At 71.2% G+C, this 52986-nt stretch carries 47 protein-coding genes and 5 tRNA genes; 33 read left to right on the top strand and 19 right to left on the bottom strand.

Annotation, left to right across the window (positions count from 1 at the left end):
• Window positions 1-78: 78 nt before the first annotated feature.
• Entirely contained in the window at window positions 79-1617 is a 1539-nt protein-coding gene (locus ACFVIU_RS01105) for an MFS transporter (RefSeq protein WP_385839796.1), read from the bottom strand.
• Between the two features lie 96 nt (window positions 1618-1713).
• Between ACFVIU_RS01105 and ACFVIU_RS01100 the strand changes: the two genes are divergently transcribed.
• The 3 genes from ACFVIU_RS01100 to ACFVIU_RS01090 all read left to right on the top strand — a co-directional run bounded on the left by ACFVIU_RS01100 (window position 1714) and on the right by ACFVIU_RS01090 (window position 4870).
• Window positions 1714-2304: a TetR/AcrR family transcriptional regulator gene (locus ACFVIU_RS01100; protein ID WP_385839795.1), complete on the top strand. Its 591-nt coding sequence runs from the start codon at window positions 1714-1716 to the stop codon at window positions 2302-2304.
• 66 nt (window positions 2305-2370) lie between these two features.
• Window positions 2371-2799, top strand: coding sequence for a hypothetical protein (locus ACFVIU_RS01095; RefSeq protein WP_385839794.1), 429 nt, complete (start codon window positions 2371-2373; stop codon window positions 2797-2799).
• The gene (locus tag ACFVIU_RS01090; protein WP_385839793.1) at window positions 2792-4870 is read left to right on the top strand and encodes a tetratricopeptide repeat protein; all 2079 of its coding nucleotides are present in this window, start codon (window positions 2792-2794) and stop codon (window positions 4868-4870) included. The genes ACFVIU_RS01095 and ACFVIU_RS01090 overlap by 8 nt, the downstream gene beginning before the upstream one ends.
• A 31-nt stretch (window positions 4871-4901) precedes the next feature.
• Here the strand turns inward: ACFVIU_RS01090 and ACFVIU_RS01085 are convergent, their stop codons facing one another.
• The gene (locus ACFVIU_RS01085) at window positions 4902-5687 is read right to left on the bottom strand and encodes a hypothetical protein (protein ID WP_385839792.1); all 786 of its coding nucleotides are present in this window, start codon (window positions 5685-5687) and stop codon (window positions 4902-4904) included.
• Between the two features lie 58 nt (window positions 5688-5745).
• Entirely contained in the window at window positions 5746-6957 is a 1212-nt protein-coding gene (locus tag ACFVIU_RS01080) for a PucR family transcriptional regulator (protein ID WP_385839791.1), read from the bottom strand.
• Between the two features lie 164 nt (window positions 6958-7121).
• On the opposite strand from ACFVIU_RS01080, the gene ACFVIU_RS01075 reads away from it, so the two are divergent.
• Window positions 7122-8048, top strand: coding sequence for a proline dehydrogenase family protein (locus ACFVIU_RS01075; RefSeq protein WP_385839790.1), 927 nt, complete (start codon window positions 7122-7124; stop codon window positions 8046-8048).
• Window positions 8049-8094: 46 nt separating this feature from the next.
• Window positions 8095-9726 carry an L-glutamate gamma-semialdehyde dehydrogenase gene (pruA, locus tag ACFVIU_RS01070; protein ID WP_385839789.1) on the top strand — a complete coding sequence of 544 codons (1632 nt, stop codon included), beginning with the start codon at window positions 8095-8097 and terminating at the stop codon, window positions 9724-9726.
• Between the two features lie 82 nt (window positions 9727-9808).
• Here pruA and ACFVIU_RS01065 read toward each other — a convergent pair whose 3' ends face one another.
• Both ACFVIU_RS01065 and ACFVIU_RS01060 read right to left on the bottom strand, forming a co-directional pair.
• Window positions 9809-10216, bottom strand: coding sequence for a hypothetical protein (locus ACFVIU_RS01065; RefSeq protein WP_385839788.1), 408 nt, complete (start codon window positions 10214-10216; stop codon window positions 9809-9811).
• 239 nt (window positions 10217-10455) lie between these two features.
• Complete coding sequence (locus tag ACFVIU_RS01060; RefSeq protein WP_385839787.1) at window positions 10456-11451, bottom strand: NADP-dependent oxidoreductase; 996 nt, start codon at window positions 11449-11451, stop codon at window positions 10456-10458.
• 103 nt (window positions 11452-11554) lie between these two features.
• Between ACFVIU_RS01060 and ACFVIU_RS01055 the strand changes: the two genes are divergently transcribed.
• The 4 genes from ACFVIU_RS01055 to ACFVIU_RS01040 all read left to right on the top strand — a co-directional run bounded on the left by ACFVIU_RS01055 (window position 11555) and on the right by ACFVIU_RS01040 (window position 15279).
• The gene (locus ACFVIU_RS01055; protein WP_385839786.1) at window positions 11555-12463 is read left to right on the top strand and encodes a LysR family transcriptional regulator; all 909 of its coding nucleotides are present in this window, start codon (window positions 11555-11557) and stop codon (window positions 12461-12463) included.
• Between the two features lie 230 nt (window positions 12464-12693).
• Window positions 12694-12825, top strand: a complete 132-nt coding sequence (locus tag ACFVIU_RS01050; RefSeq protein WP_385839785.1) for a hypothetical protein — start codon at window positions 12694-12696, stop codon at window positions 12823-12825.
• Window positions 12826-12902: 77 nt separating this feature from the next.
• Entirely contained in the window at window positions 12903-13946 is a 1044-nt protein-coding gene (locus ACFVIU_RS01045) for a 3-isopropylmalate dehydrogenase (RefSeq protein ID WP_385839784.1), read from the top strand.
• A 244-nt stretch (window positions 13947-14190) separates the two neighbouring features.
• Window positions 14191-15279, top strand: coding sequence for a branched-chain amino acid aminotransferase (locus ACFVIU_RS01040; RefSeq protein ID WP_385839783.1), 1089 nt, complete (start codon window positions 14191-14193; stop codon window positions 15277-15279).
• Between the two features lie 101 nt (window positions 15280-15380).
• On the opposite strand, the gene ACFVIU_RS01035 is transcribed toward ACFVIU_RS01040, so the two are convergent.
• Complete coding sequence (locus ACFVIU_RS01035) at window positions 15381-16814, bottom strand: cytosine permease (protein WP_385839782.1); 1434 nt, start codon at window positions 16812-16814, stop codon at window positions 15381-15383.
• Window positions 16815-16965: 151 nt separating this feature from the next.
• Between ACFVIU_RS01035 and ureA the strand changes: the two genes are divergently transcribed.
• From ureA to cimA, 6 genes are all read left to right on the top strand, one after another.
• Window positions 16966-17664, top strand: coding sequence for an urease subunit gamma (gene ureA, locus ACFVIU_RS01030; RefSeq protein ID WP_385839781.1), 699 nt, complete (start codon window positions 16966-16968; stop codon window positions 17662-17664).
• A complete protein-coding gene (locus ACFVIU_RS01025; RefSeq protein ID WP_385839780.1) occupies window positions 17661-19385 on the top strand; it encodes an urease subunit alpha in 1725 nt (574 codons plus the stop codon). Before ureA ends, ACFVIU_RS01025 begins: the two co-directional genes overlap by 4 nt.
• Window positions 19386-19402: 17 nt before the next feature.
• The gene (locus ACFVIU_RS01020) at window positions 19403-20440 is read left to right on the top strand and encodes an agmatine/peptidylarginine deiminase (RefSeq protein ID WP_385839779.1); all 1038 of its coding nucleotides are present in this window, start codon (window positions 19403-19405) and stop codon (window positions 20438-20440) included.
• A gap of 29 nt (window positions 20441-20469) precedes the next feature.
• Window positions 20470-21075, top strand: a complete 606-nt coding sequence (locus tag ACFVIU_RS01015) for a TetR/AcrR family transcriptional regulator (protein ID WP_385839778.1) — start codon at window positions 20470-20472, stop codon at window positions 21073-21075.
• A 65-nt stretch (window positions 21076-21140) separates the two neighbouring features.
• Window positions 21141-22442 (top strand): MFS transporter, encoded by a 1302-nt coding sequence (locus tag ACFVIU_RS01010; RefSeq protein ID WP_385839777.1) that lies wholly within the window; start codon window positions 21141-21143, stop codon window positions 22440-22442.
• 286 nt (window positions 22443-22728) lie between these two features.
• Window positions 22729-24339, top strand: coding sequence for a citramalate synthase (gene cimA, locus ACFVIU_RS01005; RefSeq protein ID WP_385839776.1), 1611 nt, complete (start codon window positions 22729-22731; stop codon window positions 24337-24339).
• A 55-nt stretch (window positions 24340-24394) separates the two neighbouring features.
• On the opposite strand, the gene ACFVIU_RS01000 is transcribed toward cimA, so the two are convergent.
• A complete protein-coding gene (locus tag ACFVIU_RS01000) occupies window positions 24395-24994 on the bottom strand; it encodes a GPP34 family phosphoprotein (RefSeq protein ID WP_385839775.1) in 600 nt (199 codons plus the stop codon).
• Between the two features lie 66 nt (window positions 24995-25060).
• Here ACFVIU_RS01000 and ACFVIU_RS00995 point away from each other — a divergent pair, with 66 nt between their 5' ends.
• Window positions 25061-26419 (top strand): hypothetical protein, encoded by a 1359-nt coding sequence (locus ACFVIU_RS00995; protein ID WP_385839774.1) that lies wholly within the window; start codon window positions 25061-25063, stop codon window positions 26417-26419.
• Window positions 26420-26460: 41 nt separating this feature from the next.
• On the opposite strand, the gene ACFVIU_RS00990 is transcribed toward ACFVIU_RS00995, so the two are convergent.
• Window positions 26461-27081: a YceI family protein gene (locus tag ACFVIU_RS00990; RefSeq protein WP_385839773.1), complete on the bottom strand. Its 621-nt coding sequence runs from the start codon at window positions 27079-27081 to the stop codon at window positions 26461-26463.
• Window positions 27082-27232: 151 nt separating this feature from the next.
• Between ACFVIU_RS00990 and ACFVIU_RS00985 the strand changes: the two genes are divergently transcribed.
• The 3 genes from ACFVIU_RS00985 (at window position 27233) to ACFVIU_RS00975 (ending at window position 31550) form a co-directional block, all read left to right on the top strand.
• A complete protein-coding gene (locus tag ACFVIU_RS00985) occupies window positions 27233-29554 on the top strand; it encodes a polysaccharide lyase 8 family protein (RefSeq protein ID WP_385839772.1) in 2322 nt (773 codons plus the stop codon).
• A gap of 154 nt (window positions 29555-29708) precedes the next feature.
• Complete coding sequence (locus ACFVIU_RS00980) at window positions 29709-31304, top strand: acyl-CoA carboxylase subunit beta (protein WP_385839771.1); 1596 nt, start codon at window positions 29709-29711, stop codon at window positions 31302-31304.
• A 57-nt stretch (window positions 31305-31361) separates the two neighbouring features.
• Entirely contained in the window at window positions 31362-31550 is a 189-nt protein-coding gene (locus ACFVIU_RS00975; protein ID WP_385839770.1) for an acyl-CoA carboxylase epsilon subunit, read from the top strand.
• Between the two features lie 77 nt (window positions 31551-31627).
• Here ACFVIU_RS00975 and ACFVIU_RS00970 read toward each other — a convergent pair whose 3' ends face one another.
• From ACFVIU_RS00970 to ACFVIU_RS00935, 8 genes are all read right to left on the bottom strand, one after another.
• Window positions 31628-32209, bottom strand: a complete 582-nt coding sequence (locus tag ACFVIU_RS00970) for an ATP/GTP-binding protein (protein WP_055515381.1) — start codon at window positions 32207-32209, stop codon at window positions 31628-31630.
• The gene (locus ACFVIU_RS00965) at window positions 32190-32759 is read right to left on the bottom strand and encodes a DUF742 domain-containing protein (RefSeq protein WP_385839769.1); all 570 of its coding nucleotides are present in this window, start codon (window positions 32757-32759) and stop codon (window positions 32190-32192) included. Before ACFVIU_RS00965 ends, ACFVIU_RS00970 begins: the two co-directional genes overlap by 20 nt.
• 97 nt (window positions 32760-32856) lie before the next feature.
• Complete coding sequence (locus ACFVIU_RS00960) at window positions 32857-33270, bottom strand: roadblock/LC7 domain-containing protein (protein ID WP_004983065.1); 414 nt, start codon at window positions 33268-33270, stop codon at window positions 32857-32859.
• A 10-nt stretch (window positions 33271-33280) separates the two neighbouring features.
• A complete protein-coding gene (locus ACFVIU_RS00955) occupies window positions 33281-36382 on the bottom strand; it encodes a nitrate- and nitrite sensing domain-containing protein (protein ID WP_385840302.1) in 3102 nt (1033 codons plus the stop codon).
• A gap of 530 nt (window positions 36383-36912) precedes the next feature.
• On the bottom strand, window positions 36913-37488 hold the full coding sequence (locus ACFVIU_RS00950; protein WP_385839768.1) for an ATP/GTP-binding protein: 576 nt from the start codon (window positions 37486-37488) through the stop codon (window positions 36913-36915).
• A complete protein-coding gene (locus ACFVIU_RS00945) occupies window positions 37469-37867 on the bottom strand; it encodes a DUF742 domain-containing protein (RefSeq protein ID WP_009190816.1) in 399 nt (132 codons plus the stop codon). The genes ACFVIU_RS00950 and ACFVIU_RS00945 overlap by 20 nt, the downstream gene beginning before the upstream one ends.
• Window positions 37868-37978: 111 nt before the next feature.
• On the bottom strand, window positions 37979-38392 hold the full coding sequence (locus ACFVIU_RS00940; RefSeq protein ID WP_385839767.1) for a roadblock/LC7 domain-containing protein: 414 nt from the start codon (window positions 38390-38392) through the stop codon (window positions 37979-37981).
• Window positions 38393-38401: 9 nt separating this feature from the next.
• Window positions 38402-42202: a nitrate- and nitrite sensing domain-containing protein gene (locus ACFVIU_RS00935; RefSeq protein WP_385839766.1), complete on the bottom strand. Its 3801-nt coding sequence runs from the start codon at window positions 42200-42202 to the stop codon at window positions 38402-38404.
• Window positions 42203-42786: 584 nt separating this feature from the next.
• On the opposite strand from ACFVIU_RS00935, the gene ACFVIU_RS00930 reads away from it, so the two are divergent.
• The 3 genes from ACFVIU_RS00930 to gltX all read left to right on the top strand — a co-directional run bounded on the left by ACFVIU_RS00930 (window position 42787) and on the right by gltX (window position 45571).
• Complete coding sequence (locus ACFVIU_RS00930; protein ID WP_385839765.1) at window positions 42787-42981, top strand: hypothetical protein; 195 nt, start codon at window positions 42787-42789, stop codon at window positions 42979-42981.
• Window positions 42982-43308: 327 nt separating this feature from the next.
• Window positions 43309-44094, top strand: coding sequence for a fumarylacetoacetate hydrolase family protein (locus ACFVIU_RS00925; protein ID WP_385839764.1), 786 nt, complete (start codon window positions 43309-43311; stop codon window positions 44092-44094).
• Entirely contained in the window at window positions 44087-45571 is a 1485-nt protein-coding gene (gene gltX, locus ACFVIU_RS00920; RefSeq protein WP_385839763.1) for a glutamate--tRNA ligase, read from the top strand. Before ACFVIU_RS00925 ends, gltX begins: the two co-directional genes overlap by 8 nt.
• A gap of 60 nt (window positions 45572-45631) precedes the next feature.
• Here gltX and ACFVIU_RS00915 read toward each other — a convergent pair whose 3' ends face one another.
• Window positions 45632-45916 (bottom strand): type II toxin-antitoxin system RelE/ParE family toxin, encoded by a 285-nt coding sequence (locus ACFVIU_RS00915; protein ID WP_385839762.1) that lies wholly within the window; start codon window positions 45914-45916, stop codon window positions 45632-45634.
• 41 nt (window positions 45917-45957) lie between these two features.
• Between ACFVIU_RS00915 and ACFVIU_RS00910 the strand changes: the two genes are divergently transcribed.
• The 6 genes from ACFVIU_RS00910 to ACFVIU_RS00885 all read left to right on the top strand — a co-directional run bounded on the left by ACFVIU_RS00910 (window position 45958) and on the right by ACFVIU_RS00885 (window position 47245).
• The gene (locus ACFVIU_RS00910) at window positions 45958-46689 is read left to right on the top strand and encodes an HAD family hydrolase (protein WP_385839761.1); all 732 of its coding nucleotides are present in this window, start codon (window positions 45958-45960) and stop codon (window positions 46687-46689) included.
• Between the two features lie 93 nt (window positions 46690-46782).
• Window positions 46783-46854 (top strand) — tRNA-Gln (locus ACFVIU_RS00905).
• 21 nt (window positions 46855-46875) lie between these two features.
• Window positions 46876-46948, top strand: a tRNA-Glu gene (locus ACFVIU_RS00900).
• 30 nt (window positions 46949-46978) lie between these two features.
• Window positions 46979-47051: transfer RNA gene (locus tag ACFVIU_RS00895), tRNA-Glu, on the top strand.
• Window positions 47052-47072: 21 nt separating this feature from the next.
• Window positions 47073-47144, top strand: a tRNA-Gln gene (locus ACFVIU_RS00890).
• 28 nt (window positions 47145-47172) lie between these two features.
• Window positions 47173-47245 (top strand) — tRNA-Glu (locus ACFVIU_RS00885).
• Between the two features lie 52 nt (window positions 47246-47297).
• Here the strand turns inward: ACFVIU_RS00885 and ACFVIU_RS00880 are convergent.
• Entirely contained in the window at window positions 47298-47942 is a 645-nt protein-coding gene (locus ACFVIU_RS00880) for a MerR family transcriptional regulator (RefSeq protein ID WP_385839760.1), read from the bottom strand.
• An 80-nt stretch (window positions 47943-48022) separates the two neighbouring features.
• Here ACFVIU_RS00880 and ACFVIU_RS00875 point away from each other — a divergent pair, with 80 nt between their 5' ends.
• Entirely contained in the window at window positions 48023-48526 is a 504-nt protein-coding gene (locus ACFVIU_RS00875) for a DUF4188 domain-containing protein (RefSeq protein WP_385839759.1), read from the top strand.
• Between the two features lie 76 nt (window positions 48527-48602).
• Here the strand turns inward: ACFVIU_RS00875 and ndgR are convergent, their stop codons facing one another.
• Complete coding sequence (gene ndgR / locus ACFVIU_RS00870) at window positions 48603-49319, bottom strand: IclR family transcriptional regulator NdgR (protein ID WP_067301246.1); 717 nt, start codon at window positions 49317-49319, stop codon at window positions 48603-48605.
• Window positions 49320-49525: 206 nt separating this feature from the next.
• Here ndgR and leuC point away from each other — a divergent pair, with 206 nt between their 5' ends.
• The 4 genes from leuC to ACFVIU_RS00850 all read left to right on the top strand — a co-directional run bounded on the left by leuC (window position 49526) and on the right by ACFVIU_RS00850 (window position 52842).
• Window positions 49526-50956 (top strand): 3-isopropylmalate dehydratase large subunit, encoded by a 1431-nt coding sequence (gene leuC, locus ACFVIU_RS00865; RefSeq protein WP_385839758.1) that lies wholly within the window; start codon window positions 49526-49528, stop codon window positions 50954-50956.
• 6 nt (window positions 50957-50962) lie between these two features.
• Window positions 50963-51556, top strand: a complete 594-nt coding sequence (gene leuD, locus ACFVIU_RS00860; RefSeq protein ID WP_385839757.1) for a 3-isopropylmalate dehydratase small subunit — start codon at window positions 50963-50965, stop codon at window positions 51554-51556.
• A 262-nt stretch (window positions 51557-51818) separates the two neighbouring features.
• Window positions 51819-52049, top strand: a complete 231-nt coding sequence (locus tag ACFVIU_RS00855; RefSeq protein WP_385839756.1) for a hypothetical protein — start codon at window positions 51819-51821, stop codon at window positions 52047-52049.
• A gap of 136 nt (window positions 52050-52185) precedes the next feature.
• Window positions 52186-52842, top strand: a complete 657-nt coding sequence (locus tag ACFVIU_RS00850) for an HU family DNA-binding protein (RefSeq protein ID WP_385839755.1) — start codon at window positions 52186-52188, stop codon at window positions 52840-52842.
• The last annotated feature ends 144 nt before the right edge of the window (window positions 52843-52986 follow it).

The raw sequence follows: 52986 nt of genomic DNA, 5'->3' as shown, positions 1-52986 counted from the left end.
TCGTGTTTGGCGCTGTTCGTGTACGCGCGGCGGCGGGGGTGATGCGTCACCGCGGGGCCGGCGCTTTTTCGTGCCGCCTTACTCGTCGTCCCCGCTCCCGATCCGGCGCAGGCTGACCGCCGCGCCCACCGCGGCCCCCAGCAGCAGCACCGCCCCGGCGATCGCCGCCGCGTGCATCCCGCTGGTGAACGCCGCCCGTGCCGTGGCGAGCAGGGACGCGCCGGCCCGGCCGGGCAGCGAGGCGGCACTCGCCAGGGCTCCGCCCAGGGTCTCGCGGGCCCCGGCCGGAGCCGTGGCCGGCATCGCGTGGCGGTAGACCGCCGTACCGATGGAGCCGAGCACCGCCATACCGAGCGCGCCGCCGAACTCGGCGCCGGTCTCCAGCAGCGAGGAGGCCGTGCCCGCCCGCTCCAGCGGGGCGCCGCGCAGCGCGAGGTCGGTCAGCTGGGACATCAGCGCGACCAGACCGCAGGCCAGGATTCCGGACCCGGTGAGCGCGAGCCACAGCGAGTCGGTGCCGACGAGGGCGAGCAGCGCACAGCCGGCCGCCATGGTCGCGAAGCCGCCGGCGACGACGTACCCCCGGTTGACGCCCCGCCGTACGAGCTGGGCGGTGAGCGGAGCGGCGACCCCGATGAACACCGAGGGCAGCAGGCTCCACAGGGCCGCAGCCAGCGGGCTCTTGCCGAGGACCGCCTGGAGGTACTGCGTGGTGAAGACGGCCGAGCCCATCATGCCGAGACTGGCGACGAGGTTCAGCACCAGCGCCGGGGTGAAGCCGTGCCCCTTCAGCAGGGCGGGCGGGACCAGCGGGGCGGCCGTGGTGCGCTGGCGGTGGAGGAAGAGGGCCGCGAAGAGCAGACCGACGGTGAGCGAGCCGACGTAGAGCGGGTGCCAGCCCTCGGAGGGGATCTCCTTCAGGCCGTAGACCACGGGGAGCACGGCGGCCATCGACAGCGGGACGCTCGGCCAGTCGAAGCGGCCGGGCTCGGGATTGCGGAACTCCGGCAGCAGCACCGGGCCGAGGAGGAGCAGCAGCGCCATCGCGGGCAGGTTGACCAGGAAGACCGAGCCCCACCAGAAGTGCTCGACCAGGATGCCGCTCAGCACCGAGCCGAGGGCGATACCGCCGGTCATCACGCTGGACCACAGGCCGAGTGCCTTCGCCCGCTGGCCGGGGTCGGCGAACATCGTGCGCAGCAGCGCCATCGTGGACGGCATCAGGGTCGCGCCGCCGATGCCGAGGACCGCGCGGGCCGCGATCAGGGTCTCGGCGCTGTTCGCGTAGGCGGCGAGGAGCGAGGCGGCGCCGAAGGCCGCGGCCCCCGCCAGCAGCAGCCGGCGGTGGCCGACGCGGTCGCCCAGGGCGCCCATGGTCATCAGCAGGCCGGCCAGGACGAAGCCGTAGACGTCGAAGATCCACAGCTGCTGGGTGCCGCTCGGGTGCAGGTCGGCGCTGATCGCCGGGGTCGCGAAGTACAGGACCGAGACGTCCATCGAGACCAGCAGCAGCGGCAGCATCAGCACGCCGAGCGCGGTCCACTCGCGGCGTCCGGCGCGGGCGGTCGGGGAGGGGGAGGGGATCGGACTCGGGGCGGTGCTCGTCGCGTTGGTCATGACAGGGAATGTACAAGCGTATTAAACAGCTGTCTAGAACGATTGTATAAGTCACGCGTCTATGACGGCTGTATGGACCGTGGGTAGGGTGAGGCCATGGGACACCGTGAGGATCTGCTCGAAGGCGCCAAGCGCTGCCTGCTGGAGAAGGGCTTCGCGCGCACGACGGCACGCGACATCGTCAAGGAGTCGGGGACCAACCTGGCCTCGATCGGCTACCACTACGGGTCGAAGGACGCGCTCCTGGCGCAGGCGTATGTGGCGCTGATCGAGGGCGTGGGGGAGAGCTTCGACCCCGGCTGGGGCAGCGGCGGCGAGGTCACCTCACCCGCCGGCTCACTGGCGCGGTTCCAGGAGGTGTGGGCGGACATCATCCGGGCGGTGCCCGCCTCCCGGGCGATCTGGCTGCTCAGCTTCGAGCTGCTCTTCCAGGGCGACCGGCTGCCGGAGGTGCGCAGACTCCTGGCGGAGGCCCAGGTGGAGGGCCGTAAGGGCATCCTGTCGATGTTCAACGGCGTGCCGGAGGATCAGCTGGACGACGCGGCCGTCGACACCGAGGGCCGCTTCTACCAGACCCTGCTCAACGGGCTGATGGTCCAGTGGCTGTTCGACCCCGACTCGGCGACCGGGGCCGAACAGCTCACCGAGGGTCTGCGCCGGATCCTCGCGGCGGCCGAGCCGAGCTGATCCCTTGCGAACCTCCTTCCAGTACAGTCGACTTGAAGTGGTTCGCGGGCGTCTTCGGGGGGCCGGATGGACAGTGCCGGGGTCGAGCGGGTCCGGGTGAACGTGTTCGCTCCGGCCGACGCGGAGTCGCTGGCCGCGACCGAGGCCGCGTTCGCGGCCGCCGAGAGCGCCGGGAAGGGCGTCGACGCGCGCGGGACCGTTCCGCTGGGCGACGTGCTGATGATCGGCTCGGTGGCGACGCACGCCCTCGCCTATCTGATCAACACCCTGCGCAAGGCGTGGAGCAAGGGCGTGGTGGTCGACGCGATCGGACGGCAGCTCACCATCCGCCAGGACCCGGCGCTGCCGCGCGGTGTGGTGGTGGTTCGCGCCAAGTCGGGCGAGGTGACCGTGCGCGACGGGGCCGGGCTGGCGGATGTCATCGCGGGTGCGCTGCCGCCCCGCGGCGGGGACGCCGGGTCCGGCGGTGCCGCCGGGGGACCGGGCGGTGTCTGACCCGGGGCGCAGCATCCTCTTTGCCGAGCAGCAGAATCCCCTGCTCGCGGCCGAGGCGCGCGAGATGAGCATGGCCTTCGCGGACTTCTCCTTCCTGCGGTGGATCACCGGCGAGGAGGATCCGGACCGGGCCTGGGAGATGTACTTCGACCGGACCCAGCGCCAGGTGCGAGGGCTTCTGGACGGGCTGCTGGGCACCTTTCCCCCGGAGGACCACGCCCGGGCGCTGGAACTGGCGCGCTCCGTCGAGGCGTTCGTCCTGCCGTCGAGGGCCGTGGAGTCCCGGGTCTTCCGCAACCCCGGCGAGGCCGGCGGCTGGCTCATCGGCATCTCCCCGCTCGTGGTGCAGATGAGCGCCGAGATCGCCTGGGGGATGAACACCGCCCACCCCTACATGGCCGAAGTGCTGCCCAAGGGCTGGCAGGAGGCGACGATGCACGCCTTCGAATCGCTCGACCTGTTCATCAGCCGGTACATCCGTGCGCTGGAGGGGAACGGCGAAGCGCCCCCGCCGACGAGCATGCTGGACATCGCGATGGAGGTCACCGCCGAGGACCGGGAACGGCAGCACGGCAGGGGGCCGCGCGACTTCTACGACGCGGCGGTCGCCTTCGCCCTCACCCATGAACTGACCCACATCCAGTACGGGCATCTCTGGCCGGCGGACCACGCCGGCCCGCCGGTGCTCCTCCCCCAGGACACCGCCGCGGCCCTCGGATTCACCGACGAGGAGAACGAGGAACTCATCGCCGACGCCGCGACCTTCACCGCCTGCTTCAACTACTTCCTCGGCGCGTGGTTCATGCTGAACGAGCGGCCCCGCGCCCTGCGCCACCCGGTGCGGGCATGGCGCTGGCAGGCCCGGATGCGGCTCACCGCCTGGCACAGCGCGCGGCGCGCGACCGAGGCCTGCGAGGCCTACTACTCCACCGTCGCCATTCTCGCGGACCTCACCTTCCGCCGCGGCGACGACGACACATCCCGGCGGCTGATGACCACCGCCGCCCGGCTCCCGCTGATCCAGCTCTACGTCCAGCGGATGCGCGAGGAGCAACTCGCCGCCGCCTACGGGCCGTTCATGTGGGCCGACCGGGACGTCTCCTACCGCAAGGCGCACCACCGCTGGCGCATCCACATCATCGACGACGTCCTGCCGGCGACGAGCCGCCACCAGCGCTCGGACACCCCCGACTGGGTCCTCTCCCTGCGCACCCCCGTCGATCCGGCCGGTGAGAAGCCACTGGCGGCCATCGCCCTGGCCGAGTGGCAGCAGACGCTCGACCGGGTGACGCGGGAGCAGGGGCCCGACGCCCCCGACACCTTCGCCGCGCGGGCCAACCTCGCGCAGTTGCGGTACCAGAGCGGAGACACCGCGGGCGTGGTGGCCGCGCTGGAGGAGCTGCGCGGCGACGTGGAGCGGGCGCTGGGCCGCGACCACCTCCACGCCTTCACCGTCCGGCACAACCTGGCCTGGTTCCGGGCGGACACGGGCGACCGCGAGGGGGCCATCACCGCGTACCTCGAACTCCTCGCCGACCAGGAACGCGTCCTCGGCCGCAAGCACCCCGAAGCCCTGGACACCCGGTACGAACTGGCCTGGCTGTACGGCCAGACCGGCAGGGCGGCTCTGGCGGCGGACACCTTCCAGGTGCTGCTGACGGCCTACGAGCGCGCCCTCGGCCCCGGGCACTCCGCCACGGTCGCCACCCGCAAGAGCCTCGCCCACTGGCGCGAGCGGGCGGGGGACCCGGCGGGAGCGGCCGCCGTCGAGGCCCAGCTGCTGGCCCAGCAGGAGCCCGTGCTCAGCCCCGGCCATCCCGACACGCTCGCCGCCTACGAGGCCCGCCTCGCCGAACACCGCCGGACCCGCGGCCTCGGCCAGCCGGACACCCTCACCACCCTCTGGCTCGTCGCGATGCTGCGCGGCAGGGCGGGTGACGCGGCCGGGGCCGCCGCCGCGTACCAGGAACTGCTCGGCCAGGACCTGCGCGAGCTGGGCTTCGACGAGGTGGACCTCCGGCTCGTCCGGGACAGCCTCGACCACTGGCGGGGCCGCGCCGCCGACGGGTGAGGGCGCCCCGGCGGGAAGCCGCCGGCCGCTCCTACCCGGCCGGCAGGGCGAAGGCGTAGCCGCGCCGCTCGCCGCAGGCGGGGCACAGGCCGGTGAAGAGGGAGTGCAGGCCGCTGTCCGTCCGGGTCACGGTGTTGTCCCAGCGGCAGCGGAACTCCCCGCACACGCAGGCGCGGTGCACCACGTCCACGAACGCGCCGAGGTTGGTGTCGTGCCCCGTCTCGGGCTCGGGATCGGGGACGTATCCGTCGGTGAGCCGGGGATACGGCCTGCGCTTGCGCTCCAGCGAGGACGCGGTGACGGCGCCCCTCCCCTCGCACTCGACGCAGGAGCCGGGCCCGTAGTTGCTCGCGTAACACCAGCAGCGGCCGTAGCTCCGGGGGTTGCCCGGGTCGCGGCCGGTGCCCTCGCAATCCATGCAGGCTCCCCAGCCGTGGCAGGTGTCGCACAGCACGCCGTCGACCGTGCTGAGGGTGTACGAGGGCTGCCCCAGCGCCCGGGCCGGGAACACCACCGGCGACCAGGCGGTGCACATGAGGACCGCCGGGCCCCGGCCCTGACGGATCTCGGCCGTGTTGTCGCCGTGCCGGACCGTTTCCCGGCCGGCCGTCTCCCACCCGGCCGACCGGAAGGCGTCCTGTACGGCGTCGACGCCGGGCGATCCGGCTCCGTCCAGGGCGGCGAGGAGCAGCGAACGATGCCCGACCGGCTCGGGGTCGTTCAGGTGGACCGGGTCCGTCCACGCCCGGACCAGTACCGGCAAGTGTGCCGGGGATGCCGTGGAGAGGATCCCGAGTATCTGCTCCTTCAGCCACATGGACGCATCCTGGCACGGGCCCCGGCGCCGGGCCCGGGCATGACAGGAAAGGGCCCGGCTACAGCCGTGCCCCCTTCAGGGCCATGTGCAGCAGCAGCCGGTCCTCCCCGTCGTCCAGGTCCAGGCCCGTCAGCTGTTCCACGCGGGACAGCCGGTAGTAGAGGGTCTGGCGGTGGACGCCGAGGGCGGCGGCGGTGCGGCCGGCCTGGCCGGCGTGGTCCAGGTAGGCCTCCGCGGTCCGGGCCAGTTCCTGGTGGGCGGGGGCGAGGAGCGGTGCCACGGCCGGGTCGTGGGTCACCCGGGCGGGCAGCGAGGTGAGCAGCCGGTAGGGGCCGATCCGGGACCACTCGGCGACCGGTCCGAGCCGGGGCTCGGCGAGCGCGGCCCGGGCCGCCGCCGACGCCTCCTGCCAGGCCACGCCCAGCTCGGCCAGGCCGGCCCGGACCTCGCCGACCCCGGCCGCGCGGGCGCCCTCCCGCAGCAGCCGCGAGGCGGCCGTCAGCGCCGGGGCGAGTACGTCCGTCGAGCGCAGCCGCACCAGCACGGCCAGACACTGCTGCCCCGGCCCCGCCGCCGCACCGCCCTTGGCGTCCCCCTCCCACGGCACCGTGCACAGCGCCGTCGCGTGCGGCACCGTACGGGCCGACGGCGCGTCGTCGGGGTCGGCCGAGGGCCAGGGGGCGACACAGACCACGGCGTGCGGGCCCTGCCCGCGCGGGCCCAGCGCGGTGCGCAGCGCGCCCACCGCCATGTCCTGCCGCCAGCCCGGCTCGGTGCTCAGCACCGCCCGGAACTCCCGGGTCAGATCGGCGCCGTGCTGTGCCTCGTCGGCGAGCAGCGCGCCGATCCGGGCCGTCACCGCCATGGCCGCCGCCAGCTGGGCGTCCGTCGGACCGGGGTCGTCCTCCAGCAGCCAGACATAGCCGAGGACGACGCCCCGGTGGCGGGCGGGCAGGCAGATCCGGCCGCGGTACACCCCCGCCGCCGGGGTCGGCGGGATCCGCACCGGCCCGGTCGCCCGGGCGATGCCGAACCCCTCGAACCAGGCCCGGACCGCCGCCGTGGAGCGCCGGGTCAGGATCGAGCGGGTGCGGACCGGGTCCAGGGCCGAGGGATCGAGGTCGCCCTCGCTGTCGTACGCCCCGAAGGCGATCAGCTCGAAGTCCCGGTTCTCCAGGGTCGCCGGTGCGCCCAGCAGCTCCGAGATCTCATCGACCAGTTCCTGGTAGTCACCCCTGTATTCGGCCGTCACCCGGGCATTCTCCCGCATTTCCGCAGGGGCTTCATACATCTGTCTGAGATCCCGTGCACGGATGCGTGACAGCTGTCGATGGCCGAGGATCGGAGGGATCCTTAGGTTTCACGGTGGTTCTCCGTGCCGTACCCGAAGCGTCGGGTGATGGCCGTTTCGGTGCTTGTCTGTGGAGGTGCCCCGTGCTGGGTCCCGTGATTCTCGCCGCGTCGCGAAGCGACCGGATGCGACGCCTGATCTCGGCGGCCCCGGTGACGAAGCAGGTCGTCGACCGCTTCATCCCCGGCGAGACGGTGGCCGACATCGTCCCGATCATCAAGGACCTGACGGCCAGGGGTCTGGAGCTGACGATGGACGTCGTCGGCGAGGACATCACCACCCCCGAGCAGGCCACCGCCGCCCGGGACGCCTACCTCGCGCTCATCGACCACCTCAAGGAGCTCGACCTCGGCACGCGCGTCGAGATGTCCGTCAAGCTCTCCATGTTCGGCCAGGCGCTGCCCGGCGGCCACGAGCTGGCGCTCGCCAACGTCCGCCCGGTCGTCGAGGCCGCCGCCGCCATCGGTACGACGGTCACGCTCGACGCCGAGGACCACACCACCCTCGACTCGATGTTCGCCATCCACGAGGAGCTGCGGAAGGACTTCCCGCAGACCGGCTGCGTCATCCAGGCCTACCTCTTCCGCACCGAGGCCGACGCCCGCCGGCTGGCCGAGTCCGGCAGCCGCGTCCGCCTGGTCAAGGGCGCCTACAAGGAGCCCGCCGAGGTCGCGTACCAGCAGAAGCACGAGATCGACAAGGCGTACGTCCGCATCCTGCGGATCCTGATGGAGGGCGAGGGCTACCCGATGATCGGGTCCCACGACCCGCGCCTGATCTCCATCGCCCAGGAGCTGGCCCACAAGGCCGGCCGCAAGCTGGACGAGTACGAGTTCCAGATGCTGTACGGCATCCGCGGCGACGAGCACCTGCGCCTGGCCGCCGAGGGCCACCGCATGCGCGTCTACACCGCCTACGGCACCGACTGGTACGGCTACTTCATGCGCCGTCTCGCGGAGAAGCCGGCCAACCTCCGCTTCTTCCTCCGTTCGATGGTCAGCAAGGGCTGAGCCCCCAAGCCCCACCACCCGCTCACGCACAAGGAGTTCGGATCTCATGGACGCTGTGACCCAGGTCCCCACCCCCGTCAACGAGCCGGTGCACGGCTACGCCCCCGGCTCGCCCGAGCGCGCCCGCCTCGAGGTCAAGCTCAAGGAGCTGGCCGAGAACCCGATCGACCTGCCGATGACCATCGGCGGCGAGAAGCGGATGGGCGGCGGCGAGCCGTTCCAGGTGGTCCAGCCGCACAACCACAAGGCCGTCATCGGCACCGGCCGGCACGCCACGCAGGCGGACGCCCAGGACGCCATCGACGCGGCCCTGGCCGCCGCGCCGGCCTGGCGTGCGATGGCCTTCGACGACCGTGCCGCGATCATCCTGCGCGCCGCCGAGCTGCTGGCCGGCCCGTGGCGCGAGACCATCGCAGCCTCCACCATGCTGGGCCAGTCCAAGACCGCCCAGCAGGCGGAGATCGACAGCCCCTGTGAGCTGGTCGACTTCTGGCGCTTCAACGTCCACTACGCCCGCCAGATCCTCGCCGAGCAGCCGCCGGCGAACTCCCCGGGTGTGTGGAACCGCCTGGACCACCGCCCGCTGGAGGGCTTCGTCTACGCGATCACGCCGTTCAACTTCTCGGCGATCGCCGCGAACCTGCCCACCGCCCCGGCCCTCATGGGCAACGTGGTGGTCTGGAAGCCGTCCCCGACCCAGACCCACGCGGCCGTCCTGCTGATGCAGCTGCTGGAGGAGGCGGGCCTGCCCAAGGGCGTCATCAACCTGGTCACCGGCGACGGCATCGCCGTCTCCGAGGTCGCCCTGCACCACCGCGACCTGGCCGGCATCCACTTCACCGGTTCCACCAAGACCTTCCAGTACCTGTGGAAGACGGTCGGCACCAACATCGAGAAGTACCGCTCGTACCCGCGTCTGGTCGGCGAGACCGGCGGCAAGGACTTCGTGGTCGCCCACCCGTCGGCCGACCGCGCGGTGCTGAAGACGGCCCTGACCCGCGGTGCCTTCGAGTACCAGGGCCAGAAGTGCAGCGCCACCTCCCGCGCGTACCTCCCGGCGTCGATCTGGAACAGCGGCTTCAAGGAGGAGTTCGCGGCCGAGGTCGACTACCTCACCATGGGTGACGTCACCGACCTGTCGAACTTCATGGGCGCCGTGATCGACGACCGCTCCTTCGCCAAGAACAAGGCCGCGATCGACCGCGCCAAGCAGGACCCGGCGTGCACGATCGTCGCGGGCGGCACCTACGACGACTCGGTCGGCTACTTCGTCCGCCCGACCGTCATCGAGTGCACCGACCCGGAGAACGAGGTCTTCACGACCGAGTACTTCGGCCCGATCCTCGCGGTGTACGTCTACGAGGACGACAAGTACGACGAGATGCTGACCCAGATGGAGTCGGTGTCCGACTACGCCCTCACCGGCTCGGTCATCTCCAACGACCGTGCCGCGGCGGCCTACACGATGGAGAAGCTGCGCTACGCGGCCGGCAACTTCTACATCAACGACAAGTCGACCGGCGCCGTCGTCGGCCAGCAGCCCTTCGGCGGCGGCCGGGCCTCCGGCACCAACGACAAGGCCGGTGCCCCGCAGAACCTGCTGCGCTGGACGCTGACCCGCGCCATCAAGGAGACGCTGGTCCCGCCGACCGACTACACGTACCCGCACATGGGCTGATCCCGGCCCCCCAAGTCACGGGCCGGCAGGCCTGCCTCGGAGCAGGCCTGCCGGCCCGTCGCCATCTCTGGCCACGCCGCCCCTACGAGAAGTTCAGGGTGATGTCCTTCCCGTCCTTGAGGCCGCTCTGCTTGACGCTCGGGTGGAAGCTGTGCGTCGTGCCGCCCGAGGTCTCGCAGTTCACGGTGACGCGGAGGGTGAACGCCTTGTTCACCGGGACGGTGAGGTCGACCGGACCGTACGCGCCGCTCGACTGGTCGTTGTTGTCCACGGAGTCCGCCGCGGGGCCCTGCCCGGCGTTCAGCGTGATCTCGGTGGGTACGGTGTTCGGGAACCTCGTCGCGCAACTCGCCGTGCCGGAGTAGCTCACGGTTCCCGTGGTGGTTGCCGAGTGCGCCGGTCCCACGACCAGCAGACTTCCGACGGTGGCCGTGGCGAGGACCGCCACGGCGCGGGACCTGTGGACGATGCGCGATGTGTTCGTGGGCATGTCACCACCTGCTCATGGTGTGCGGGTGTGTGATGGGGCCGCATGCGCGCGTCGCGCTGGGACGGGCGCTCTGCTGGTGGGGACCTCCGCGGGGTCGGCCGTCGCGTCGGCCTGGATGTCACTGCCGCGCGGTGTCACAGCAGCCCCGTCAGCCCCATCCGTTCACACACCACGCTGCAACACCCCGGCCCCGGCTGCAACCGCAGCCCCGCTGACCAGGCACGGGCCGGGAAAGAGTCTCAGGGGATCGCGCGGACGAGCATCTTTCCCGTGTTGCCGCCGCGCAGCATCCGCAGGAACGCCTCCACGATCCGCTCGAACCCGTCGACCACCGTCTCGTCCGCCGTCAGCGCCCCGCTGCGCAGATGCGGCACGGCGAAGTCGTACAACTCCTCCTGGAGATGCGTGTGGTCGCGGACCAGGAAGCCCTCGATGCGCAGCCGCTTCTCCACCACGGCGGCGTGGTCGAAGACGACCGGCGGCGCGTCCGGGGTGTTGTACTGGCTGATCGTGCCGATCCGCACCACCCGGCCCCGGTCGCGCAGCGCGTCGATCCCCGCGCCGAGGTGCTCGCCGCCGACGTTGTCGACGAACACGTCGACGCCCGCGGGGGCGGCCTCGGCCAGCAGGTCGGCGACCGGGGCGGTGTGGTAGTCGAAGACCGTGTCGTAGCCGACCCGGTCGGCCAGGTACGCGGCCTTCTGCGGGCTGCCCGCGCTGCCGGTGAGCCGGCCCGCGCCGAGCAGCCGGGCGAAGCGGCCGACCGCCGTGCCGACCCCGCCCGCGGCGCCGGAGACGAACAGGTCCTCGCCCTCGCGCAGCCGGGCGATCCGGGTGAGGGCGACATACGCGGTGAGGCCGGTGCCGCCCAGCACGCTCAGATACGCGGACAGCGGCACGCCCGGGTGGTGGGGGAGCCGGCGCACCTCCTCCGGGCGGACCACGGCATGGGTGCGCCAGCCCTGGCGGTGGAAGACGACCTCGCCCTCGGGCAGCGCCGGGGTGCGGGAGGCGACGACCCGGCCGAGCGTGCGGCCCTCCAGCGGGGCGCCGAGCGCGAACTCACCGTCCATCATCTCGCGGTGGTAGGGATCCACGGACCAGTAGAGGTTCTCCACCAGGGCGGTGCCGGGGGCCGGTTCGGGGACCGGGGACTCGGCGAAGCGGAAGTGGTCCGCGGTGGGGAAGCCGGTGGGGCGGGCGGTCTGCTGGACGGTGAGCGCTGTTTCGGTCATGGACGGGACGCTAGGCAGGAATGCCGGAGCCGGGCAGAGGGTTGCGCTCATGGAACGCGCCGGTCCATGAGACGCCCTCATATACCCAGGTGGGAGCCCCGAATTGAGCACAGCCGACCTTGCCCCGCAGGAGCTGAGAATCCTGGTCGCCGTGGCCGACGAGGGAGGGTTCTCGGCCGCGGCCGGCCGGCTCGGCGCCACCCAGTCCGCCGTCTCGCACGCCGTGCGCGGGATCGAGCGGAAACTCGGTGCGGTGCTCTTCGAGCGGGGCCGGTTCGGCGCCCGGCCCACGGCCGCCGGCGAGCGGGCCGCGGCGCATGCCCGGCGGGTGCTGCGGATGCTGGACGCGCTGGCCGCGGACGTCCGCGCCGCGGACGGCGGGGGGATCTCCGGGCCGCTGCGGATCGCCGCCTTCCGCAGCGCGGCGCTGCATCTGCTCCCGCCCGCCCTGGAGCGGCTGGGCGCCCTGCACCCCGGCATCGAGGTCGAGGTGAACGTCGTACGGGAGGTGGGCGCCGGTACCGCGGGCGAGGTCGCGGCCGGCCGGGCCGACGTCGGGATCGCCACCCTCAACGGGCCCTTCCCCGCGGGGCTGGTCGGCGATGTGCTGCTGGAGGAGCCGTACTCCCTGGTGGCCCCGGCGGGGCACCCGGCGCCGCGCGGCCTGCCGCTGGTCGACTGGACGGAGAACTGCGGCTCCTACACGCGCGACTGGTGGGCCGCCCAGGACTGGATCCCGGCGGCCACCGTGCGGGCCGAGGACGACGGGGCGGTGCTGTCCATGGTGGGCAGCGGGCTCGGCATGGCGATCATGCCGGAGCTGTCGCTCGCCGCCGCACCGCCCACCGTGGCGGTCACCGACCTCGGCCCGGCGCGGCCGTATCGCTCGGTCGGGTACGTCACCACCGCCGAACTCGCCGGCACCACCGCCGTACGGGCCCTGATCCGCACCCTGCGCACCCTGGGCCACAGCACACCCGAACGCACGAAAGCCCAGCTCAGGGCGGTGTGAGCCGGTCCGCCGTCTCAGATAGTAGGAAGTCCGAGTAATTGTGCAGACAGCGGCGGCCGGCTCCCTTAGTTTTGTAGGAGCCGAACGTCTCGCTCGATCCAGCGAATGGCGGTCGTGAGCCGGGCCCCGTGCAGGCAACCCCTGCGGTCCGCCGCTCTCCGCCCCTTCCGGCGTCTCGCTCACCCCTCATGACCCTCTTGTGCTCCGCGTTTGCGAAGGAGTCGATTCCCATGGCCGAGACGACCGTCCGCCGCCGCGTCCGCCACGTGTCCCACGCGAGCGAGTCCGACCGCAAGAACGCCGCCGCCGCCCTCCAGCGGGCCCTCGACCGCCGTGACAACGGCGGCGAGACCGGCCACTGAGCCGGCCGACGCCGCATCGGTCGTCCGTATGGTGGACGCGCCGTGTCATCACCTGGGACGAGGAGTAGGGTGCCCGCATGTCTCGCAGCATCAATCTCGCAGTGATCCCCGGTGACGGCATCGGCCAGGAGGTCGTGGCCGAGGGTCTCAAGGTCCTCTCCGCCGTCCTGCCGCAGGATGTGAAGCTGGAGACGAAGGAGTTCGACTTCGGCGCCAAGCGCTACCACGCCACCGGTGAGACCCTCACCGACGCGGACCTGGCGCAGCTGAAGCAGCACGACGCGATCCTCCTCGGCGCCATCGGCGACCCGTCGGTCCCCTCCGGCGTCCTGGAGCGCGGCTTCCTGCTCAAGCTCCGCTTCGCCTTCGACCACCACGTCAACCTGCGGCCGAGCAAGCTGCTCCCCGGCGTCGCGACCCCGCTGGCCGGCCAGCCCGAGATCGACTTCGTGGTCGTCCGCGAGGGCACCGAGGGCCCCTACACCGGCAACGGCGGCACCATCCGCAAGGGCACCGAGCACGAGGTCGCCACCGAGGTCTCCGTCAACACCGCCTACGGTGTCGAGCGCGTGGTCCGCGACGCCTTCGCCCGCGCCCAGGCCCGCCCGCGCAAGAAGCTCACGCTGGTCCACAAGAACAACGTGCTGACCTTCGCCGGGCACCTGTGGACGGACATCTTCACCAAGGTGGCCAAGGAGTTCCCCGAGGTCACCACCGACTACCTGCACGTCGACGCCGCGACGATCTTCCTGGTCACCCAGCCCGAGCGCTTCGACGTCATCGTCACCGACAACCTCTTCGGCGACATCATCACCGACCTCGCCGCGGCCGTCTCCGGCGGCATCGGCGTGGCCGCCTCCGGCAACATCAACCCCAGCCGGGAGTTCCCGTCCATGTTCGAGCCGGTCCACGGCTCGGCCCCGGACATCGCCGGGCAGGGCAAGGCGGACCCGACCGCCACGGTCCTCTCCGTCGCCCTGCTGCTGCGCCACCTCGGCTACGACGCCGAGGCCGACCGCATCGACACCGCGGTCGCCGCCGACCTCACCGAGCGCGCGGGCCGACCCGCCCGCTCGACCTCCGAGATCGGCGACGCGCTCGCCGCGCGAGTAGCCGGCTGATCCGGCGCTCCACCCCTCAAGCCGCCGGGTCACCGATCGCCCGGCGGCTTCCCCCTGTCCCCGCCGGGTGCCACCATCGACCCTTGGGCCGCTTCACCCCGGATCCTGACACCGCAGCCTCCGCGCGATAATCGGACGCGGAGCCGCGGTATGAGGGAATGCTCGGACGTCCTAGCACCCGCCGCAAGGCGGGCGCCGGGAGGGTGCGCGGCCCGTCACTACAACCGGTGAAGGACAACCACTCATGACGACGCCCACGATCGAGCTCAAGCCCTCCGCCAGCCCCCTCGCCGCCGCCGAGCGCGAGGCGATCCTGGCCGACCCGGGATTCGGCCGCCACTTCACCGACCACATGGTGACGATCAAGTGGACCGAGGGCCGCGGCTGGCACGACGCCCAGCTCGTCCCGTACGGGCCGATCTCCCTGGACCCCTCCACCCATGTCCTGCACTACGGCCAGGAGATCTTCGAGGGCCTGAAGGCCTACCGCCAGCCCGACGGCTCGGTCGCGCTGTTCCGTCCCGAGGCGAACGCCCGCCGCTTCCGGCACTCCGCCCGCCGCATGGCCATGGCCGAGCTGCCCGAGGAGCTGTTCATCGCCGCGCTGGACGCGCTGCTCACCCAGGACGCCGACTGGGTCCCGCCGCACGGCGGTGAGCAGGCGCTCTACCTGCGGCCGTTCATGTTCGCCACGGAGGCCGCGCTCGGTGTCCACCCGGCGAACGAGTACCTCTTCATGCTGATCGCCTCCCCCTCCGGCGCGTACTTCCCCGGCGGCGTCAAGCCGGTCACCATCTGGGTCGCCGAGGACCACGTCCGCGCCGTCCCCGGCGGCACCGGCGACGCCAAGACCGGCGGCAACTACGCCGCGTCCCTGCTGCCCCAGGCCGAGGCCGCCGCACACGGCTGCCACCAGGTCGTCTACCTCGACGCGGCCACCCGCACCAAGGTCGAGGAGAGCGGCAGCATGAACGTCGCCTTCGTCTACGGCGACCGGATCGTCACCCCCGAGCTGACCGGCTCGATCCTGGAGGGCATCACCCGCGACTCCCTGCTCCAGGTCGCCCGGGACCTCGGCTACACCGCCGAGGAGGGTGTGATCACCCTGGAGCAGTGGCGGGCGGACGCCGCGTCCGGCGCCCTCACCGAGGTCTTCGCGTGCGGCACCGCCGCCGTGGTCACGCCGATCGGTCACGTCAAGACGAAGACCGACGAGTGGACGCACGGCGACGGCAACCCGGGCGAGGTCACCCTCCGCCTGCGGGACGCGCTGCTGGGGATCCAGCGGGGGAATGTGGAGGACAAGCACGGCTGGATGCATCGCGTCGGCTGACGGCTTGGCCGGGGGCGCGATCTGTCGTTCTTCGGCTGCGGCGCCGTCTTGGTTGATCGCGCCCCGCGGCGGAGCCGCATATCGACAGGGCCCCGCGCCCCTCAGATGCTCAGGGCTGCTTCGGATTGTTCCGTGTCCGAGGTGGCCCTTGGGCTTTGCTGGCCTCGGGTCAGGATCAGGTAGATCAGGCCGCCGACCGCGCCCGAGAGCAGGAAGCTACAGTCCACGCCGCCGGTGAGGTGCAGCAGGGGGCCCTGGTACGAGGGCAGGGAGACGGCCAGGAGGCCGACGCCGGCGCCGAGGGCCCAGGAGAGCGTCGCCCGGATGTTCCAGCCGGCCGTGTACCAGTAGATCCCGCCCCGGGAGCGGCGGTTGAAGACCTGGAGGGCGTCGGCGTCGTACACCCCGCGGCAGCGGACGAAGCCGATCAGGGTGATGACGGCCCACGGGGTGCCGATGGCGGTGAGCAGCAGCACGAAGGACGTCATCGCCGACTGGGCGTTCCAGGCGTAGTGGCCGACGAAGACACAGGCCGTGGCGACGATCGCGACCGTGTAGGTGGCGCGGGCCCGGGACGCCTTCGGCAGGATCGCGTCCAGGTCCAGGCCCATGGAGTACAGCATCAGACCCGCGTTGCCGACCGAGCCGGCCGACGCGGACAGCAGCAGCGGGACCAGGTACCAGGTGGGGGAGGCCTGGACCAGCGGACCGGCGTAGTCGAGGGCCGCGTGGGCGCCGTACGCCGTGAACGTGCCGAACAGCTGCGGCACCAGCAGACCCAGGATCAGCCCCAGCCAGGTGGCCCGCAGCACCCGGCGGTCGGAGTTGCGGGCGGGGGACATGTAGCGCGTGTAGTCGCCGAGCAGGGTGATGAAGGCGATGGGCCCGGACAGGCCGGCGGCGACGGCCGCCAGGAACCAGGTCGGCCAGAAGGAGCCCAGCAGATAGCCGCCGGCCTCGGGCAGCGCGGCGGTGCCGAAGTGCGGGGCGTAGGCGAAGACGCCGAGCAGCAGCAGCACGGTCATGCCGATGGACAGCACCTTGGACATGTTCAGCAGCACCCGGTAGCCATAGACCGCGCCCGCGACGGTGGCCCCGGCGAGCAGGGCGTAGACGATCGCGTACGACACCCCGTCCGCCGGCACCCCGAACATCCGCCCGAGCACGCTGAGCATCACATCGCCGCCGATCCACACCGTCAGCGCGGTGTAGCCGAGGGCGAGCAGCAGACCGACGACCGAGCCGACCAGCCGGCCCCGGACGCCGAACTGGGCGCCGGAGGAGGTGGACAGGTTGGTCGCGGTGCGCAGCGAGATCAGGGCGAGCGGCGCCGTCACGGCCGTACCGACGGCCGTGCCGGCCACGATCGAGCTGACCGACGCCCACCAGCCGAGCCCGAAGGACGGCGGCAGCCAGCCGAAGATGATCACCCCGAGGCAGAGGTTGGAGCCGAGCAGGATCGAGACGAGGTCGCGGGGTCCGCTGGTGCGCTCCTCGTCCGGGATGGTGTCGACTCCGCGTTGTTCTATCGGCATGGCTGGTCTCCTTCGACAAGCGCCGGTGAAGTTAGAGCAGCGTTCAATCTCTGCGAGGCCGCTCCAAGAGTCAATGCTTCAGTTTCACGAATTCTGTGTTTAGAGTGATGTTCTAAAGTATGGAACGTGGAAGGCAAGGAGGTGTCGCGTCGTGAGACTGACCCCCACGGAACGTGACCGGCTGCTGCTCTTCGGAGCCGCCGAGCTGGCCCGGGCCCGCCGCGCGCGCGGCCTCAGGCTCAATGTCCCGGAGGCGACCGCGCTGATCGCGGACACCGTCTGCGAGGCCGCCCGGGACGGCAGCAGGCTCGCCGAGGCCATCGAGGCGGCCCGCTCGGTGCTCGGCCCCGAGGACGTGCTCCCGGGCGTGGCCGACGTCGTCACCGAGGTGATGGTCGAGGCGGTCTTCGACGACGGCTCCCGGCTCGCGGTGGTCTCCGACCCGATCGGCGGCGGCCTCGGCGCGCAGGCGCCGGGCGCCCTGCTGCCCGGGCCGGAGCACGCCGACCCGGAACCGGTCCTCCGGCTCACCGTCACCAACACGGCGACCGTGCCGGTCTCCGTCACCTCCCACTTCCACTTCTTCGAGGCCAACCCGCGCCTCGACTTCGAGCGTCGGCTCGCCTACGGCATGCGGCTCGCGGTACCCGCCGGGTCCTCGGTCCGCTTCGGGCCCGGCGAGAGCGAGCAGGTCGGGCTGGTGCCGATCGGCGGCGAGCGGATCGCCATCGGCTTCGCCGGACTGGTCGACGGGCCGCTGGACGCGCCCGGAGCCCGTGAAGAAGCCCTGCGCAGGGCCGCCGCCTGCGGATACCTGGGCGCGACGACGGACGGAGGTGAGCAGCGATGAGCCGCTCGAAGGGACGAGAGGTGAGCCGGTCGATCCATGTCGACCCGCACGCCTACGCGGCCACCCACGGCCCGCGCGCCGGTGACCGGATCCGGCTCGGCGACTCCGGGCTCACCGTCCGCGTCGAGTCCGACTCCCAGCGCTACGGCGACGAGTTCCTGGCCGGGTTCGGCAAGACCGCCCGGGACGGGCTGCACCTCAAGGCCGCCGCCGTCCGCGACACCTGTGACGTGGTGATCAGCAACGTCGTCGTGATCGACGCGGCCCAGGGCATCCGGAAGGTCTCCATCGGCATCCGGGAAGGCCGTATCTGCGCCATCGGGCGGGCCGGCAACCCGGACACCCTCGACGGCGTCGACGTCGTCGTCGGCACCGGCACCTCGATCGTCTCCGGCGAGGGGCTCATCGCCACCGCCGGCGCGGTCGACACCCATGTCCATCTGCTGTCGCCGCGCATCATGGAGGCCTCCCTCGCCTCCGGCGTGACCACGATCATCGGGCAGGAGTTCGGCCCGGTCTGGGGCGTCGGCGTCAACTCCCCGTGGGCGCTGCGCCACGCCTTCAACGCCTTCGACGCCTGGCCGGTCAACATCGGCTTCCTGGGCCGGGGTTCGTCCTCGCACAGCGCCCCGCTCGTCGAGGCGCTGGCCGAGGGCGGCGCCTCCGGCTTCAAGGTGCACGAGGACATGGGCGCCCACACCCGGGCGCTGGACACGGCGCTGCGGGTCGCCGAGGAGCACGACGTCCAGGTCGCCCTGCACAGCGACGGCCTGAACGAGTGCCTCTCCGTCGAGGACACCCTGAAGGTGCTGGAGGGCCGGACCATCCACGCCTTCCACATCGAGGGCTGCGGCGGCGGACACGTGCCCAACGTGCTGAAGATGGCCGGCGTCCCGAACGTCATCGGGTCCTCCACCAACCCCACCCTGCCCTTCGGCCGGGACGCGGTCGCCGAGCACTACGGCATGATCGTCTCCGTCCACGACCTGAAGACCGACCTGCCCGGCGACGCGGCCATGGCCCGCGACCGCATCCGGGCCGGCACCATGGGCGCCGAGGACGTGCTGCACGACCTGGGGGCGATCGGCATCACCTCCTCCGACGCGCAGGGCATGGGCCGGGCCGGTGAGACGGTCCGCCGCACCTTCGCCATGGCCGGCAAGATGAAGGCCGAGCTGGGGCCCCTGGAGGGCGACGGCGAGGCGGACGACAACGCCCGCGTCCTGCGCTACATGGCCAAGCTCACCATCAACCCGGCCATCGCCCACGGCCTCTCCCATGAGGTCGGCTCGATCGAGGTGGGCAAGCTCGCCGACATCGTGCTGTGGCGCCCGGAGTACTTCGGCGCCAAGCCGCAGCTGGTGCTGAAGTCCGGCTTCCCCGCGTACGGGGTCGTCGGCGACCCCAACGCGGCCACCGACACCTGCGAACCCCTCGTCCTCGGGCCCCAGTTCGGCTCGTACGGCGCCACCGCCGCCGACATCTCCGTGGCCTTCGTCGCCCAGGCGGCCGTGGACCAGGGCGACGACCGGATGCCCACCCGCCGGCGCCGGGTCGCCGTGCGCGGCACCCGGGGCATCGGCCCCGCCGACCTGCGGCTGAACTCCCGTACCGGAGCGGTCGACGTCGACCGGGACACCGGCCTGGTCACCCTCGACGGCGACCCGCTGCGCTCGGCGCCCGCCGACTCGGTCTCCCTCAACCGCCTCTACTTCCTCTGACCTTCCTAAGGAACACCATGTCTGCTGCCGCCGACGGCTTCCGTATGCCCGCCGAGTGGACCCCGCACGAGCGCACCTGGATGGCGTGGCCCGGCCCGAACCCCACCTTCGACGACCCCGAGGACCTCGCCGCCTCGCGCGCCGCCTGGGCCTCGGTGGCCCGCGCGATCCGCCGCTTCGAGCCGGTCACGGTCGTCTGCGGCCCCGGCCAGTCGGCGGACGCCCAGGCGCTGCTCGGCCCGGGTATCGACACCGTCGAGCGCGACCTGGACGACGCGTGGATGCGGGACATCGGCCCGACCTTCCTCACCAACGGCAAGGGTGAACTGGCCGCCGTGGACTGGACGTTCAACGGCTGGGGCGCCCAGGACTGGGCCCGCTGGGAGCACGACGCCAAGATCGCCGCGTATGTCTCCGACCTGGCGGGCGCGAAGACGTACGCCTCGCAGCTGGTCAACGAGGGCGGCGCGATCCATGTCGACGGCGAGGGCACGGTGCTGCTGACCGAGACGGTCCAGCTCGGCCCCGAGCGCAACCCGCACTGGACGAAGGAGCAGGTCGAGGCCGAGATCCACGCCCAGCTCGGCACCGAGAAGGCGATCTGGCTGCCGCGCGGCCTGACCGGCGACTACCCGCCCTACGGCTTCGGCACGCTGGGCCATGTGGACATCGTGGCCGCCTTCGCCCGGCCCGGCGTCGTGGTGGCGCACTCCCAGCCGGACCCGGCCCACCCCGACTTCGAGGTCACCAAGGAGGTCATCGGCATCCTGAAGTCGGCGACCGACGCGCGCGGCCGGCGGCTGGAGGTCGTGGAGGTGCCCGCCCCGACCGCCCTGGAGGCCGACGGCCACTGGGCCGACTACTCCTACATCAACCACTACCTCTGCAACGGCGGCGTGGTGCTGTGCGGCTTCGACGACCCGCGCGACGAGATCGCCGCCGGGATCTTCCGCCGGCTCTTCCCCGAGCGGACGGTCACCCTGGTGGACGCGCGTACGATCTTTTCGGGTGGGGGCGGCATCCACTGCATCACCCAGCAGCAGCCCAAGGTATGAGCGTGCTCTCGATCATGTAGGAGACAGGGATGGCCGGTGCGGCCCGGACGCGGAAGAACGCGCCGCCGCGCGAGGAGGTGCTCGCCGCCGCCATGGACATGATCGCCGAACGCGGTCTGGAGAAGCTCACCATGGCGGCGCTCGGCCGCGAGGTCGGGATGAGCAGCGGCCATCTGCTGTACTACTTCCACTCCAAGGACGAGCTGCTGCTCCAGACCCTGGAGTGGAGCGAGGGCCGGCTGGGCGCCGAGCGCGGCCGGCTGCTCACCCGGCCGGGAACCGTCCGCGAGCGGCTGTCCGCCTATGTCGACCTGTACGTCCCCGACGGCCACCGCGATCCGCACTGGACGCTGTGGCTGGAGGTCTGGAACCGCTCGCAGAACGCCGACGACGGCGCGCGCGAACGGCAGGCCGCCATCGAGGGCGCCTGGCACCGCGACCTGGTCGCCCTGATCGCCGAGGGGATCTCGCGCGGGGAGTTCCGCCGGGTGGACGCGGACCGCTTCGCGGCGCGGCTGCGCGCCCTGCTCGACGGCTTCTCCATCCATGTCGCCATCGGACTGCGCGGCACCGACCGGGCGCAGGTGCTGGACCACGTCCGTGAGTTCATCGGGGACGCGCTGCTGACGGCATAACCGCGGCGGACGCCGGTGGCGGGAGTGAGGAATCGTTCACTCAACTGCCGGGCAGGTAACGGCGCATGGAAAGACACCACTGGAAGAGGATCTGGGTCGGGTCGGCCGGCAACATGGTCGAGTGGTTCGACTGGTTCGTGTACGCCAGCTTCGCCACCTACTTCGCCGGCGCCTTCTTCCCGAGCGGCAACCCCACCGCCCAGCTGATGAACACCGCCGGCATCTTCGCCGTCGGCTTCTTCATGCGGCCCGTGGGCGGCTGGCTGCTCGGCCGGGTCGGCGACCGCAAGGGCCGCAAGGCCGCGCTCACCCTCACCGTGACGCTCATGTCGGCGTCGGCGGTCCTCATCGCCGTCGCGCCGACCTACGCGGTCGCCGGGTACGGCGGCGCCCTCGTGCTGCTCGTCGCCCGCCTGCTGCAAGGACTCTCGGTGGGCGGCGAGTACGCGGCCAGCGCCACCTACCTCACCGAGGCCTCCGACCCGCGCCGGCGCGGCTTCGCCTCCAGCTTCCAGTACGTCTCCATGACCGCGGGCCAGATCATCGGCCTCGGCCTCCAGATCGTCCTCCAGCGCACCATGTCCGACAGCGCGCTGCACAGCTACGGCTGGCGCATCCCGTTCGTCGTCGGCGCGCTCGGCGCTGCCGTCATCTTCTTTCTGCGCCGCAGCATGCTGGAGACCGAGGTCTACGAGGAGGACGCCGCCCACTCCCCGGAGCGCGGCACCCTGCGCGCCCTGTGGCGGCACAAGCGGGAGGCGTTCCTGGTCATCGCCCTCACCATGGGCGGCACGGTGGCCTACTACACGTACACCACCTATCTGACGAAGTACCTCTCCAACTCCGCGGGGCTGCCCAAGCGGACGGCGACCCTCGTCTCCTTCACCGCCCTGATCGTCTTCGCCTGCCTCCAGCCGCTCGGGGGCGCCCTGTCCGACCGGATCGGCCGCCGCCCGCTGCTCATCACCTTCGCCATCGGCTCGACCTTCCTCACCGTGCCGCTCATGGCGCTGCTCAAGCACGCGGGCAGCTTCTGGCCCGCCCTCGGTCTCGCCCTGCTCGCCCTGGTGGTGGTCACCGGCTACACCTCGATCAACGCCTGTGTGAAGGCCGAGCTGTTCCCGACCGGCATCCGCGCCCTCGGGGTGGCCCTGCCGTACGCCATCGCCAACGCCCTCTTCGGCGGCACCGCCGAATACATCGCCCTGTGGTTCAAGAACGCCGGCGCCGAGTCCGGCTTCTCCTGGTACGTGGCCGGCTGCGCCGCCGTGTCCCTCGTGGTGTACGTCAGCATGCGCGAGACCAAGGACCTGGACCTGGCCCGTACGGGCGACCGAACGGATTCCAGAGTGACGACCGCATCCTGAGACGGGCGGTGAGCCGGGGGCGGGGCTGTGCCAGACTGCCCCCGTGCTCTCGTTCGCCATGATTATTGGCAGCAGGCGCGCCGGTCCGCAGTGACCACCTCGTACGACCAGGTGCGGGTGGCCACCGTCGTCCTCGACCCGCGCGCAGACCTCTCGCACCCGCGAGGGGTTTTTTCGTTTTCCGGCCCACCTTCAGCCGGGAGCGGAGCGCGAGGGACCATTGGGGGGACGGTGGAGCCGGTCATTCCGGTAAGACCGAAGATCCACAACTTGGAGCCTTGAGACCATGACCGAGACGGCAACCAGCGAGCTCGACGACTCGTTCCACGTCTTCGACACCACGCTGCGCGACGGAGCGCAGCGCGAGGGCATCAACCTCACCGTCGCGGACAAGCTCGCCATCGCCCGGCACCTGGACGACTTCGGCGTCGGCTTCATCGAGGGCGGCTGGCCCGGCGCCAACCCCCGCGACACCGAGTTCTTCGCCCGTGCCCAGGCGGAGATCGGCTTCAAGCACGCCCAGCTGGTCGCCTTCGGCGCCACCCGCCGGGCCGGCGCCCGGGCCGCCGACGATCCGCAGGTCAAGGCGCTCCTGGAGTCGGGCGCCCCGGTGATCACCCTGGTCGCCAAGTCGCACGACCGGCATGTGGAGCTGGCCCTGCGCACCACCCTGGACGAGAACCTGGAGATGGTCCGCGACACCGTGTCGTACCTCAAGGGCCAGGGCCGCCGGGTCTTCGTCGACTGCGAGCACTTCTTCGACGGCTACCGCGCCAACGCCGAGTACGCCAAGGCCGTCGTCCGTACGGCGGCGGAGGCGGGCGCCGACGTCGTCATCCTCTGCGACACCAACGGCGGCATGCTCCCCGCCCAGGTCCACGCGGTCGTCTCCACCGTCCTCGCCGACACCGGCGCCCGGCTCGGCATCCACGCCCAGGACGACACCGGCTGCGCGGTCGCCAACACCCTGGCCGCCGTGGACGCGGGCGCGACCCACGTCCAGTGCACGGCCAACGGCTACGGCGAGCGCGTCGGCAACGCCAACCTGTTCCCCGTGGTCGCGGCGCTGGAGCTGAAGTACGGCAAGAAGGTGCTGCCCGAGGGCCGGCTGCGCGAGATGACCCGCATCTCCCACGCCATCGCCGAGGTCGTCAACCTGACCCCCTCGACGCACCAGCCCTACGTGGGTGTCTCGGCCTTCGCCCACAAGGCCGGACTGCACGCCTCCGCCATCAAGGTCGACCCGGACCTCTACCAGCACATCGACCCCGAGCAGGTCGGCAACACCATGCGGATGCTGGTCTCCGACATGGCCGGCCGCGCCTCGGTCGAGCTGAAGGGCAAGGAGCTGGGCGTCGACCTGGGCGACGACCGGGAACTGGTCGGCCGGGTCGTCGAGCGCGTCAAGGAACGCGAACTGAAGGGCTACACCTACGAGGCGGCCGACGCGAGCTTCGAGCTGCTGCTGCGCGGCGAGGTGCAGGGCCGCCCCCTGAAGTACTTCGACGTCGAGTCCTGGCGGGCCATCGTCGAGGACCGCCCCGACGGCAGCCACGCCAACGAGGCCACGGTCAAGCTGTGGGCCAAGAGCGAGCGGATCGTCGCCACGGCCGAGGGCAACGGCCCGGTCAACGCGCTGGACCGCGCCCTGCGGGTGGCCCTGGAGAAGATCTACCCGCAGCTCGCCAAGCTGGACCTGGTCGACTACAAGGTCCGCATCCTGGAGGGCAAGCACGGCACCCAGTCCACGACCCGGGTGCTGATCTCCACCTCGGACGGCTCCGGCGAGTGGTCCACGGTCGGCGTGGCGGAGAACGTCATCGCCGCCTCCTGGCAGGCCCTGGAGGACGCCTACACCTACGGCCTGCTGCGGGCGGGAGTGGAACCGGCGGAGTAACCGGGGGTATCCGGAGCAACCGGAGTGACGCGGCGGGCGCTCGCCCCGCACCGGGCTACGGCGCCCGCCAGATGTTGTCGAACGCCACGTTCTCGATCCGCCGCCGCTCCCGCACCGCCGCCAGCTCGGTCACCGCGTCGCCCACCGCCGCCAGCACGGTGACGACGGCCGCGTCCCCGAACTCCTCCTCGTCGTCCGGCCCGTCCTCGATGCCCAGCGTCGCGGCCAGCCCGGCGAGCACCGGCTCACGGGCCCACCAGCGGTCGGCCGCCTGCCGTCGCGCGGGAGTGTCGGCTGGCGTGTCGCTCCCGCGCCCGGGCAGCCACCGGCGCGGTTTCCCGCCGAGCTGCCCCGCGGAGTCCAGCACGTCCCGATAGGCCGTGGCCAGCCCCTGCCCACGCCGCCACAACCAGTCCTCGACCGTCTCGTACGGCTCCTGCCGCACCAGCAGCGCGCCCGCCTCGTCCAGCAGCCGGTCGCCCGTGGTCAGCGTCGGGCCGGGCACGATCCGGTCGCCGTCCAGGGCGGCGGCGCGCACCCCGAGCAGATCGACCAGCTCCGCCCCGGCGAGCGCCAGCGACAGATCCCCCTGTTCGACGGGGTGGTCACCGGGCACGTCCAGGCCGACCATGAACAGATCCTGCGCGGTACTCATACCGGGCTCCAGGGGAGAGGGGTGCCTTACGTGACCAGTTTGACGGCGTTCAGGTAATTTCGAAGGATGAAGGCCGTCCCGCGGACCCGACTGTTCCCGGCCCTGCTGCTGGCCGTACTCGCCTTGCTGGCGGTGACCACGTCCGCGCCCCGGGCGAGCGCCGACACCAGCGTCTCCACCATCGCCCAGGCCCTGCGAAAGAGCCCGGTCTACGTCGACCCGGCGGCCGCCGGGCAACTGTCCGCCGCCGATGCCGACGCCCTCGCGGCCCGCATCAAGAAAGCGGACAAGCCCCTGTTCATCGCGGTGCTCCCGGCCGGCTACCGCACGGCGGGCCTCTTCCGCGACCTGCGCGCCGCCACCGGCATCACCGGCCTGTACGGCATCCGCCTCGGCGACCGTTTCGACGCCCGCGCCGACTCCTCCGTCATGTCGGCGACGGCCCGGCAGAACCTGGTGAGCAGCGTCCAGGGCGAGAGCGCCAAGGCCCAGCTCACCGACTTCACGAACCGCGCGCTGGCAAACATGGGCGGCCATGCGCCGCGGAGCTGGGGCGGGGGTTCCGGCGGCGGAACGTCCGGTACGGCCCTGATCGTGGCGGGTGCCGTGCTGGTGGCCGGTGGTGCGGGGGCGTACGCGCTGGTCCGCCGGAGCCGGCGGCGCCGGGCCGAGGAGCAGCGGGCCGCCCTCGACCGCCTGCGGGTGGTGGTGGACGAGGACATCACCGCGTTCGGCGAGGAGCTGGACCGGCTGGACTTCCACCCGGCGGAACCGGGCGCCGACGACGCGATGCGCGGCGACTACGAGCGTGCCCTGGACGCCTACGAGACGGCGAAGCAGCGGATGGCCGAGGCGCAGAAGCCGGAGGACGTGCGCCCGGTCACCGAGGCGCTGGAGGACGGCCGATTCTCCCTGGCCCAGCTGGCCGCCCGCCGCGAGGGCCGCCCGCTGCCCGAGCGCCGTCCGCCGTGTTTCTTCGACCCGCGGCACGGCCCCTCGGTCACCGAGGCCCCCTGGACCCCGCCGGGCGGCGCCCTGCGCGAAGTGCCGGTGTGCGCGGCCGACGCCACCCGGCTGGCCGACGGCCGGGACCCGGTGATCCGCGAGGTCGACACCGAGTACGGCCGCCGCCCGTACTGGGACGCGGGCCCGGCCTACGGCCCCTGGGCCGGCGGCTACTTCGGCGGCGGCATCCTGCCCGGCCTGCTCGTCGGCACCGTGCTCGGCAGCATGATGGCCACCCCGTCGTACGCCGCCTACTACGGCACCGGGTACGGCGACTTCGGCGACACCGGCGGCGGCTACACGGGCGGCGATGTCTCCGGCACCGACTTCGACCCCGGCGACTTCGGGGGCGGCTTCGGCGACGGCGGCGGCTTCGACGGTGGGGGAGGGGACGGCGGGGACTTCGGCGGCGGCTTCTGACCGCCGGGGCGCCCGCTCCCTCCGGCCTTGCGCCCCCGGGGTCACGCGTTCCGGATCGCCGAGATGTCGAAGGTCAGCTTGATCTTGTCGGAGACCAGGACGCCACCGGTCTCCAGCGCCGCGTTCCAGGTCACGCCCCACTCGGAGCGCAGGATGGCCGCCGTGCCGGTGAAGCCGACGCGCTCGTTGCCGAACGGGTCCTTGGCGGCGCCGTTGAACTCCAGGTCGATGGTGAGCGGCTTGGTGACGCCGAGCAGGGAGAGGTCGCCCGTGATGCGGTACTCGTCCCCACCCAGGGCGTCGGCCTTGGTGGAGCGGAAGGTCATGGTCGGGAACTCGTCGATCCGGAAGAAGTCCGCCGACTTCAGGTGGCCGTCACGGTCGGCGTTGCCGGTGTCGATGCTGGCCATCTGCACATCGAGCGAGGCCGTGGAGCGGCTGGGGTCCGAGCCGTCCAGGTGCAGGGTGCCGGTGAAGTCCTGGAAGCCGCCCTTGACGTTGGTGACCATGGCGTGCCGCGCCACGAACCCGATCGTGCTGTGCGCCGGGTCGATGGTGTAGTCGCCGGTCAGCGCGGCCAGGTCCGGGCTCACGGCGGCCGGGGCGGGGGTGGCGGCGGGGGTGGTCTCGGCGGTGGTGTTCTTGCGGCTGAAGATGCCCATGACGTGCTCCTCGGGATAGAAGGTTTAGCGTTCAACAACCTCGCTGCTTCCGACCGTAACCTCCTTCAGTTTAATTTTCAACATCATCCGGTCCGTGTCTCCGAGGTCACGCTCTGTCATACCGCGTCTCTTTCTGCTACACGCCAAGGGCATGCCTTCAACGCGCCGAACCGTCCTCCGCGCCGGCCTCCTCGCCACGACCCTCGCCACCCTGCCCGCGGCCCCCGCCCGCGCTGCGGAAGAGGACCCCTACGACACCCTCCGCCGCCGCTGGCTCGACCTCGCCCTCGGCACCGGGTACGACCCGGACGCCGAGCCGTACGCCTCCCGCCTCGCCCAACTGGGCCGGGACGCCCAGGAGTTCAGCGCCACCATGGCGCCCGGCCCCGACTCCCTCTGGCCGGGACACCCCTTCGACCCGCCCGCCGGGATCACCTTCAGCTACGACCGGCTGTGGACCATGGCCCAGGCCCACGTCCAGCCCGGCACCGGCGCCACCGGCGACCCCGCCCTGCTCACCGCCGTACTGCGCGGCCTCGACCACCTCTCCGCCACCGTCTACCACCCCGCCACCACCCCCTACGGCAACTGGTGGGAGTGGCGGATCGGCAGCCCGCGGCTCCTCATGGACATCACCGCCGCCCTGTACGAGCACCTCGGCGCCGAGCGGATCGCGGCGGCCTGCGCGGCCGTCGACCACTTCGTCCCGGACGCGCTGCTCGCCGACTACTCCGGCATCTCCACCGGCGCCAACCGCGTCGACCTGTGCCGTTCCGTCGCCCTGCGCGGCGTCCTCGGCCGCGCCGCCGACCGGATCGCCCGCGCCCGGGACGCCCTCTCACCGGTCTTCCCCCCTGTCACCCGCGGCGACGGGCTCTACGCCGACGGCTCCTTCGTGCAGCACACCTGGGTGGCCTACTCGGGGACGTACGGCCAGGTCCTGCTGGACGGCCTCGGCCGGCTCTTCGCGCTGCTCGCCGGCTCCCCCTGGGAGGTCACCGACCCCGCCCGGCAGCACATCCTCGACAGCGTCGAGCACGCCTACGCCCCGCTCGTGCACGACGGGCTGGTGATGGACTGCGTCAACGGCAGGGCCATCAGCCGCGGTCGGCTGCGCGGCGACCCCCCGGACCTGATGCGCGGCGACCACTACCACGGACACGCCCTCATCGCCGCCGTCGCCCTGCTCGCGGACGCGGCGACGCCGGAGGAACGGCAACGGTGGCACGGCCTGGTGCGCGGCTGGATCGAACGGGACACCGTGCTACCGGTCCTGACGTCCCCTCAGTTCCAGGTCGCCGACCTCGCCCGGCTGCACGCCGTCGCCGCGGCGCCCGTACGCCCCGCCCCCGAACCCCTCGGCCACCGGCTCTTCCCCGCCATGGACCGGGCCGTCCACCGCGGGCCCCGCTTCACCGCCGCGCTCGCCATGGCCAGCGACCGCATCGCCCACTACGAGTGCGGCAACGGCGAGAACCCGCGCGGCTGGCACACCGGCGCCGGCATGCTCTCCTGGTGGCCGGCCGGCCGCGGCGACCAGTACACCGACTGGTACTGGCCCACCGTCGACTGGTACCGGCTGCCCGGCACCACGGTGTCCACCCGGCGGCTCGCCGACCGGGCGGGCGGGGAGTGGGGCGCCCCCAAGCCGGACGTGCGCTGGGTGGGCGGCGCCACGGACGGGCGGTACGCGGCCGTCGGCCAGCACCTCAAGGGCCTCGGCTCCACCCTGGAGGCCCACAAGTCCTGGTTCTTCCTCGACGACTGCGTGATCTGCCTCGGCGCCGGGATCTCCTGCGCCGACGGCGTCCCGGTCGAGACGGTCGTGGACAACCGCAACCTGGGCGAGGGCGCGGACCCGGCCTTCGTCCAGGGGCGGGACTGGGCCCATCTGGCGGGTCACGGCGGCTGGCTGCTGCCCCGCGGCGGCACCCTGCACACCCTGCGCGAGGACCGCACCGGCGCCTGGTCCGACATCAACACCGGCAGCAGCACCGAGCGGCGCACCCGGCGCTGGCAGACCCTGTGGCTCGACCACGGCACCGACCCGGCGGGCGCCGGCTACACGTACGTCCTGCTGCCCGGGGGCTCCCGCGCCGAGACCGCCGCCCGGGCCGCCGACCGGCACTGGCTGCGCGTCCTCGCCAACGACACCGGCCGCCAGGCCGTCGCCGTGCCCGGCGCGGGCCTGACCGCCGTCACCTTCTGGCAGGGCGGTACGGTAGGAGACCTCAGCGCCACCGCGGGGGCGAGCGTGCTCCTGGTCCGCCGGGGCCGTACGGCCGCCCTCCGGGTCAGCGAACCGCCCCGCACCGGGCAGCCGCTGGAGATCACCTGGGACGAGCCCGCGGTCGGCTCGGTGCTCCGGGCCGGTCCCGGCGTCCAGGTGTTGTCGGCACAGGGCCGTCTGAGGCTCCGTGTCACCCCGGGGATGGCATGTTCTTCCCTCGAATGTGAGGTGGCTCTCAGGTGACGCTTTTGTCGCCTCCCCACAACGAAGGCGCCCTCTGAGCAGTCGGAACGGCTGCACGCAGCCGTGGTTCTGTTCACTGGTACCAGGAAAACGGGCCGGAGACTGTACGGAGTCGACGGCTCGCTTTCCTTGGTGTCCTTCGTAAGGTCACTACATGACCGTTTTGGAAGAGACGACGGGTGAGCCGACCGGCGAGCCGACGGACGCGCGCGGACGGGTCGCCGAGCTGCACGAGATCCGTGCGCAGGCAGTGGCGGGCCCCAGCGAGAAGGCGACCGCGGCACAGCACGCCAAGGGCAAGCTGACGGCCCGGGAGCGCATCGAGCTGCTTCTGGACCCGGGTTCCTTCCAGGAGGTCGAGCAGCTGCGCCGGCACCGGGCCACCGGCTTCGGCCTGGAGGCGAAGAAGCCGTACACCGACGGTGTCATCACCGGCTGGGGCACGGTCGAGGGCCGCACGGTCTTCGTCTACGCCCACGACTTCCGGATCTTCGGCGGCGCCCTGGGCGAGGCCCACGCCACCAAGATCCACAAGATCATGGACATGGCCATCGCGGCCGGTGCCCCGCTGGTCTCCCTGAACGACGGCGCCGGTGCCCGGATCCAGGAGGGCGTCTCGGCGCTCGCCGGATACGGCGGCATCTTCCAGCGCAACACCAAGGCCTCGGGTGTGATCCCGCAGATCTCGGTGATGCTCGGCCCGTGCGCGGGCGGTGCGGCCTACAGCCCCGCCCTCACCGACTTCGTCTTCATGGTCCGCGAGACCTCGCAGATGTTCATCACCGGCCCCGACGTGGTCAAGGCGGTGACGGGCGAGGAGATCACCCAGAACGGCCTGGGCGGCGCGGACGTCCACGCGGAGACCTCCGGCGTCTGCCACTTCGCGTACGACGACGAGGAGACCTGCATCGCCGAGGTGCGCTACCTCCTCTCGCTGCTCCCGCAGAACAACCGCGAGAACCCGCCCCGGGTGGAGTCGGCGGACCCCGTCGACCGCCGCAGCGACATCCTGCTCGACCTGGTCCCGGCCGACGGCAACCGGCCGTACGACATGGCCAAGGTCATCGAGGAGATCGTCGACGAGGGCGAGTACCTGGAGGTCCACGAGCGCTGGGCCCGCAACATCATCTGCGCCCTCGCCCGGCTGGACGGCCAGGTCGTCGGCATCATCGCCAACCAGCCCCAGGTGCTGGCGGGCGTACTGGACATCGAGGCGAGTGAAAAAGCTGCGCGCTTTGTCCAGATGTGTGACGCTTTCAATATCCCGATCGTCACCTTCCTGGACGTACCCGGGTTCCTCCCGGGTGTCGACCAGGAGCACGGCGGAATCATCCGTCACGGCGCGAAGCTGCTGTACGCCTACTGCAACGCGACCGTGCCGAGGATCTCGCTGATCCTGCGCAAGGCGTACGGAGGTGCCTACATCGTCATGGACTCCCAGTCGATCGGCGCCGACCTGACCTACGCCTGGCCGACGAACGAGATCGCCGTCATGGGCGCCGAGGGTGCCGCCAACGTGATCTTCCGCCGGCAGATCGCGGACGCGGAGGACCCCGAGGCCATGCGTCAGAAGATGGTCAAGGAGTACAAGGCCGAGCTGATGCACCCCTACTACGCGGCCGAGCGCGGCCTGGTCGACGACGTGATCGACCCCGCCGAGACGCGTGAGGTGCTCATCCGCTCCCTGGCGATGCTGCACACCAAGCACGCCGATCTGCCCTCCCGCAAGCACGGCAACCCCCCGCAGTAACCGAGCGGACCCGCCGCGGCAACCCCGCGGACCTCTCTCTCACGGAGACTGACATCCATGAACACTGACATCCGCGTCGAGAAGGGCCACGCCGAGCCCGAGGAAGTCGCCGCTCTCACGGCCGTCCTGCTGGCCCGCGCGGCCGCCCGGCCGGCCGCCGCCCCGGGCCACAGCGGCCGGGCCAGGGCCGGCTGGCGCCGCCTGGAGCGCGAGCCCGGCTTCCGCGCCCCGCACAGCTGGCACTGATCCCGCACGACGAACAGGGCCCCTCTCCTCGGAGAGGGGCCCTGCTCAGTTTCTCTGCCTGTCTACCGCGGATCCGGCTACCGCAGGCGTGCCATGAGGGCGTGTTCCACGAGGGTGATGAGTGCGCTCTTGGCGTCGGCGCGGTGGCGGGCGTCGGTGGTGATGATGGGGGTGTCGGGGCCGATCTGGAGGGCTTCGCGTACTTCGTCGGGGGTGTAGGGCTGCTGTCCGTCGAAGCCGTTGAGGGCGATGACGAAGGGCAGGCCGGAGTTCTCGAAGTAGTCGACTGCGGGGAAGCAGTCGGCGAGGCGTCGGGTGTCCACGAGCACCACTGCGCCGATGGCGCCGCGGACCAGGTCGTCCCACATGAACCAGAAGCGGTCCTGGCCGGGGGTGCCGAACAGGTAGAGGATCAGGTCCTGGTCGAGGGTGATGCGGCCGAAGTCCATGGCCACCGTGGTGGTGGTCTTGTCCCCGGTGTGGGTGAGGTCGTCGATGCCGGCCGAAGCGGACGTCATGACGGCCTCTGTGCGCAGCGGGTTGATCTCCGAGACAGCGCCGACGAACGTGGTCTTGCCCACGCCGAAGCCGCCCGCCACCACGATCTTCGCGGAGGTGGTGGAGCGGGAAGGACCGCCGCTAGAGCTTGCGAAGTCCACTGAGCACCCTTTCGAGCAGTGTCACGTCTGGCTGGCCACCGGCGTTCTCGTCGCCGCCGGGCTGATGGATGGCGACCAGGCCCGCCTCCGCCAAGTCGGCGACGAGGATCCTGGCCACGCCGAGGGGAATCGTGAGGAGCGCCGAGATCTCGGCGACCGACTTGATCTCCCGGCACAGGTTGCAGATCCGCTGATGCTCGGGCAGCTGGCCCTGCATCTGATGCGGAGCGGCGGTGGTGTGCACCAGTGCCTCGATGGCGAGCTGGTAGCGCGGGCGGGTCCGGCCGCCGGTCATGGCGTACGGACGCACCAGGGGGTTGTTCGACGCGGTCGCGGGCGCCGGCTCGGGGCGGCGCTGCGGCTGTACCGGCTGGATGCGCGGCGCCGGAGGCTGGTCGTACGGCGAAGGGCCGGGGCCCTGCGGGGCGTACGGCTGCCGGTGGGCCGGGGAGGAGGGGTAGCCGTACGGGTTCGCCGAGCCGTCCTGCCGGCCCTGGGCAGGGCCGTACGACCAGTTGCCCGTAGACGAACCACCTGGGGGTGTTGCCACTTTCTTCTCCTCCTCCGACTGTGCCGGGCGCCCATCCCTGTGGAGCCGCGTCCCGAAACCTTACGGCCCCGGAACGCGGACTCGCACCGTCCGCTTGCTAGTTGAGAAGGCTGCCCTGGAGCTCCGCACGGAGATCCGGGGTGAGGACCGTGCCCGCACGGTCCACCAGAAGTGCCATCTCGTACCCGATGAGGCCGATGTCCGCTTCCGGGTGGGCCAGTACCGCGAGGGAGGACCCGTCGGAGATGGACATGATGAAGAGGAATCCCCGCTCCATCTCCACAACCGTCTGGTTCACGCTGCCGCCCTCGAAGATGCGCGAGGCACCGGCGGTCAGCGAGGTCAGACCGGAGGCGACGGCCGCGAGCTGGTCGGCGCGGTCGCGGGGGAAGCCTTCGGACATCGCCAGAAGGAGTCCGTCGGCGGAGACCACCACCGTGTGGGACACCCCCGGGGTGTTGTCCACGAAGTTGGTGATCAACCAGTTCAGGTTCTGTGCCGCCTGGCTCATCGGGCTCACACTAACGCTCCTGGTTGTAGGTGCTGTCAGGACCGAAGCCCTGGCCGTTCGTTTCACTGCCTGCGCTGCGTCCGCGCTGGACGCCTCGACGCAGGTTGCTCAGCCTGCCCCGGACGTCCTCCGGGGCACGGGAGACCTGTGGGCCTCCCTGGGGAGTGGTTTCGGCGGCGCCCTCGACCAGGTTGGCCTTGGGCACGCGCCGCGGCAGGCCGGAGGCGGTGACCCCGCCTGCCTTGGGCTTCCGGAGCTGCGCGGCCTGCTGCCACCGCTCGTCGTTCGCCGAACGCCAGCCGCTGTCGCCGTTGCCGCCCGGCGTGTTGCCCGGTGCGGGAGCCGGCGCTTCCTGCTGCACGCGCGCCGCGCCGTTCGCGCCACCGGCGCCCTGGGCACCGCTCGCCGCGGAACCGCGGCGGGGCAGCCCGGCGTCGGTCAGGTCGGGTGCGGACACGTCGTCTGCGGCGGGAGAGGCCGTTCCCGGACGGTCGAAGCCTACGCGGTTCCGCTCACTTGCGTCAGCGGCCTGCACGGGCTCCGCCTCCGGAGCGTACTGGGCCGGATAGCCGTTCTGGTAGCCGTCCTGCTGGGGCCAGTCGTCCTGGTAGGCATGCTGCTGTGCGGGCTCGGCGTACGCGGGGTCCGGGTAGCCGCCGGCCGCGCCGGCCTGCGGGAAACCGTCGTTCTGCGGCAGGCCGTTGTTCTGCGGCAGGCCGCCGTTCGGCGCGTAGTACCCCTGCTCGTCGTAGTGCTGCTCGTACGGCTGCTGCTCGTAGCCCTGCTGCTCGTAGCTCTCCTCGTACGACGGCTGCTGCTGCTCCTCGTAGGAGGTCTGCTGCTGCTCCTGGTACGAGGGCTGCTGCCGGCTGTCGAAGAGCGGGTCGGCGTAGCCGGCGGCGGCCTCCGCGGCCTCCTCGCCCGGCTGGCCGTGCGTCTGGGCCTCCAGGGCCGCACGGCGCTCCTCGCGCATCAGCGAGCGGCCGACCGGGTCCAGTTCCCGGATGTCGTCGGGGACCTCGGTGTACCGGCTGTCGTCGAAGCCCAGCTCGGCGGCGGTGCGCAGGGGCTGCTGCTGGCTGAAGCTCTCGCCCTGGAACTGCTGCTCCGGGATGATCTGCGAGACGGTGAACTCGTCGCGCTCCAGCGCGGCCTCGCCGCCACCGCCGTGTGTGATCGCGTCCGGCAGCATGACCAGCGAGGTGGTACCGGCCTGCTCGCCCGAGGGGCGCAGCTGGACCCGGATGCCGTGCCGGTCGGACAGGCGGCCGACCACGAACAGGCCCATGCGCTGGGAGATCGCGGCGTCCACGGTCGGCGGGTTGGCCAGCTTGTGGTTGATGTCCGCGAAGTCCTCGGCGGTCAGACCGATGCCCTTGTCGTGGATCTCGATCATGACGCGGCCGTCGGGCAGACGGGTCGCCGTCACCCGGACCTTGGTCTGCGGGGAGGAGAACGTGGTGGCGTTCTCCAGCAGCTCGGCCAGCAGGTGCACGAGGTCGGTGACCGCGCGGCCGTGGATCTCGGCCTCCGGCACGCCGGACAGCTCGATGCGCTCGTACTGCTCCACCTCGGAGGAGGCGGCGCGCAGCACGTCGACCAGCGGGACCGGCTGGTCCCAGCGGCGGCCGGGCTCCTCGCCGGCGAGGACCAGCAGGTTCTCGCCGTTGCGGCGCATACGGGTCGCCAGGTGGTCCAGCCGGAAGAGGTTCTCCAGCTGGTCCGGGTCGGCCTCGTTGTTCTCCAGGTCGGTGATCAGGGTCAGCTGGCCCTCGATCAGCGACTGGTTGCGGCGCGAGAGGTTGGTGAAGATCGCGTTGATGTTGCCCCGCAGCAGCGCCTGTTCGGCGGCGAGCCGGACCGCCTCGCGGTGGACCTGGTCGAAGGCGCGGGCGACCTCGCCGATCTCGTCGCGGCTGGTGATCGGGATGGGCTCCACGCGGGTGTCCACGCGGCCCGGGTCGGTACGGGAGAGCTGGTCGACCAGCATCGGCAGGCGCTGCTCGGCGATGCCGAAGGCGGCGTTGCGCAGCCGGCGCATCGAGCGGCTGATCTGCCGGGCCACCAGACCGGCCAGGATGAACGCGGCGAGCAGCGCGATCACGACCACGCCACCGGTGATGAACGCGGAGGTCTTGGCGTTGTCGGCGATGTCGGAGGCCTCGCTCACCGCCTTGTCGGCCATGTCCGACTCGATCTTGCGGTAGGCCTTGTACTTCAGCGTGTTGACCGCGAACCAGTTGTCGGCGGTGACGCCCTTCGAAGCGAGCCCCTGACGGGTGAGCGCGCTGGTGTCCGGCATGGTGGCGAGCAACGTGACCATGGCCGTCGGGTCGGACACGAACTGCGGGTTGCTCGCCTTGGCCTTCGCGGCCTGCGCGGAGACGTCCGCCTTGATCTGGTCCTCGAGGCCGGTCAGCTTCTGCGCGTCGGCCTCGGTGCCACCGCCGATGTACTCCTCGCGGGCGATGCGCTCCAGATAGGCGTACGAGGACAGGGAGACCCGCTGGGTCGCCAGGTTGGGGGCGTCCGGACCGGGCTTGACCAGCAGGTGGGTGCCGATCGACCGCTCCAGCGACAGCGCCGCCTTGGTCAGTGAGATGGCGTAGACGGTACGGCCGTAGGAGGTGATGTTGCCGGTGCCCAGGCCCAGCTCGTTGGCGAACTCCATCAGCGGGTGGCTGACCTCGACGTAGCCCTCTTCGGTCTGTACGCCGGTGACCCTGGAGGTGTACGCGATCTGCCGCAGCTGGGCGAGCTTGGGCTCGGCCTCGCGGAACAGCTTCAGCCGGCGCTCCAGGCCCGCCTTGTGCGGCATGTTCTGCGCGGCCTGGTCGAAGGCGTCGGCCGCCGTGTCCGTGGCCTTGCGGGCGTTGTCGATGGTCGCCTTGCTGGCGCTGTCCTTCTTCTTCAGCAGCAGCGGGGCGGCGGTGACGTCACGCTCGTTCTCGAGGGCGTCCGCATAGCCGAGGGCGGCGCGCACCAGACGGGCGGTGCTCTCGGCGTCGCGGGCCTGCTGCCAGGTGTCGATCGAGGTTTTCACCTGGAAACCACCCATGACGAGACCGACCGCCACGGGTATGAGCAGGATCGCGTTCAGCCGGGTCGGCACCCGCCAGTTGCGCGGCGAGAGACGGCTGCCGCTCGGAGCCGGAGTCGCGGACGGCTCCTGACCGGGTACAGGGGTGGGCGCCGCAGCGCGCGGCGGCGGGGTGAAGTTGCCCCGTGCCGACGGCTCGGGAGCCTTCTTGCTTCGCCTCACTCGACCAACAACCTCTCGGCGGTCGGCACCTTCGTCGTGCCGCAGTCTCTCAGAGCCCGGTTCGTCGCAGACCACTACGGAGTACGTCTTTGACCAATGGGCAGTTCAGGCATTCCAGCACGTGGACCAGTGCACTTCCAAACAGTGGAAAGCTTGTGACGGAGCCGTTGTAAACGCCAGATAAAACGGTCATAAAGAGCGAGCCCCGCCAAAAGACGGGGCCGTTGTGAGCGCAGCGGCACCGCACGACCGCGTCGCGTGGTGAAGTGCGGTGATTCCTCTGCCGAACTGTTATGAACACCGGAGCCGGCCGTGTCTAAGGCCACAGCCGGCTCCGAACGGTCCACGGCAACTGCCGCAACCGGTGTCGAACTCGAGTGCTACCGCAGGCGTGCCATGAGGGCGTGTTCCACGAGGGTGATGAGTGCGCTCTTGGCGTCGGCGCGGTGGCGGGCGTCGGTGGTGATGATGGGGGTGTCGGGGCCGATCTGGAGGGCTTCGCGTACTTCGTCGGGGGTGTAGGGCTGCTGTCCGTCGAAGCCGTTGAGGGCGATGACGAAGGGCAGGCCGGAGTTCTCGAAGTAGTCGACTGCGGGGAAGCAGTCGGCGAGGCGTCGGGTGTCCACGAGCACCACTGCGCCGATGGCGCCGCGGACCAGGTCGTCCCACATGAACCAGAAGCGGTCCTGGCCGGGGGTGCCGAACAGGTAGAGGATCAGGTCCTGGTCGAGGGTGATGCGGCCGAAGTCCATGGCCACCGTGGTGGTGGTCTTGTCCCCGGTGTGGGTGAGGTCGTCGATGCCGGCCGAAGCGGACGTCATGACGGCCTCTGTGCGCAGCGGGTTGATCTCCGAGACGGCGCCCACGAACGTGGTCTTGCCCACGCCGAAGCCGCCCGCCACCACGATCTTCGCGGAGGTGGTGGCCCGGCCCCCGTCAGAGCTTGCGAAGTCCACTGAGCACCCTTTCGAGCAGCGTCACGTCCGGAGCGCCACCGTTGTTCTCGTCGCCACCCGGCTGGTGGATGGCGACCAGGCCGGCCTCGGCGAGGTCGGCGACCAGGATCCGCGCCACACCGAGCGGCATGGCCAGCAACGCGGAGACCTCCGCCACCGACTTGACCTCACGGCACAGATGGCAGATGCGCTGGTGCTCCGGAAGGAGCCCCATGAGCGCTGCCGGGTCGGCCGTGGTGCTGATCAGCGCCTCTATCGCGAGCTGGTAGCGCGGCCGGGTCCGGCCGCCGGTCATCGCGTAGGGACGTACCAGCGGCTGGTCGCCCTCGTCCCCGTACGGCTCCGCGTACGGATCATGATGGGCGGTGGGCGGGGTCATGAATCCTCCGGGCGGGACAGCAAGTCGGTCGGACTGACCGTCTGACGGGGCCGGTGGGGGGATTGTGGCGGCCGGACGGTGATTTGGTGAGGCGGGTGGATCTCGGGTCGGTCAGTGAAGCAGACTTCCTTGCAGTTCGGCGCGCAGGTCCGGCGTGAGGACCGTGCCCGCGCGGTCGACCAGGAGAGCCATCTCGTAGCCGACCAGGCCGATGTCGCACTCGGGGTGCGCCAGCACGGCCAGGGACGAGCCGTCCGAGACGGACATCAGGAAGAGGAACCCGCGTTCCATCTCCACGACCGTCTGGGCCACGTTGCCGCCCTCGAAGATCCGGGACGCCCCGGCCGTCAGCGAGGTCAGCCCGGAGGCGACCGCCGCCAGCTGGTCGGCGCGGTCGCGCGGGAAGCCTTCGGACATCGCCAGCAGAAGGCCGTCGGCGGAGACCACCACCGTGTGCGACACCCCGGGGGTGTTGTCCACGAAGTTGGTGATCAACCAGTTCAGGTTCTGTGCCGCCTGGCTCATCGGACTCAACTAACGCTCCTGCTGGTGAGTGGGGCTCGGGAAGCTGCCGGTCTGGCCGCTGCCGGCCTGACGGCCCTGAGCGATACCCCGACGGAGATTGGTCAGCCGTCCGCGTACGTCGTCAGGCGCACGCGAGACCTGCGGACCGGCTTGGTGCTGTTGCTGCTGCGCGGTGCCCGGGACGAGGTTCGCCCGGGGCACCCGGCGCGGCAGACCGGAGGTGGTGATACCACCCGAGGCGGGCTGCCGGACGCGCTCGGCCTGCCGGACGAGGTCGTCGTTCGGCGAGGTGCGCCAGGAGCCGGTGTCGGCGGCGGAGCGCTGCGGCGCCGCGGGCTGCTGCGGCTGCTGCTGCGCGGGCTGCTGCTGCGGCGCCGGCGCGTTCTCCGCCTGCGGACCGCCGTGGAACCAGTTGGTCTCCAGCGTGTCGTACAGCGGGGTACGGCCGTCCGACGGGCCGCTGGCCGGCGGCAGCGCCTCCGGCTCACGGTGCACCGGGCGCTGCGGCTGCTGGGGAGCGGAATGGCGCGGGGCGCCGAACTCGTCCCGGGCGGCCGGGCGCGGGCGCTCGAACTGGCCGGTGTGCGTGGGCTCGGGGCGGGCGGGCAGCGCGTGCTGGCCGGTGGAGCCGCCGTCGTACCCGGTGCCGTAGCCGTTCTCGTACCCCTGCGGGGCCTGGAACTCGCCGGTGGTCTGCGGGTTCTCGTCCTGCCGCGCGGGCGTCGCCGGGGCGCCGAAGATGTCCGAGCGGACGAACGAACCGGTGTCCTGCCGGTCACCCTGGTTGTCGTACCCGCCGGGCTGCTGCGGGGCCTCGGGACGGGCGAACTGGCCGGTGCCCTGGGCGCCGTTGTACTGCTCGGGCCGCTGCGGGGCCTCGAACTGGCCCGTCGTCTCGGTGCCCTGGTACAGCCCGGTGTTCTCCGCGCCGTTGTACTGGCCGGCGCCGGGCAGCTCGGCGCGCGGGAACTGGCCCGTGGCCGCCGGGTTCTGGGCGTCGATCCGCGGTATCTCCGAGGTCGAGCCCGGGCCCTGCCGGTCGTCCACCCGCGGCATCCGCGCGGTGTGCGCCGAGTCCTGCTCGTCGTGGCCGCGCGGGGTGTCCAGCGAGGCCCGGGACTGCGGGGTCGGGTCCTCGCTCCACGACGGGGTGCGCGCGGGCGCGCCGGCGCCGGGCAGCTCGGCCCGCGGTCCGCCGCGCGGCGGCAGCTGGGGCTGGCGGCCCTGGTCGGCGGGCCGCTGCGGGCCACGGCCGCCGAAGGCGTCCTGCGGGCCGTTCGGGCCGGCCGCCTGAAGACCCTGCGGGGCGGCGGGCGCCTGGCCGCCGAAGCCGGCCGGGGCCTGACGGTTCTGCTGGGGACCCCCGGGCGCCTGCGGACCGCGAGCGCCGGGACGGCCGCCCTGACCGGTGCCGGGCAGCGCGGCCCGGGGACCCTGACCGGCGCCGACCTGGCCGCGCGGACCGGAGCCGCCGAGCAGACCGCCACCGGCCGGGGCACCGCCGAGGGCGCCGCCGTTGCCGTTGCCCTGGCCGGTCTGCCGACGGGCCGCGGCCGCACCGGCGGCGGCCTGCGCGGCGGCGGGACCACCGGTGCCGAGCGGCGCGCCGGGCTTGCCCGGAACGGGCTTCTTGCCGCCCTGGGCGACATCCACGGGCAGCATGACCAGCGCGGTCGTACCACCGGAGTCGGACGGGCGGAGCTGGATGCGGATGCCGTGGCGCTGGGACAGTCGGCCGACCACGAACAGACCCATGCGGCGGGAGACCGAGACGTCCACGGTGGGCGGCGAGGCGAGCCGCTCGTTGATCGCCGCGAGGTCCTCGGGGGAGAGGCCGATACCGGTGTCGTGGATCTCGATCAGCACGCGGCCGTCGGGCAGCGCGTGACCGGTGACCTTGACCTTGGTCTGCGGCGAGGAGAAGGAGGTGGCGTTCTCGAGCAGCTCGGCGAGGAGGTGCACGAGGTCGTTGACGACCCGGCCGGCCACTTCGGTGGTCGGTACGGAGGCCAGCTCGATGCGCTCGTACTGCTCCACCTCGGACGCGGCGGCGCGGAGCACGTCGACCAGCGGGACCGGGCGGGTCCAGCGGCGGCCGGGCTCCTCACCCGCGAGGACGAGGAGGTTCTCGCCGTTACGGCGCATACGGGTGGCGAGGTGGTCCAGCTTGAACAGCGAGGACAGCTGGTCCGGGTCGGCCTCGCGGGACTCCAGCTCGGAGATGAGGGACAGCTGGCGCTGGATCAGACCCTGGGAGCGGCGCGAGAGGTTGGTGAACATCGCGTTGACGTTGCCCCGCAGCAGGGCCTGCTCGGCGGCGAGGCGGACCGCCTCGCGGTGCACGTCGTCGAAGGCCGCGGCCACCTGGCCGATCTCGTCCCGGGAGTGCACACCGACGGACTCCACCGAGGTGTCGACGTCCTGCGGGTCGGACTCCGACAGCTGCTTGACCAGCTCGGGCAGGCGTTCCTGGGCGACCTTGGTGGCGGTCTCCTGGAGCCGGCGCAGCGAGCGGATCATGGACCGGGCCACGACGAACGCGCCGACCAGCGAGACGCCGAGCACGAGCAGGATCAGCACACCGGAGATGATGGCGTCACGCTGGGTGGCGCTCTTCAGCTCGCGGGCCTTCTGCTCCATGTCCTCGAGCAGCGTGTGCTCGATCTTCTTCATCTGCTCGATCTTGGTGGAGCTGTCGTCCACCCAGTCCCGGTAGGACCGCGCCGGCAGCTGCTGGAGTCCGTCGGAGGACTCGAAGGAGCGCTTGGCGTAGGTGTCCGCCGACTGGATCGTCGGGTTGCCCTCGTCGATCGGCTTGAGGAGTTCCTCGGCGTTCTCGGAGGCGTAGATCTTGCGGAAGATCGCCAGCTCGGAGTTCTCGCTCGCGTAGGCCGACTCGCCGTAGAGGCGGTCGTTCTCGGAGAGCTTGCCCTTGGTGGCGTTGGACGCGGGCAGTGCGGCGGCGATCGTGGCGCGCTGGACGGAGGCGTACTCCTTGGCGGTGGAGAAGGCCGCGAGCGCACGGGTGCGGGAGATCATCTCCGGGTTGCTGGACGCCTCGGCCATGTCCTGGGACAGACCGATCAGCTGGGTGATCAGCCGGTGGTACGACTCGATCGTCTGGGTCGAGTTGCCCTTGGACGTGTACGCGGACCGGCGGATCTTCGCCAGGTCGTCCAGCTGGTTGGCGAGGCCGACGAGGGCGTCTCGGACGCCCTGGAGCTGGCCGTCCTTGCTCGCCGCGTCGATCTGCTCGGAGGAGTTGAGGAAGTTCTCGCGGGCCCGGTCGGTCTTCTCCTGGTAGCCCTTGACCGTGTAGTCGGTGGCCTTCAGGCCGTGCGCCAGGGGACCGGCGGACTGGTCGCGCTCCTCCTGGAGCGCGGCGGCCAGTTCCGTGGCCTGCTTGGTCATGTCCGTCAGCAGCTTCATGTTGTCGAGCTGCTGGATGTCGGTGATGTTCTGGTCGATGCGCAGCGCACCGAGCGAGGTCGCCGCGACCACGGGCAGCGCGAGCAGCGACACCAGACGCGTGGAGATGCGCCAGTTGCGCAGCGCCATGCGCGAGCCGGGCCCGGTCGGGCCCTGGGGGGACTTCGCGGTCGGTGTGGGGGCACCGGAGTTCGTGGATCCCGGCGCGGCCTTGGAGGACGAGGCGCCCGGACGGCCGCCGCGCTCACCGCCGTCTCCGGACGGGGCCGGGCCCGGGTTCTGGGCGTGCTGGGGCGAGGAGCTGCCCTTCATGGGGCCAGTCCCGTCGTGCGGCTCCGGCTCCGCCGAGGCGCTGCCATCCCTCTTGAAACGTCCCTGCACTAGCGTCGCAACCTCTGGACCAGGCACCCCTCCGCGTGAACGGAGGGACACGGTGTCGGCGTTTGGAGAGCGCCCTGAATTACGCCCCCCGGGTGGTCTTGAGTGACCGGCGCTGGTTCCCCCTCTCGCCGCCACTCGGCGCTGTGTTGCGCCCCCTGCGCGCCGGCTCGATCCCGCGGCGGTCCGTGGAATTCCAGCACAGTGCCGGATCTCCAACAAGGGCCGTGTCCCGAGCTGTGACCTCCGTGACGGCGTGTGAGTGACGGACTACCGGCCGTCGAAGCCGTTCCTGGGCAGAACGGGCATAGGGGGGTGAGTCGCCGCCCGGTGCCCGGTGTCCCAGTCGCCATGATCAGGAGCGGAATGATGGGTTCAGCTGCCCAATGTCCGTTTCGTCGGGGCGGATTGTCGGCCGGAATTGACCGGTTTGCCCGTGAGTTCGTGAGCAAACTCACACGTCCATCCGGGTCGGTTGGCGTCTTCGGCGGGGAATCGGATGTTTAGCCTGACGCTTTACATGGGGGACGCATCTGTAAGCCCGCAGGCTCCAGACCCGCCGACACAGGACGAGGACTCGTACAACGGTGAAGACGACGACGCTGTTCCACAAGATCGCCAACCCGCGACGCACGACGCTGGCCCACATCAAGGACGCCGGCGAGTTGCAGACGGCCGAGCTGCCGGAGCACTCCGTCGACCTGCCGACCCAGACGGCCAACCCCCGGCGCACCGTTCTGATGGAGATGCCGGTGGGCGTGGGGGCCCCGGCCGGAGAGTAGCCGACGGCACCGACGGGCGCGGCCGGAGGGATCCTCGCATGATCCTTCCGGCCGCGCCCGTGTTTTTCCGGCGGAACCCATTCGCCTGAGCGCGTTATCCCGCGGGGCCCTCGGCCACCGCCGGAAAAGCCCGGCCCCTATTCCTTCCCGGCAACCCCGCCCACCCGCCTGACCTGCGAAGACGCACCCCCGGGTGAATTCCGTCCGGCCGGATTCCACATCCGGAAAACACCGGACCGGCCGCAGTACCGGCCGAACACCGGGCCGCCCGACCGGTTAACCTGGGGCGTCAGTACGCCGGTTCTCAGTGAGGGGCGCAAGGATCCCGTGCGCATCGCCAGGTTCTCCATCGACGGGAACGTAGCCTTCGGCGCGGTCGAGGGCGACAAGGAGGACGAACTCGTCCTCGACATCATCAAGGGCATTCCGTTCGCGGACTTCGAGCTGTCCGGTACGAAGGTGCCGATCAGCAAGGTCAGGCTGCTGCCGCCGGTGCTCCCCAACAAGGTCGTCGCGTTCGGCCGCAACTACCGCGAGCACGCGCACGAGCTGGGCAACGAGGTGCCCCCCGTCCCCTTCGCCTTCTTCAAGCCGTCCACCTCGGTGATCGGCCCCGGCGACGAGATCCGGTACCCCTCCTTCTCCGAGGAACTGCACCACGAGGCCGAGCTGGCCGTGGTCATCGGGCGGATGTGCCGCGAGGTGCCGCGCGAGCGCGTCAAGGACGTCATCCTCGGCTACACCTGCGCCATCGACGTCACCGCCCGGGACGTGCAGCGGCGCGAGAAGCAGTGGGCCCGGGCCAAGGGCTTCGACACCTCCTGCCCGCTCGGCCCCTGGGTCGAGACCGGCCTGGACCTCGACCGCGCCAACGACCTCACCATCCAGCTCACGGTCAACGGCCAGCAGCGCCAGCTCGGCCGCACCAGCGAGATGATCCACCCCATCGAGGACCTGGTCGTCAACATCTCCGAGGCCATGACACTGCTCCCCGGCGACGTCATCCTCACCGGCACCCCGGCAGGGGTCGGACCCCTGAACGTCGGCGACGAGGTCGCCGTCACCATCGAAGGCATCGGCACTCTCACCAACAAGGTTGTCAAGCGTGGCTAGCGCACCCGGCTCCCCCGTACGCGTCCGTTTCTGCCCCTCGCCCACCGGTAACCCCCATGTGGGCCTGGTCCGCACCGCCCTGTTCAACTGGGCGTTCGCCCGGCACCACCAGGGCACCCTGGTGTTCCGCATCGAGGACACCGACGCGGCCCGCGACTCGGAGGAGTCCTACCGGCAGCTGCTCGACTCGATGCGCTGGCTCGGCTTCGACTGGGACGAGGGCCCCGAGGTCGGCGGCCCGCACGCGCCGTACCGCCAGTCGCAGCGCATGGACCTCTACCGGGACGTCGCGCAGAAGCTCCTGGACGGCGGGTACGCCTACCGCTGCTACTGCTCCCAGGAGGAGCTGGACACCCGCCGCGAGGCCGCCCGCGCCGCCGGCAAGCCCTCGGGCTACGACGGCCACTGCCGCGAGCTGAGCGCCGAGCAGGTCGAGGAGTACCAGTCCCAGGGCCGCACCCCGATCGTCCGCTTCCGCATCCCGGACGAGCCGATCACCTTCACCGACCTGGTCCGCGGCGAGCTGACCTTCACGCCGGAGAACGTGCCCGACTACGGCATCGTCCGCGCGAACGGCGCCCCGCTGTACACGCTGGTGAACCCGGTCGACGACGCCCTGATGGAGATCACCCACGTGCTGCGCGGCGAGGACCTGCTGTCCTCCACCCCGCGGCAGATCGCCCTCTACAAGGCGCTGATCGAGCTGGGTATCGCCCAGCAGATCCCGGTCTTCGGCCACCTGCCGTACGTGATGGGCGAGGGCAACAAGAAGCTCTCCAAGCGCGACCCGCAGGCGTCCCTGAACCTCTACCGCGAGCAGGGCTTCCTGCCCGAGGGCCTGCTCAACTACCTCTCGCTCCTGGGCTGGTCGCTCTCCGCCGACCAGGACATCTTCACGATCGACGAGATGGTCGCCGCGTTCGACATCTCCGACGTGAACCCCAACCCGGCGCGCTTCGACCTGAAGAAGTGCGAGGCGATCAACGCCGACCACATCCGCATGCTGGATGTGAAGGAGTTCACCGAGCGCTGCCGCCCGTGGCTGAAGGCGCCGTTCGCCCCCTGGGCCCCGGAGGACTTCGACGAGTCGAAGTGGCAGGCGATCGCCCCGCACGCCCAGACCCGCGTGAAGGTCCTGTCGGAGATCACCGACAACGTCGACTTCCTCTTCCTCCCCGAGCCGGTCTCCGACGAGGCGTCCTGGACGAAGGCGATGAAGGAGGGCAGCGACGCCCTGCTCCGCACCGCCCGCGAGAAGCTGGAGTCGGCCGACTGGACCTCCGCCGAGTCCCTGAAGGAGGCCGTCCTGGCCGCCGGCGAGGCCCACGGCCTCAAGCTCGGCAAGGCCCAGGCCCCGGTCCGCGTCGCCGTCACCGGCCGCACCGTCGGCCTGCCGCTCTTCGAGTCCCTGGAGATCCTGGGCAAGGAGAAGACCCTGGCCCGCATCGACGCGGCCCTCGCGAAGCTGACCGCCTAGCCGGCACACGCGTCAGGGGCGGCATCCGGAGTGTTCCGGGTGCCGCCCCTGTTGCGTTGGTCACGGGGCGTCGACTTCGTCGATCAGATAGGCGCTCTCGTCGAAGATCTCCAGCACGACGACGACCATGATCGCGCCGGCCACCATGTACTCCAGCACCACACCGGGGGCGACATAGGCCTTGCGCAGGTTGTCGTCCGGTCCGAGCGGCGCGGTCGAGGTCTTCCGGAACGGGTCACGGGCCAGGATCCGCACGGCCCTGTCCAACTGCGCCCGGCGCTCCGCGGGCAGGGCGTCGTACGTCGCACGGGCCTCGACGGTGAACTGGACGCGGTACTCGCTCATGGCGCTCAGTGTGCCAGCCGTCCGGCGGTACCGTCGGTGTCATGACGATCAGAGCCGTGGTCTGGGACGTGGACGACACCCTGTTCGACTACACGACCGCGGACCGCGAGGGCATGCGGGCGCACCTCGTGGTGGAAGGGCTGCTCGCGGGCTACGACAGCCCCGAACAGGCCCTCGCCCGGTGGCGGGAGATCACCGACGCGCAGTGGGCGCGGTTCTCCGCCGGGGAGGCCACCTTCGAGGGCCAGCGGCGCGACCGCGTACGGATCTTCCTGGGCGCCGAGATGACGGACGCCGAGGCCGACGCCTGGTTCCAGCGGTACATCGGGCACTACGAGGCCGCCTGGAGCCTCTTCCCGGACGTCCTGCCCGCCCTGGACGCCCTCGCCGCCGACTACCGGCACGCGGTGCTGTCGAACTCCAGCCTCACCGTCCAGGAGCACAAGCTGCGCACGCTCGGCCTGCTCGACCGTTTCGAGGCCGTGCTGTGCGCCGCCGAGCTGGGCGTCTCCAAGCCGGACCCCGGCGCCTTCCTGGCCGCCTGCGAGGCGCTGGGCCTGCCCCCGCACGAGGTGGCGTACGTCGGCGACCACCCGGAGATCGACGGCCGGGGCGCCGCCGAGGCCGGTCTGCTGTCCGTCTGGATCGACCGCGGAACGGTGTACGCCGAGGGCCCCGGAGGGTCCCCCGCGCACCGGATCGCGACCCTCGCCGAACTGCCCGCGCTGGTCCGCGCGCATACCCGTTTTGGAGCCCCGTCCACCTTCGGGTAATGTTCTTCCTGCGCCGAGGGGAACGGGCCGAAAGGCCGGAACCCCGAGGAGCAAGCTAGAACGAGATCCCCGGTACAGGGGCTTGAGTTCCAGTGGCCTATGGTGTAATTGGCAGCACGACTGATTCTGGTTCAGTTAGTCTTGGTTCGAGTCCAGGTAGGCCAGCTCGCAGAGCTCATCTGCAAAGCCCCCGTTGTGTAGCGGCCTAGCACGCTGCCCTCTCAAGGCAGTAGCGCCGGTTCGAATCCGGTCGGGGGTACTGATCCTGATCCAGATCGGGATCGCTAGGGCCCCCGTTGTGTAGCGGCCTAGCACGCCGCCCTCTCAAGGCGGTAGCGCCGGTTCGAATCCGGTCGGGGGTACTGACTGGTCTAAACCATCATTGGTCTATGGTGTAATTGGCAGCACGACTGATTCTGGTTCAGTTAGTCTTGGTTCGAGTCCAGGTAGACCAGCTCGGACCTGCGGAAACGCAGAGTCCACGCCCCCGTTGTGTAGCGGCCTAGCACGCCGCCCTCTCAAGGCGGTAGCGCCGGTTCGAATCCGGTCGGGGGTACACACAGGCAAGGCCCTCCACTTCGGTGGGGGGCCTTCGCCGTGTCCGGGGCTCACTCGAAGCCGTACCTGCGCGCCGACTCCTCCTCCTGGGCCAGCCGGCGCAGCGCCTGGAGCATCGGCTCGGTCAGCACCGAACCGAGCACCGCCGTCTCCACCTTCTCCGCCTCCGACGGCTGCGTCTCCACGAAGTCCAGGTCGAGCCTGGCCATCTCGTGCATCAACTTGGCGTACGCCACCAGCAGTTCGCTCCCCCAGTCGTAACCGAGCCGGCGGAACGCGGCCACCGCCACCACCAGGGAGCGGTACGAGGGGGAGATCGTCGTCAGCAGTTTCGCGTTCGACCAGCCCAGCCGGTCCAGCAACTCGTCCGCCTCCCGGTGCGCCGCCTGGACGAACACGTCGTCCTCGTCCGGCTCCGGCACCTGCGGAAGCGCCCACAGGGCCGCGCCCAGCCGGACCGTGCGGCCCAGGGCGTAGTCGTCGACGTGCCCCAGCACCTCCCGGACCGTGGCCACCGGGACCTTGCCGACCTGGATCATCGCGCGCACCAGCCGCAGCCGGCGCAGATGCTCGTCGCCGTACTCCGCCGTCGTCGTGTTGATCTGGCGGCCGGGCGGCAACAGGCCTTCGCGCAGGTAGTACTTGATCGTCGCGGTGGACACACCGCTGCGCCTGCTCAGTTCGGCGAGTCGCATCTCTTGCGCTCCTTCTTGGATAACGGCACTATCCAAACACGCGCTCTTGGATAGCGCCGCTCACCTATGAGGGGGAAATCATGGTGTCCCGTACGACCGCCGATGCGAAGGGCGAGATCGTCGTCCTGCTCATCGGCATGCGCATCAACCGCTTCTGGGCCGTACACCTGTGGCTCCCCGTGTTCTTCGGCATGCTCCGCATGCTGCGCGAGCTGGAGAAGGACCCGGCGCGGGGGCTGCTCACCCGGGTCCTGCTCACCGCGTCCCCGCGGACCTACTACGTGGTGCAGTACTGGGAGTCCAAGGAGAAGCTGTACGCCTACGCCACCGCGCCGGACGCCTTCCACCACAGGGCGTGGGCGACGCTCAACCGCAAGGAGCGCAAGGGGAAGCTGCGGGGGCAGGTCGGGATCTGGCACGAGACCTACGTCGTGCCGGAGGGGTCGTACGAGGCGATCTACGCGGACATGCCGGCCTTCGGGCTCGCCGCCGCGCACGGGCAGGTGCCGCTCGCCGCGCGGGGGCGGTACGCCAAGGACCGGCTCGCCTACCGGTCGGGCGCCGAGCAGGCCGCACGCCCCTGAGGGTGCGGCCCCGCGCCGGGGGAGAGGCTGCCGCGGCGTTGGGGCGGCCTCTCCCGCGGGGCGGGACTTTCGTGCGTCAGCCGGAGCGGCGCAGGGCCTCCGAGAGGCGGCCGGCCGCGTCGATGACCGCCTGGGCGTGCATACGGCCCGGGTGGCGGGTGAGGCGCTCGATCGGGCCGGAGACCGACACCGCGGCCACGACACGGTTGGAGGGGCCGCGCACGGGCGCCGAGACGGACGCCACGCCCGGCTCGCGCTCGCCGATGGACTGGGCCCAGCCGCGCCGCCGTACGCCCGACAGGGCCGTCGCCGTGAAGCGGGCGCCCTGAAGGCCCCGGTGCAGGCGCTCGGGCTCCTCCCAGGCCAGCAGGATCTGCGCGGAGGAGCCCGCCTTCATCGTGAGCGTCGAGCCGACCGGGACCGTGTCCCGCAGACCGGACAGCCGCTCCGCGGCGGCCACGCAGATGCGCATGTCACCCTGGCGCCGGTACAGCTGTGCACTCTCGCCGGTGACGTCGCGGAGGTGGGTGAGCACCGGGCCGGCCGTCGCCAGCAGGCGGTCCTCGCCCGCGGCCGCGGCCAGCTCGGACAGGCGCGGTCCGAGGATGAACCGGCCCTGCATGTCGCGTGCCACCATGCGGTGGTGTTCCAAAGCCACGGCCAGGCGGTGAGCCGTGGGTCGTGCCAGTCCGGTGGCCCCGACCAGACCCGCGAGGGTGGCCGGACCGGACTCCAGAGCGCTCAGGACGAGGGCCGCCTTGTCCAGAACGCCGACGCCGCTACTGTTGTCCATGCAACGATACTCACGTCTCACTCTGTGAAACGCAAGTTCAATTTTCCGTGGAACGCGCCACCCTGGAATCACACAGCGGCCCGCAGACCAACGGGCCTGGCGGTGGACGCCCGGAATCACGACTTCATGGGGCCCGCACACGGGCAGTCGCCGTCTCCTCACGATCTAGTTGGGCCGGTGGACGCGTGCCGGCCGGAGGGAAAGCGATGGGTAGGACACTCGCGGAGAAGGTCTGGGACGACCACGTCGTCCGGCGCGCCGAGGGCGAGCCCGACCTCCTCTACATCGATCTGCACCTGCTGCACGAGGTGACCAGCCCCCAGGCCTTCGACGGGCTGCGCAAGAACGGCCGGCAGGTCCGCCGCCTCGACCTCACCATCGCGACCGAGGACCACAACACCCCGACCCTCGACATCGACAAGCCCATCGCCGACCCGGTCTCCCGCGCCCAGCTGGAGACGCTGCGCAAGAACTGCGCCGAGTTCGGGGTGCGGCTGCACCCGCTCGGCGACGTCGAGCAGGGCGTCGTCCACGTCGTCGGCCCGCAGCTGGGCCTGACCCAGCCGGGCACCACGGTGGTCTGCGGTGACTCCCACACCTCCACGCACGGTGCCTTCGGCGCGCTGGCGTTCGGCATCGGCACCTCGCAGGTCGAGCATGTGCTGGCCACCCAGACGCTGCCGATGGCCCGCCCGAAGACCATGGCGATCACCGTCGACGGCGAGCTGCCCGAGGGCGTCACCGCCAAGGACCTGATCCTGGCGATCATCGCGAAGATCGGCACGGGCGGCGGCCAGGGCTACATCCTGGAGTACCGCGGCTCCGCCATCGAGAAGCTCTCGATGGAGGCCCGGATGACCATCTGCAACATGTCGATCGAGGCCGGTGCCCGCGCGGGCATGATCGCCCCCGACGAGACCACCTTCGCCTACCTCAAGGGCCGCCCGCACGCCCCCGAGGGCGCCGACTGGGACGCCGCGGTGGAGTACTGGAAGACCCTGCGCACGGACGAGGACGCGGTCTTCGACGCCGAGGTGGTCATCGATGCCGCCGCGCTGTCCCCGTTCGTCACCTGGGGCACCAACCCCGGCCAGGGTGCGCCGCTTTCGGCGTCCGTCCCCGACCCGGCTTCGTACGAAGACGCTTCGGAGCGCCTCGCCGCCGAAAAGGCCCTGGAGTACATGGGGTTGGAGGCCGGCCAGCCGCTGCGCTCCATCAAGGTGGACACCGTCTTCGTAGGTTCCTGCACCAACGGCCGGATCGAGGACCTGCGCGCCGCGGCGGAGCTGCTGCGCGGCCGCAAAGTCGCCGACGGTGTACGGATGCTGGTCGTCCCGGGCTCCGCGCGGGTGGGTCTCCAGGCCGTCTCCGAGGGTCTGGACGTGGTCTTCAAGGAGGCCGGCGCCGAATGGCGGCATGCGGGCTGCTCGATGTGTCTCGGCATGAACCCCGACCAGCTGGCCCCGGGTGAGCGCTCCGCCTCCACCTCCAACCGCAACTTCGAGGGCCGGCAGGGCAAGGGCGGCCGTACCCACCTGGTGTCGCCGCAGGTCGCGGCCGCCACGGCGGTCCTGGGCCACCTGGCCTCGCCCGCCGACCTGTCCGACGCCGAGACCCGTACGCCCGCTGGAGTCTGATCAGTCATGGAAGCATTCACCACGCACACCGGCCGGGCCGTCCCGCTGCGCCGCAGCAACGTCGACACCGACCAGATCATCCCTGCTCACTGGCTCAAGAAGGTCACCCGGGACGGCTTCGAGGACGGGCTGTTCGAGGCCTGGCGCAAGGACCCGGAGTTCGTGCTCAACCGGTCCGAGCGGCAGGGTGCGACCGTGCTGGTCGCCGGCCCCGACTTCGGCACCGGTTCCTCCCGCGAGCACGCCGTGTGGGCGCTCCAGAACTACGGCTTCAAGGCCGTGATCTCCTCCCGTTTCGCCGACATCTTCCGCGGCAACTCGCTGAAGAACGGCCTGCTCACGGTCGTCCTGGACCAGAAGATCGTGGACGCGCTGTGGGAGCTGACCGAGCAGGACCCCACGGCTGAGGTCACTGTGGACCTTGAGGCGCGTGAGGTGCGGGCCGCGGGCATCACCGCCTCCTTCGAGCTGGACGAGAACTCCCGCTGGCGGCTGCTGAACGGCCTGGACGACATCTCCATCACCCTCCGGAACGAGGACGACATCGCCGCGTACGAGACCCGGCGGCCCTCCTACAAGCCGCGGACGCTCCAGGGCTGATCCCGCGCACGGGTGGTCGGGATCCGGCCACCCCAACACCCCCTCTGTACCCCCGATCGCCACGATTGGGGGTACAGCCATGTCTGCACCCGAACGGACCTGCGATCTTCTGACGAGTCCCACAACGTCCCACGTTAGGAAGGGAGTTGCGCGGGTACGTGAGTGCTGTGCGCGCGGTCTGCGCAAGTGCCTGGAAGGCCATTTGAGGCGGCAGTTGCCCCCTGGGCGGGCGACAACTCGCCCCAGATGGCACAATCTGTGCATGGAACACGACGGCCAACTCCAGCTCTATACGGCGGTCGCGAACCAGCTCAAGGAAGCGCACTCACGGGTGCGCGCACTGCAAGTCCCGGAGGGCGTACGGATGGCGCTGACCCGGAAGCTGCTGGTCATTACGGCCGCGGCCAAGCACGATCTCGCCGGTGCGGCAAGGCGGCTCGAGCAGTTCACCGCGGACCTCGACGAGGGTCGGATCCCCGAAGAGGACCGCTGAACAGCCCGGGGCGACCGAGTCCGTTGCGGCACAAGGGTGATAAGCCCGTTTCGTGTTTGATTTGCGGTATATATCTGCCTAACGTGCGAAAAAGCTTGAACACTTTCGTTCTGGCGAGGTCTCCGAAGGGGAAGACGTGAACAAGGCGCAGCTCGTAGAAGCGATTGCCGACAAGGTGGGTGGCCGCCAGCAGGCCGCCGACGCTGTCGATCATGTCCTGGACGCCATCGTCCGCGCGGTCGTCGCGGGCGAGCGGGTCTCGGTCACCGGCTTCGGCTCCTTCGAGAAGGTGGACCGTCCCGCTCGCTACGCCCGCAACCCTCAGACGGGCGAGCGGGTTCGGGTCAAGAAGACCTCCGTGCCGCGCTTCCGCGCCGGTCAGGGCTTCAAGGACCTGGTCAGCGGCTCGAAGAAGCTGCCGCGCGGTGGCGAGGTCTCGGTCAAGAAGGCCCCCAAGGGCAGCCTGACCGGCGGTGCCGCGGCGACGGTGAAGAAGGCCGCCGCGAAGAAGACGGCCAAGGCGGCCGCGAAGAAGACCACCACGGCCAAGAAGGCGACCCCGGCGAAGAAGACGACGACGGCCGCCGCGAAGAAGACCACGGCGAAGAAGGCGCCCGCGAAGAAGGCGACCACGGCCGCCGCGAAGACCACCGCGACGAAGGCCACCGCCAAGAAGACCACGGCGAAGAAGGCGCCCGCGAAGAAGGTCACCGCGAAGAAGGCGCCGGCCAAGAAGTCGACGGCGCGCAAGACGACCGCGAAGAAGACGACCGCCCGCAAGGCCACGTCGTAAGGTCACACGGTAGACCGCCAGGGCACTCACGCGCCGGGGGGGGGGGGCGCCCCGCCGCCGCGGGCCCCGCCCGGCGGCTGGGTGGCCGGCGGGCGCAGACGCGGGGTGGGGGGTGGCGCGGGGGAGAGCGGGGGCGAGCCCCCG

Source organism: Streptomyces sp. NPDC127190 (genome assembly GCF_042672505.1).
GTDB lineage: Bacteria > Actinomycetota > Actinomycetes > Streptomycetales > Streptomycetaceae > Streptomyces.
This window is presented reverse-complemented; position numbering and strand designations above follow the sequence as displayed.

Excerpts from the sequence above, each read along its gene's own strand:
- ACFVIU_RS01000 (WP_385839775.1), bottom strand. The coding sequence starts at position 24,994 with ATGAGTACCGCGCAGGATCTGTTCATGGTCGGCCTGGACGTGCCCGGT.
- ACFVIU_RS01010 (WP_385839777.1), top strand. The coding sequence starts at position 21,141 with ATGGAAAGACACCACTGGAAGAGGATCTGGGTCGGGTCGGCCGGCAAC.
- ACFVIU_RS01035 (WP_385839782.1), bottom strand. The coding sequence starts at position 16,814 with ATGCCGATAGAACAACGCGGAGTCGACACCATCCCGGACGAGGAGCGC.
- ndgR (WP_067301246.1), bottom strand. The coding sequence starts at position 49,319 with ATGGACAACAGTAGCGGCGTCGGCGTTCTGGACAAGGCGGCCCTCGTC.
- ACFVIU_RS00880 (WP_385839760.1), bottom strand. The coding sequence starts at position 47,942 with ATGCGACTCGCCGAACTGAGCAGGCGCAGCGGTGTGTCCACCGCGACG.
- ACFVIU_RS00995 (WP_385839774.1), top strand. The coding sequence starts at position 25,061 with ATGAAGGCCGTCCCGCGGACCCGACTGTTCCCGGCCCTGCTGCTGGCC.
- ACFVIU_RS00980 (WP_385839771.1), top strand. The coding sequence starts at position 29,709 with ATGACCGTTTTGGAAGAGACGACGGGTGAGCCGACCGGCGAGCCGACG.
- ACFVIU_RS01065 (WP_385839788.1), bottom strand. The coding sequence starts at position 10,216 with ATGCCCACGAACACATCGCGCATCGTCCACAGGTCCCGCGCCGTGGCG.
- ACFVIU_RS00945 (WP_009190816.1), bottom strand. The coding sequence starts at position 37,867 with ATGACCCCGCCCACCGCCCATCATGATCCGTACGCGGAGCCGTACGGG.
- ACFVIU_RS01045 (WP_385839784.1), top strand. The coding sequence starts at position 12,903 with ATGTCTCGCAGCATCAATCTCGCAGTGATCCCCGGTGACGGCATCGGC.
- ACFVIU_RS01050 (WP_385839785.1), top strand. The coding sequence starts at position 12,694 with ATGGCCGAGACGACCGTCCGCCGCCGCGTCCGCCACGTGTCCCACGCG.
- ACFVIU_RS01105 (WP_385839796.1), bottom strand. The coding sequence starts at position 1,617 with ATGACCAACGCGACGAGCACCGCCCCGAGTCCGATCCCCTCCCCCTCC.
- ACFVIU_RS00990 (WP_385839773.1), bottom strand. The coding sequence starts at position 27,081 with ATGGGCATCTTCAGCCGCAAGAACACCACCGCCGAGACCACCCCCGCC.
- ACFVIU_RS00855 (WP_385839756.1), top strand. The coding sequence starts at position 51,819 with ATGGAACACGACGGCCAACTCCAGCTCTATACGGCGGTCGCGAACCAG.
- ACFVIU_RS01085 (WP_385839792.1), bottom strand. The coding sequence starts at position 5,687 with ATGTGGCTGAAGGAGCAGATACTCGGGATCCTCTCCACGGCATCCCCG.
- pruA (WP_385839789.1), top strand. The coding sequence starts at position 8,095 with ATGGACGCTGTGACCCAGGTCCCCACCCCCGTCAACGAGCCGGTGCAC.
- ACFVIU_RS00960 (WP_004983065.1), bottom strand. The coding sequence starts at position 33,270 with ATGAGCCAGGCGGCACAGAACCTGAACTGGTTGATCACCAACTTCGTG.
- leuC (WP_385839758.1), top strand. The coding sequence starts at position 49,526 with ATGGGTAGGACACTCGCGGAGAAGGTCTGGGACGACCACGTCGTCCGG.
- ACFVIU_RS00910 (WP_385839761.1), top strand. The coding sequence starts at position 45,958 with ATGACGATCAGAGCCGTGGTCTGGGACGTGGACGACACCCTGTTCGAC.
- ACFVIU_RS00875 (WP_385839759.1), top strand. The coding sequence starts at position 48,023 with ATGGTGTCCCGTACGACCGCCGATGCGAAGGGCGAGATCGTCGTCCTG.
- ACFVIU_RS00975 (WP_385839770.1), top strand. The coding sequence starts at position 31,362 with ATGAACACTGACATCCGCGTCGAGAAGGGCCACGCCGAGCCCGAGGAA.
- leuD (WP_385839757.1), top strand. The coding sequence starts at position 50,963 with ATGGAAGCATTCACCACGCACACCGGCCGGGCCGTCCCGCTGCGCCGC.
- ACFVIU_RS00915 (WP_385839762.1), bottom strand. The coding sequence starts at position 45,916 with ATGAGCGAGTACCGCGTCCAGTTCACCGTCGAGGCCCGTGCGACGTAC.
- ACFVIU_RS01100 (WP_385839795.1), top strand. The coding sequence starts at position 1,714 with ATGGGACACCGTGAGGATCTGCTCGAAGGCGCCAAGCGCTGCCTGCTG.
- ACFVIU_RS00940 (WP_385839767.1), bottom strand. The coding sequence starts at position 38,392 with ATGAGCCAGGCGGCACAGAACCTGAACTGGTTGATCACCAACTTCGTG.
- ACFVIU_RS01015 (WP_385839778.1), top strand. The coding sequence starts at position 20,470 with ATGGCCGGTGCGGCCCGGACGCGGAAGAACGCGCCGCCGCGCGAGGAG.
- ACFVIU_RS01080 (WP_385839791.1), bottom strand. The coding sequence starts at position 6,957 with ATGCGGGAGAATGCCCGGGTGACGGCCGAATACAGGGGTGACTACCAG.
- ACFVIU_RS01060 (WP_385839787.1), bottom strand. The coding sequence starts at position 11,451 with ATGACCGAAACAGCGCTCACCGTCCAGCAGACCGCCCGCCCCACCGGC.
- ACFVIU_RS01095 (WP_385839794.1), top strand. The coding sequence starts at position 2,371 with ATGGACAGTGCCGGGGTCGAGCGGGTCCGGGTGAACGTGTTCGCTCCG.
- cimA (WP_385839776.1), top strand. The coding sequence starts at position 22,729 with ATGACCGAGACGGCAACCAGCGAGCTCGACGACTCGTTCCACGTCTTC.
- ACFVIU_RS01020 (WP_385839779.1), top strand. The coding sequence starts at position 19,403 with ATGTCTGCTGCCGCCGACGGCTTCCGTATGCCCGCCGAGTGGACCCCG.
- ACFVIU_RS01040 (WP_385839783.1), top strand. The coding sequence starts at position 14,191 with ATGACGACGCCCACGATCGAGCTCAAGCCCTCCGCCAGCCCCCTCGCC.
- ACFVIU_RS01025 (WP_385839780.1), top strand. The coding sequence starts at position 17,661 with ATGAGCCGCTCGAAGGGACGAGAGGTGAGCCGGTCGATCCATGTCGAC.
- ACFVIU_RS00985 (WP_385839772.1), top strand. The coding sequence starts at position 27,233 with ATGCCTTCAACGCGCCGAACCGTCCTCCGCGCCGGCCTCCTCGCCACG.